Below are 57,671 nucleotides of genomic sequence, written 5' to 3' on the forward strand. Positions count from 1 at the left end.
TCGCTCTGCCCGCTGTAGCGGTGCAGCAGGGTCTGGAACGCCGCCAGCAACAGCATGAACGGCGTGGCCTGCCGAGCCTGGGCGGTCTGGCGCACGGCTTCACTGAGGCTCGCGCTCAGGCGCAGGTCATGGCGTGCGGCGCTGTGGCGGATCTGGGCCGAACGCGGGTGGTCGGTGGCGAGATTCAACACCGGGGCTTGGTCTGCCAGTTGCTGTTTCCAGTAGTCCAGCTGGCGCTGGCCTTCGCCCTGGGCCAGCCACTGGCGCTGCCAGCTGCCGTAGTCGGCGTATTGCAGGGCCAGGGGCGCCAACTCCAGGTGCTGGCCCTGGGCCGCGGCGGCATAGAGCCGCGAGAACTCGTCGATCAGCACATTCAGCGACCAGCCGTCGGCGATGATGTGGTGCAGGGTCAGCAGCAGTTGGTGTTCTTCGTCATCCAGGCGCACCAGGGTCGCCCAGTACAGCGGCCCCTTCTCCAGATCGAACTGGGTCCGGGCCTCGTCTTCGCGGATCTGCCGCGCCCGGGCTTCACGCTCGGCCGGTGGCAGGTCGCTGATATCGATCACCTGCAGGTTGAACTCACCGGTGGCATCCACCTGTTGCAGGGCCTGGCCGTCACGCTCGAAGAAGCGCGTGCGCAGCGCTTCGTGGCGCTGGATCAGTTGCTGGAAGCTGGCGCGCAGGGCCTCTTCGTCCAGCTCGCCGCGCAAGCGCAGGCCGCCGGGAATGTTGTACGCGCTGCTCTGCGGGTCCAGTTGCCAGGTAATCCACAGGCGGTTCTGCGCCAGGGATTGGGGCAACGGCTGCTGGCGCGACAGGGCATTGATACTGCCCTGGGCCACGCCGCCGTCCTGCTGCTGGCGCGCCACGGCAGCACTGAAGGCACCCAGGGTCGGAGCCTCGAACAGCAGGCGCAAGCCCAGTTCCAGCCCCAGCTCTTCACGCAGGCGGGCGATTACCTGGGTAGCGGCAATCGAGTTGCCCCCCTGGAGGAAGAAGTGATCGTCGGCGGCCACCGAAGCGCATTGCAGTTGCTCCTGCCAGATGCGCCCGATCAGGGTTTGCAGCGCGTCACCGGCGCTGTCTGCGGCGTCAGCCGTTGCGCTGCCGGCCTGCGGGAACAGCGCGTAGTAATCCAGGCTGCCATCGGCCAGCCGGGTGCGGCAGGCGGAACGCTGCAACTTGCCGCTGGAGGTTTTCGGCAGGGCCCCGGGGTTGAGCAGCAGCACCACGCTTGGCGCTTCCTGGCAGGCTTCGGCCACCGCCTGGCGGATGGCCTTGATCAGCGCCTCGGGGGGCAGGATCTTCTGCACGCTGCGGCTGATTTCCGCGGCGATGCCGATGCCTTCCTGGCCCTGTTCGGTGACCGCAAACGCCGCCACCCGGCCCTTGCGCACCACTTCCACCTCGCGCTCGATGGTCTTTTCGATGTCCTGGGGGTAGAGGTTGTGCCCACGCACGATCAGCAGGTCCTTCAGGCGCCCGGTGATGAACAGCTCGCCCTCGCGGATAAAGCCCAGGTCACCGGTGCGCAACCAGGTACGACCGGCATGCTGGACGAAGGTCTTGGCGGTGGCTTCAGGATTGCGCCAGTAGCCATGGGCAATGCTCGGCCCGGCGGCCCAGACTTCGCCAATACGGTTGTCAGGCAATTCGCCCAATTGCTGCGGATCCATCACCAGCACGGCGTGTTCCGGCTGGCTGAAGCCGCAGCTCATCATTGCGCTGCCCTGCCCCGGCTCGGCGCGGTTCTGCGCCAGGGCCTGGTCGTCCAGGTGCAGGGCCGGGATGCCCTGGCCGCGCACGCCACCGGCCACGAACAGGGTGGCTTCGGCCAGGCCGTAGGAGGCGAGGAAGTTTTCATGGCCAAAACCGCAGGCGCTGAACTTCTCGGCGAAACGCTCCAGGGTGTCCAGGCGGATCGGCTCGGACCCCGAATAGGCCACGCGCCAGCCGCTGAGGTCGAGGCGCTCCAGGGCCGACTCGCTGACCCGTTCGCTGCACAGGCGGTAGGCGAAATCCGGGCCGCCGCTGATGGTGCCACCGTATTCGCTGATCGCTTCCAGCCAACGCACGGGCCGCGCCAGGAAGTAGGCCGGTGACATCAGCACACAGGGCACACCGCTGAAAATCGGTTGCAGCAGGCCGCCGATCAGGCCCATGTCGTGGTACAGCGGCAGCCAGCTGACGATCACGTCATCCGGGTTGAGGTCGATACCGAAGCCGCGACGGATCAGCAGTTCGTTGGCCACCAGGTTGCCATGGCTGACCTGCACGCCCTTGGGCAGCGCGGTGGAACCCGAGGTGTATTGCAAGAAGGCAATGTCGTCGCCCTGCAGCGCCACGGCCTGCCAGTCTTCGGCCAGCCCGGCTTGCAGGGTGTCCACACACAGCAGTTGCGGCGCGCCCGCGGCCTTGAGTTCGTCCATCTGCAACAGTGAATCCCGCAGCCCGGCGCTGGTCAGCAGCAGCCGTGGCTCGGCGTCGGCCATGATGGAAATCAGGCGCTCCTGGTGATGACGACGGGTGGACTCCGGCGGATAGGCCGGCACCGCGATCACCCCGGCGTACAGGCAACCGAAGAACGCCGCGACGTAGTCCGGGCCGCTGGGAAACAGCAATACCGCGCGATCGCCGAATTCGGCGTTGGCTTGCAGAGCCGCAGCAATGGTGCGCGCACGAAGGTCCAGGTCCCGGTAACTGAGGACAACGCTCTGATCCTGCTCTTCGGCGAGAAAGCGCAACGCCACTTGATCAGGTGCCAGGACTGCCCGGCGTTGAAGGGCTTGGGCCAGGGTGCTGGGGAGTTCGAACGCGTCCGTCATGGGGTTTCCTGCCAGGATTGTGCTTGCAATGGAGAGCGGGCCCTGCTCTCCCATAACTTTAATAACTATCTATAAATCAAATAGTTATATGAAAGTCGTGGGCATCCGGAGGGCGCCGTGGCCGGGTCTGCTACCCGGAATCTTTCTCCAATGAGAACGGATGACGTCTTGAAATAATTAGTCCGCATCCTGCCCTTCAAGGCCTGATCCAGCCCACTGACAAGCAGCCGTTCGCAATCTGCGCTGACGGAGAGCATTAGTTCTTTTTCTCAATTGACAATCATTATCATTCATCCTAATTTGTCGCTCGATGTGTAGGACGGGTCAGATTTTTCTGACGTCCCACTAACTTCTTTGCAACAAGGTGATTTCCATGACGGAACAAGTATCCACAAGCAGGTGCGATTCACCGTTACTCCAGGCTTTTGTCGACAACCGTCTGATCCTGGTGAAGATTGCAGCCCGCATTACCGGCTGCCGATCCCGGGCTGAAGACGTGGTTCAAGATGCGTTTTTCCGCCTGCAGTCGGCGCCGCAGATCACCTCCTCGTTCAAAGCCCAGCTCAGTTACCTGTTCCAGATCGTGCGCAACCTGGCCATCGACCACTACCGCAAGCAGGCGCTGGAGCAGAAGTACTCGGGTACTGAAGAGGAAGGCTTGAATGTGGTTATTCATGGCGCTTCACCTGAAACCTCCCACATGAACTTTTCCACCCTGGAAAACATCGCCGAAGCCCTGACCGAGCTGCCCAGCCGCACGCGCTACGCCTTCGAGATGTACCGCCTGCATGGCGTCCCGCAAAAGGACATCGCCAAGGAGCTGGGGGTATCGCCGACCCTGGTCAACTTCATGATTCGCGATGCCCTGGTGCATTGCCGCAAAGTTTCGGGCAACCGCCCCGATACCTTCGCCCGTCGCTGACTGGCGCCCTGCATGACCCGGCTTGATGGGTGCCTACACCTCAAGCAGGCCACTGCGGCCAAGCACCAGTAACGCTGCACGTTTATGCAACAGATCGAACTCCTGCTGGCAGAACCGACAACGGTCATGCGCAGCACAGGGCGGCGCGTGGGCGCCTGGCGCCGGCCGCTGCGCACCTGGCGGGTCCAGATACAGGGCATGTACCTGGGCCGACAGCCAGAAAGCCAGCCGATCCTGGCGCGCCGCCTCGGCTGCCTGGGCATCCACCGGCACGGGCGCCTGCCCCCGGCCCCGCAGAGACTCGAACAGCCTCTGGCGGGCGATGACCTCATCGATTCCCGTGAGCTGGCCGGTGGGCAGGGCTGCGACATTCAGCGGATCAACAGGGGACATGGCAGCGCTCACCGTCGGTTGGGCATTCAACCAAGTGACGTGGGCCGCCGCCGAAAATTTAGCCCGTCGCGGGCCGGGCTGGTTGCTGCGTGATGTCAGGCGTGGGGCACGCTCATCACCACAATGCGGTAGGGATCGAAGATCTTGTGCATCTGGCCGTTGTCCCGCAGTTTTTGCAGGAGCCCGGAAAAGTCTTCGGCCGTGATCGGCGCCTTGGGCCGGATCAAGGCGTAATGGTGGTAGACCTGATCGATGCGTTCTGACACCAGCAACTGATCGGTGCTTTCGGCATTGCGCGCCAGGAAGTCGCTGAGGTAGGAGCGGGTCACCAGGGCGATGTCCGCCCTGCCCCGCAGGACCATCAGCAAGTTGCTGTCGTGGGAATAGGTCAGGGTGGCGTTGTAGGTGTCGGCCAGGAACTTGGGGTCGGCGTTGAACTGGGCGAAGGCGTAGTGATAACCGCTGAACAGGGCCAGGCGCTTGCCCTTCAGGTTGGCGAAATAGTCCTGCTGGCGCCCTCCCTGACGCTGGGCGACGAAAATTTCCGCGTCTTCCAGGCCCATGTCGACACTGGTGTGGGCAATGTTCTGCCAGCCCCAGGCCGGGTTCTCGAAGATCGCCAGGTCCACCCGGCCCTGCTCGAAATCGCGAAACCGCCGGGGAATCGAGGTGGGCACCAGGACGAACTCATAGTCGCTCTGGGACTGGTTGAGGGCTTCCACCAGTTGCGGCAGCAAACCGGTGTCGGCACCCGTTTCAGGACGGACGGTATAAGGCGGGAAATGCGCCGCCGCGACCCGCACCAGCTGCGCCGAGGAGGCCGGACAGACCCAAAGTGTTGCCAGCGCCAGCAAGAGCATTCGCAAGGCTGACCGCAGCGGCAAGGACATCAAGGCAACACACCTCAAGGAAATGAAAATGAATGAGCTAAAGCTAGGCGTTTTCAGCCACTTCGACAATGTTGCCACGCACAATTAGCCAGCCGCTCAATGATCCTTGAGCACCAGCAGCAGGGCCTCCTGGGCCAGCTGTTCCAGAGTCATGCTGCCCTCGGCACGGAACCAGGTGGTGGTCCAGGACAGGGCGCCGGTGAGAAAGCGCCGGGTAATGAACACATCGCCCTTGATGAACCCCGCCTCCTTGGCCTCCCCCAGCACCTGCAGCCAGATCTGTTCGTAGATGTCGCGCAGCGCCAGGACGGCTGCCTGGCCTTCCGGGGACAGTGAGCGCCACTCGTACACCAGCACCGCCATGGCTTCGCCGCTGCCGCCCATGATCGATTGCAGTTCACAGCGGATCAGCGCCAGCACCCGTTCACGCACGCTGCCGGCCTCGGCCAGTTCGGCGCGCATCAAGGCGGTGTTGTAGTGGATGGTTTCCTGCATCACCGCCCGCAGGATGTCGTCCTTGCTCTTGAAGTGATGAAAGATGCTGCCCGACTGGATGCCCACCGCGCTGGCCAGGTCACGCACGGTGGTGCGCTCGTAACCCTTGTTGCGAAACAGGTGCGCCGCGGTTTGCAGCAGCTTGCCCCGGGCGCTCTCGGGGTCGGTCACCTGGCCACTGGCGATCAGCTCGCGTACTACCTGCAGGGCTTTTTGCTCGTCCACCGGTGTTCTCCTACCTTCACGTCATCAATAGCTCAGCGTAACCCGGCAAATCCGGGCGCGGCGCGCGCAATTTAAGCCTCTGCCGGTTACCAAGCAAGCGCTTGGCCAGAAGAATAGGCCAACGTATTTACAAACCAAGCGCTTGCTTGGTAGCCTCCTCGCAGTTCTTCATTCGAGAGCCCTGTCATGACCAAGACCGTAAGAATCGGCTGCGCCAGTGCCTTCTGGGGCGACACCAGCAGCGCCGCAGCGCAGTTGGTGCAAGGCGGCCGCCTGGACTACCTGGTGTTCGACTATCTGGCAGAGATCACCCTGTCGATCATGGCCGGGGCGCGCATGAAGGACCCGACGGCGGGCTACGCCACGGATTTCGTCGAGGTGCTCAAACCCTTGCTGGGCTCGATCCGCGAACAGGGCATCCGGGTCATCAGCAACGCCGGCGGGGTCAACCCGCAAGCCTGTGCCAGTGCCTTGCAGGCCGCCTGCGAGCAGGCCGGGGTGGCGCTGAAGATCGCCGTGCTGCTGGGGGACGACCTGCAACCGCAGTTCAAGCAGTTGAGCGACGCCGCCATTGTGGAGATGTTCAGCGGCGCGCCCCTGCCGCCAATGTGCGTCTCCACCAATGCCTACCTCGGTGCCCCCGGCATCGTCGAAGCGCTGCGCCTGGGGGCGGATATCGTGATCACCGGCCGCGGCGTCGACAGCGCGGTGGTCAGCGCCGCCCTGGTCCACGAGTTCAACTGGTCCTGGCAGGATTACGACCGCCTGGCCCAGGCCGCCCTGGCCGGGCATATCATCGAATGTGGCGCCCAGTGCACCGGCGGCAACTTCACCGACTGGCGCCAGGTGCCGGACTACGAACATATCGGCTTTCCCATCGTCGAGGTCGGCGCTGACGGCCAGTTTGTGGTCGGCAAGGCGCCCGGTACCGGAGGGCTGGTGAGCCCGCTGACGGTAGGCGAACAACTGCTGTACGAAATTGGCAACCCCAGGGCTTATCTGCTTCCAGATGTGGTGTGCGATTTCTCTCAGGTGGAACTGCGGCAACAGGGCCCGGAAAGGGTTCATGTACAGGGTGCCAGGGGCCTGCCCCCCAGCCACCAGTACAAGGTCAGCGCCACCTACCCGGACGGCTTCCGCTGCACCGCCAGTTGCCTGATGGCCGGGATCGACGCGGTCGCCAAGGCGCAACGGGTCAGCCAGGCGATCATCGACAAGACCAGCGAGATGTTCGCCCAGCGCGGCTGGGGGCCCTACAGCGAAGTCAACATCGAGCTGCTGGGCAGCGAGGCCACCTACGGCCCCCACGGCCAGCGCCAGGACAGCCGCGAGGTGGTGATCAAGCTGGCGGTGCGCCACCCGAACAAGGCGGCGCTGGTGCTGTTCTCCCGGGAAATCGCCCAGGCCGCCACCGGCATGGCCCCGGGGCTCACCGGCATCGTCGGTGGCCGGCCGACGGTGTACCCGGTGATCCGCCTGTTCTCCTTCCTGCTGGACAAGGACGCCTGCCGGCTGGAGATCGACCTTGCCGGCCAGCGTCACCCTTGCGCCCTGCCGCACACCGATCGCCTGGACCCGGCAGCCCTGCCCGCCCCCCATTCCCTGCCCGCCCCCCGCGGCCGCGCCGATGCCAGCGTGGCGCTGGTGAAGCTGGCGGTGGCACGCTCCGGCGACAAGGGCAACCACAGCAATATCGGGGTCATGGCGCGCCACCCCGACTACTTGCCGTGGATTGCCGAAGCCCTGACTCCCGAGGTGCTGGTGGACTGGATGGGCCATGTGCTGGACCCGGTGCATGGCCGGGTCCAGCGCTGGTACCTGCCGGGCACCCATAGCCTCAACTTCCTGCTGGAGAACGCCCTGGGCGGCGGCGGCGTCGCCAGCCTGCGCATCGACCCGCAAGGCAAGGCCTTCGCCCAGCAGTTGCTGGAAATCCAGATCCCGGTGCCGCAGAGCATCGCCGACGCCGTCAATTAAAGGAGCTGCCGTGGTGTACGACTCGATTTTCAAAGCGCAATTGTTCGCCGGCCAGACCATCATCGTCACCGGCGGCGGCAGCGGGATCGGCCGCTGCACTGCCCACGAACTGGCGGCCCTGGGGGCCCAGGTGCTGCTGGTGGGGCGCAAGGCGGAAAAACTGCAGAAGGTCGCCGGCGAAATTGCCGAGGACGGCGGCAAGGCCGACTGGCAGGCCTGCGACATCCGCGACGAGGAAGCGGTCAAGGCCCTGGTGGCCCGGCTGATGGAGCGCTTTGGCCCGATCCATGGCCTGGTGAACAATGCCGGCGGCCAGTACCCGGCGCCCCTGGCCTCGATCAACCAGAAGGGGTTCGAAACCGTGCTGCGCACCAATCTGGTGGGCGGCTTCCTCATGGCCCGGGAAGTGTTCAACCAGTCCATGAGCCGCCACGGCGGCAGCATCGTCAACATGCTCGCCGACATGTGGGGCGGCATGCCCGGCATGGGCCACTCCGGCGCGGCGCGCTCGGGGATGGACAATTTCACCAAGACCGCCGCCTACGAATGGGGGCATGCCGGGGTGCGGGTCAACGCGGTGGCGCCGGGCTGGATCGCCTCCAGCGGCATGGACACTTATGAAGGCGCGTTCAAGGCGGTGATCCCCACCCTGCGCGAGCACGTACCGCTCAAGCGCATAGGCACGGAATCGGAAGTCAGCGCGGCCATTGTCTTTCTGCTCAGCCCCGGCGCGGCCTTTATCAGCGGCAGCACCCTGCGCATTGATGGCGCGGCCAGCCTCGGCAGCCGGGCCTGGCCATTGAGCAAGGCGCGCAACAGCGAGTCCTACAACGGTTTCCATCGCGCCTACCTGCCCGACGTACTCAAGGGCGAGGAATAAGCCATGCCGGTGATCCAGTCCCAACTCGACCCCCATGGCCCGCAGTTCGCGCAAAACCGCGCAGCCATGCTGGCGGGCCTGCAACAGTTGCAGGAACTGCAGCAGAACCTGCTGGCCAAGGCCGCCGAAGCCAAGGCCAAGTTCGACCAGCGCGGCCAACTGCTGCCCCGCGAACGCCTCAACCTGCTGCTGGACCCGGGGGCGCCGTTTCTTGAGCTGGCCAGCCTGGCCGGCTACAAGCTGCACGACGACAAGGACGGTACCCAGGCCGGTGGCGGCCTGATTGCAGGCATCGGCTATGTGTGCGGCGTGCGCATGCTGGTGGTGGCCAACAACTGCGCGATCAAGGGCGGGACCATCTCCCCCAGCGGCCTGAAGAAATCCCTGCGCCTGCAACAGATCGCCATGGAGAACAAACTGCCGGTGGTGACCCTGGCACAAAGCGGTGGCGCCAACCTCAACTACGCCGCGGAAGTCTTCGTCGAAGGTGCACGCAGCTTCGCCAATCAGGCGCGGATGTCGGCCATGGGCCTGCCGCAGATCACCGTGGTCCACGGCTCGGCCACCGCCGGCGGCGCCTACCAGCCCGGGCTCTCGGACTACGTGGTGGTGGTGCGTGGCGAGGCCAAGCTGTTTCTCGCCGGCCCGCCGCTGCTCAAGGCCGCCACCGGTGAAGTGGCCACCGATGAAGAACTGGGGGGCGCCGAGATGCACGCCCAGGTGGCCGGCACCGCCGAATACCTGGCGCAAAACGATGCCGACGGCATCCGCATCGTCCGCGAGATCGTCAGCCTGTTGCCGTGGAACGCCCGACTGCCCGTGCAGCCCGCCAGGACCTGGAACGAGCCGCTGTACCCCATCGACGAGTTGCTCGGGCTGATTCCCGACGACCCCAAAAAGCCCTACGACGCCCGGGAAATCATCGCCCGCCTGGCCGACGGCTCGCAGTTCCTGGAGTTCAAGGGCGAGTTCGACGCCCAGACCCTCTGCGGCCACTTGCAGATCCAGGGCCGGCCCTGCGGCTTTATCGGCAACAACGGCCCGATCACGCCCCAGGGCGCGAGCAAGGCCGCGCAATTCATCCAGCTCTGTGACCAGAGCCAGACCCCGCTGCTGTTCTTCCACAACACCACCGGCTTCATGGTGGGCACCGAATCCGAGCAGCAGGGGGTGATCAAGCACGGGGCGAAGATGATCCAGGCGGTGGCCAATGCCCGAGTGCCGAAGCTGACCATCGTGGTCGGTGGCTCCTACGGCGCCGGCAACTATGCGATGTGCGGCCGCGGCCTGGACCCACGCTTCATCTTCGCCTGGCCCAACAGCCGCACCGCGGTGATGGGCGGCGCCCAGGCCGGCAAGGTGCTGCGCATCGTCACCGAGGCCAAGCATGCGAAGAACGGCCAGGAGGCCGACCCGAAGATGCTCGACATGCTGGAACAGGTCACCGCGCAGAAGCTCGACAGCCAGTCCACGGCGCTCTACGCCAGCGCCAACCTGTGGGACGACGGGCTGATCGACCCGCGCGATACCCGCACTCTGCTGGGCTACCTGCTGGACATCTGCCATGAGGCGCAGGTGCGCGAGCTGGCGCCCAACAGCTTTGGCGTGGCGCGGTTTTGATAGGACATTTCGCGGTCTGACCCCACTTGAGGAGAACAACAATGATCTTCACCCAGGAACACGAAGAACTGCGGCGCACGGTGCGCCAATTTGTAGACCGCGAGATCAACCCCCACGTCGATGAATGGGAAAAGGCCGGGCGCTTTCCCATCCACGAGATTTTCCGCAAGGCCGGTGAACTGGGGCTGCTGGGCATCTCCAAGCCGGAAAAATTCGGCGGCATGGGCCTGGACTACAGCTACTCCATCGTCGCCGCCGAGGAGTTCGGCACCATCCATTGCGGTGGCATTCCCATGTCCATCGGCGTGCAGACCGACATGTGCACCCCGGCCCTGGCGCGCTTCGGCTCCGATGAACTGCGCGACGAGTTTCTGCGGCCGGCCATCACGGGCGAGCAGGTCGGCTGCATCGGCGTCTCCGAAGTCGGCGCCGGTTCCGATGTGGCCGGGCTCAAGACCCACGCCCGCAAGGACGGCGACGACTACGTGATCAACGGCAGCAAGATGTGGATCACCAACTCCCCCAGCGCCGACTTCATCTGCCTGCTGGCCAACACTTCGGACGACAAGCCCCACGTCAACAAGTCGCTGATCATGGTGCCGATGAACACCCCGGGCATCAGCCTCAGCTCGCACCTGGACAAGCTCGGCATGCGCAGCTCGGAAACCGCCCAGGTGTTCTTCGACAATGTACGGGTGCCTCAACGCAACCGCATCGGCCACGAAGGCGCCGGTTTCATGATGCAGATGCTGCAGTTCCAGGAGGAACGGCTGTTCGGCGCGGCGAACATGATCAAGGGCCTGGAATACTGCGTGGACAGCACCATCGAGTACTGCAAGGAGCGCAAGACCTTCGGCAGCCCGCTGATCGACAACCAGGTGATCCATTTCCGCCTGGCCGAGCTGTCCACCGAGATCGAGTGCCTGCGGGCCCTGGTCTACCAGGCCACCGAGCAGTATGTACGCGGCCAGGACGTGACCCGGCTGGCTTCGATGGCCAAGCTCAAGGCCGGGCGCCTGGGCCGCGAGGTCAGCGACAGCTGCCTGCAATACTGGGGCGGCATGGGCTTCATGTGGGACAACCCGGTGGCCCGGGCCTATCGCGATGTGCGCCTGGTGTCCATCGGCGGCGGTGCCGACGAGATCATGCTGGGGATCATCTGCAAGCTCATGGGCATCCTGCCGGGGAAAAAGAAATGAACCCGCTCCCAACCTGCCAGACCCTGTTGCTGGAGCCGCGCAACGGCGTGCTGTTCATCAGCCTCAATCGCCCGCAAAGCCGCAATGCCATGAGCCTGCAGATGGTCGCCGAACTGCGCACGGTGATGGCCGCGGTCCGCGACCGGCGCAGCATCCGTGCCCTGGTGCTGCGCGGCACCGGCGAGCACTTCTGTGCCGGTGGCGATCTCAAGGACATGGCCGGCGCCCGGGCCCACGGCAGCGCCGCCTACCGTGAACTGAACCGGGCCTTCGGCGCCCTGCTGGAAGAAGCGCAGCACCTGCCCCAGGTGCTGGTGTGCGTGCTGCAGGGCGCGGTGCTGGGGGGCGGATTCGGCCTGGCCTGTGTCAGCGACATCGCCATCGCCGAGCACTCGGCCCAGTTCGGCATGCCGGAAACCAGCCTGGGCCTGCTGCCCGCGCAAATTGCCCCGTTCGTGGTGCAGCGCATCGGCCTGGCCCAGGCCCGGCGCCTGGCCCTGACCGCCGGCCGTTTCGATGGCGCCCAAGCCCAGCGCCTGGGCCTGGTGCACTTTGTCGAGAACGATGCCAACGCCCTGCAGGAACGCCTGGAGCAGCAGCTTTCCCTGGTGCTGCGCTGCGCCCCGGGGGCCAACGCGGCGACCAAGGCCTTGCTCCTGGCGAGTGTCGACCAACCGCAGGGGCCATTGCTGGACCAGGCCGCCAACGACTTCGCCAATGCAGTCCTGGGTGAGGAAGGGGTCGAGGGCACCCTGGCCTTCGTGCAGAAACGCAAACCGGCCTGGGCCAACTGAGCCCTTGTAGGAGCCGGCTTGCCGGCGAACGCCCCCCACCGATTCCCGGGAGCCTGTATGCCCAATTTCAACAAGATCCTGATCGCCAACCGTGGCGAAATCGCCTGCCGCATCCAGCGTACCGCCCAGGCCCTGGGCTATCGCACCGTGGCCGTGTTCAGCGATGCCGATGCCGAGGCCCTGCATGTGCAACTGGCTGACGAAGCGGTGCATATCGGCCCGTCCGCGGTGCAGCAGTCCTACCTCGACGGCGCCGCGCTGCTGGAAGCGGCACGGCGCACCGGTGCCGACGCCATTCACCCGGGCTACGGCTTTCTTTCGGAAAATGCCGAGTTCGCCGCCGCCTGTGAAAGCGCCGGCCTGGTGTTCATCGGCCCCAGCGCTGCCGCCATCGAGCTGATGGGCAGCAAGCGTCGCTCGAAGATCGCCATGCTCGAAGCCGGCGTGCCGTGCATCCAGGGCTATCAGGGGGCGGAACAGGACGACGCCACCTTGCAGCGCGAAGCCCAGCGCATCGGCTATCCGCTGATGATCAAGGCCAGCGCCGGCGGTGGCGGGCGTGGCATGCGCCTGGTACACCAGGCCGGGCAGTTGCTGGAGCAGATCCGCACGGCCCGCTCCGAAGCCCTGCACGCCTTCGGCAGCGACGAACTGATCCTGGAGCAGGCGCTGATCGAGCCGCGGCACGTGGAGGTGCAGTTGTTCGGCGACCAGCATGGCCAGTTGATCTACCTGGGTGAGCGCGATTGCTCGATCCAGCGCCGCCATCAGAAGGTCATCGAAGAGGCGCCCTGCCCGGTCATGACCCCAGAGCTGCGCCAGGCCATGGGCGAAGCAGCGATCAAGGCCGGGCGGGCGGTGAACTACGTGGGCGCCGGTACCGTGGAGTTCCTTCTGGATGCGAGCGGGCAGTTCTATTTCCTGGAAATGAATACCCGGCTGCAGGTGGAGCACCCGGTTACCGAACTGGTAACGGGCCTGGACCTGGTAGCGCTGCAACTGCAAGTGGCGGCCGGCGAGCCACTGCCCCTGGGCCAGGAACAGGTGCGCCTCGACGGCCACGCCATTGAAGTGCGGCTGTATGCCGAGGACCCGGCACAGAACTTCCTGCCGCAGACCGGCCAGATCCTGCGCTGGGAGCCGGCGCCGGGGATCCGCACCGACCATGGCTTGCAGGAAGGTCAATGGATCAGCCCCTTCTACGACCCGATGCTGGGCAAGCTGATCGCCCACGGCGCTACCCGCGAAGAGGCGCGGCGCAAGCTGCTGCGCGGCGTCGAGGATTGCGTGCTGCTGGGGCTGGAGAGCAACCGCCGGCTGCTGGCCAACCTGCTGCGCCACCCGGTGTTCGCCAGCGGCCACTTCAGCACCGCCTTCATTGCCGAGCATTTTGCCCAAGACCCGAGCCTGCAACCCCAGGAGCCCACTGCCGAGGAGCTGGCCATCGCCGCTGCGCTGTTCCACCACCACAGCGCCAGCGCCCATGGCCCGGCGCTCAATGCCTGGAGCAACAATGCCGGGGTTCCCCTGGACTACCGGCTCGGGGTGCAGGACCGGCAATGGTCGCTGCACCTGCACGCGCTGCCCTCGGGCGCTGTCCAGGTGCGCCAGGGCGATGGGCTGCTGGAGCTCAAGGTGCGCAGCGCCGATGGCCGGCGGGCCAGCCTGGAGATCAACGGCATCCGCCGCCCGTGCGCCTATCGGCTGGAGGGCGGGGAGCTGTGGCTGAGCAACGCCAAGGGCAGCCTGCACCTGGTGGATCGCACCCATGCCCCGGCCCAGGGCCAGAACACTGCCTCCAGCGGCACGCTCAAGGCGCCCATGGACGGGGCGATCGTCGATGTACTGGTCAGTGAAGGCATGCACGTGAGCAAGGGCCAATTGCTGCTGGTGCTGGAGGCGATGAAGATGGAGCACCCGCTCAAGGCCGGGATCGACGGGGTGATCACCCGGGTCCAGGTCCACCTCGGGGACCAGGTGAAAAACCGCCAGGTACTGGTGGAGGTGGAGTAGCCCGGGCACCTTCCAGCAGATCCAGGCAGACGGGGCATCGGTCGGGACGATGCCCCCTCGATGCGCTCAAGCAGCCCTCCCCCTAGGCGGATGCCTCGGCTTTGGCTACGCTCAAGCCTCTTCAGGATGTTTCAAGGCTGGAATTCGTGATGCCCCACTGGCTGGTAATAGATCTGGAAGCCACGACGGATGAAGGGGGCTGGCCGGTGAGCGAGATGGAAATCATTGAGATCGGCGCCACCCTGGTCAACCGCCAGGGCCGGGAACAGGACCACTTCCAGCGTTTCGTCCGCCCCTTGCGGCGCCCCATGCTGACGCCGTTCTGCCGCGAACTGACCCACATCACCCAGGCCAATATCGACAGCGCCGCGCCCCTGAGCGAGGTCTGGGGCCTGTTCGAGCGCTGGCTCGGCCAGCATCAGCCGCGCCTGGAAGGCTGGGCCAGCTGGGGCGACTACGACCGCAAGCAATTGCAGCTGGAATGGCACAACCAACAGCTGCACAGCCTGCTCAATGAGGTGCCGCACATGAACCTCAAGCAGCGCTTCGCCAAGGCCCGGCGCCTGGAGCGGCCCCTGGGGCTCAATGCAGCCCTGCAACTGGCCGGCATGCAGTTCACCGGCCAGCAGCATCGGGCCCTGGAAGATGCGCGCAATACAGCACGCTTATTACCGCTGATTCTTCCTTGATGGCGGCAGGTGACGGCCCTGAACGCCTTGTGCATACTGGCCGCCCTTTTTGACCCTTTCTTGAGGAATCGCCCATGTTTAAAGTCAACGAGTACTTCGACGGCACCGTCAAGTCGATTGCCTTCGGCACGGCCGAAGGCCCAGCCACCATTGGCGTCATGGCCCCGGGCGAATACGAGTTCGGCACCGCACAACGGGAAATCATGCACGTGGTCTCCGGTGCCCTGACCGTGCGCCTGCCAGACAGCACCGACTGGGAAACCTTCCCGGCCGGTAGCCAGTTCAACGTTCCGGCCAACAGCAAGTTCCAGCTCAAGGTCGCGGTGGACACCGCCTACCTGTGCGAATACCGCGGCTGATCGAGCATCGCGGCTCTATCCCGGAATAAAAAATGCCCGTCTCCCAGGAGACGGGCATTTTTCAAGGTGGCACCGGTTATTCGAGAACCGTCACCGCCATCCCTACCTGCAAGCGACCGTTGCCATCATTGACCAGGTTCTGGCCGAACATCGCCCCCTCGGGCTGGGCCCGGTACTTCTGCAAGGTGGCCAGCGGTTCGCGGTCGGCACTGCGCTCGCCGGTCTGCGGGTCGATGGTGGTGAGAATGCAGCGCGAGCATGGCTTGACCACACGGAACTCGACATCGCCGATACGCACGCGCTTCCAGCCGTCCTCGGCATAGGCCGCACTGCCCTCGACCACCAGGTTCGGTCGGAACCGCAGCATCTCCAGGGGCCGGCCCACGCGAGCGGCCAGGTCATCCAGGGACGCCTGGCCAATCAGCAGCAGGGGAAAACCATCGGCGAAGGCCACCTGATCATCGTCCCTGCCATAACCGGCGGCGGTGTTGCGTGCCCGCTGCGCGGGCACCTGCACCAGGCGGCTGGGCTTGCCGATGAATTCGCTGACCCAGGCCGCGGCTTCGTCCCCCGCATCGGGAACCCGCAAGGTGTCCTGCCAGATGGTCACCCCACGCAACGGCGCATCCGCACCTGGCAGCGCTACGTCAAGGGTGGAGTGGCCTGGGGCGCTCAGGGTCAGGCCGCCCTGGTCATTCCACAAGGCTGACAACTGGCTCATCCGCGCTACGGCGCGCTGGGTCAGGAAACGCCCGCTGGCCTCATCCACCAGCATCCAACGGCGATCCCCTTGCAGCCCGAGCTTGTCCAGGCCGATCTGTTGCAGGGCTTCACCCCTGGCGGATTTCAACGGGTATCGATAAAGCGCGCTAAGACGCATGTCCAGCTCCCTGCAGGGGAAAAACGCTCACCCTATACCAGCATTTAGCCGAAACAAAGGAGCGCCGGCGCAAGGCCCGTGTCAGGCGTCGGCTTCGTCCAGCATCAGCCGCTGACGAACCACGTCCACCAGTTTGTCCGGCTGGAACTTGGAGAGGAAGTTGTCGCAACCGACCTTCTTCACCATCGATTCGTTGAAGCTGCCGGACAAGGACGTGTGCAGCACCACATAGAGCCCGCGCAAACGCGGATCGTTGCGGATCTCGGTAGTCAGGCGGTAACCGTCCATTTCCGGCATTTCCGCATCGGTGAACACCATTAGCAGCTTGTCGGTCATCACCACGTCGGTATCGGCCCAGGCCTTGAGCATGTTCAGGGCCTTGAGGCCATCACTGGCGATATGCATCTTCACCCCCAACTGGCCGAGGGTATCGCGCAATTGCGAGAGGGCCACGTTGGAGTCATCCACCAGCAGCACTTCGCGGCCACGGGCACGCTCCAGTACTGGATCTTCCAGCTTGTCCCGGGAAACCTTGGCGTTGTAGGGCACGATTTCCGCCAGGACCTTTTCCACGTCGATGATTTCCACCAACTGGTCATCGACCTTGCTGATGGCGGTCAGGTAATGCTGGCGCCCGGCGCTGGTGGGCGGCGGCATGATGGCTTCCCAGTTCATGTTGACGATGCGGTCCACGCCACCGACCAGGAACGCCTGCACCGAACGGTTGTATTCGGTAACGATGATGGTGCTGTTGGGGCCAGGAACCAGCGGGCGCATGCCAATGGCTTGGGAAAGATCGATGACCGGCAGGGTCTGCCCGCGCAGATTGACCACCCCACAGACAAAAGGATGGCGCTGAGGCATCAGCGTCAGCTTCGGCAGTTGCAGCACTTCCTGGACCTTGAACACGTTGATCGCGAACAGTTGCCGGCCGGCCAGGCGGAACATGAGGATTTCCAGGCGATTCTCACCCACCAGTTGCGTGCGTTGATCTACCGTGTCGAGAATGCCGGCCATTAATGACTCCTGGGCTTGTTCTGATGAATTCACTAAAGACAGATATCGGCCGAGTCTGCCGTATCTTGACCCGCATGCAAATTGCCACATAAAGCCGTTGATGTCACATTAACATCATGCTTTACTGGCTCGGTCAATTCAGCACCCCCTCGGCGCCGGCCAGACCTCCATTTCGGCGCAAGGTTCCCGTGCCTAGGGGATTCCCCTATCAACAATCAGGACCAGCCTGATATTCGCGATATCCAATAGCCATTAATGTGACGCCATTCTCATTGCATGAACGGAGTCAGGCTTTTGTTTTTGATCGCAGAAAGGTGGCTTGGCCCCCTTTCAAGCCCCACCACCCTCGCTCATCCTGCCCCAGCGCGCTTGCGCCGCCTTGCTGTGGCCGGCATGCGCGCACGGACCGGGTTCGAGGCCACTCGACTCGCTCGGCAGGCTGCGACCGCAGGCAAGCATTCAGCTATAACTTCAATCCAGCTGCACCTATCGCGTCCAACTTGCAAACCGTTCAGCCAACGCCCTATCAAGCCATCGGACACGCAGTCATGGAGATAAGCATGCTAAAGGACGGCCACGAGTGCGCTACACCGCTGCCCGAGTTCCTGCTTGAAGCCCAGGCACTGTTGGCCAGGTCGGAAGACTGCCTGAGCCACCTGCACCTGATCAGAAACGATGAAGAAGCCATCAACTGCCTGCTCGCCAGCCTGCAGAGCCTGGCCCAGGTTGCGACCCGCCACGCCGTCAGCCCGCTGGCCGAGTTCTCCCTGCATATTCATGGCGTGCTCAAGCGCACCCCCCATCCCCTGGACCTCAACGATCCGATCCTCAACGCCTTGAAGAGCTGCCTGACGCTGATGGCCTGGCAACTGGAACTGATCGACCCGCGCAATGGCCAGCTCAATCTGGACGACAGCGAGCAACTCATGCTGATCGACGAACTGACAGAGCAAGTGGGACAGAACTGTAACTGCACATATCCATCTTGCAGCCACTGAAGTTGTATTTATCCGGCAAGGCAGCAGATAAAACTCCCGCCATTCACCGCCCTACTGCGCAACATCGATAAAATATCGGGCCAACTGTCAAGCACCCGGTCGTTAATGATTAATTCATACCCAAGAGCGACATCAATCACTCCATAAAACCAACTAGCAAGGTCACCGGGACTTGCTGTTCAACGCACTGTGCACGCGGGCAAACCCGCTCCCCAGCACACTTTGCGCAGTGTTGGGCCGCGCGTGGCACCATTGGGACTGACGTAACGCGCCCCTCCAATTCCTGACTCTGAAGTCCTATATGGTTGAGCGTATAAACGCGACCGACGGTATCTTCGGTGGTATTATGCGGCGCATAAACGGACACAGTTAATGGCACATTGATTGCTATGGCGGCAGTTACTACTCAGCCTGTACAACACGAACAGACAGCGTTGATTGAAACCGGGTATTCAAATAGCACCGTTTCCCAAACAAGCCTCGTCATCCATACTTGACCGGGCTCTTCGCAGCGAACATCCATTGGCTCCATCCGCTATGTACGCCAGCCTCAAGTCATTCTTCTCTTGGCCCCCTTCCCGTGATCACCTGCGCTGGCTCAGCCTGTTGCTGTGCTCCTGCTCGACCCTGGCCAGTGTGCTGGTCTACTGGTTGGGCCGGCCGCTGCCTCTGGGGTTGCTGGTCATCAACCTGGTGGCGCTGGCCTGCATCTGGATGCAATACGGTTATTCGCGCAAATCCATCCGCTTCCAGCCCCAGGAACTTGCCGAGCGCCTGCTGAAAGTCAAGGAAAACGAACGGCACCGTCTGAGCCGTGAACTGCATGACGACATCGGCCAACTGCTGACCGCGGCCAAGCTGCAGACCGACTGGCTCAAGCGCCGCCTGCCGGACGACCTGCAAGCACATTGCGCGGTGCTGGGCACCACCCTGGAAGAGACCCTGACCAAGGTGCGGGACGTCTCCGCCATCCTCAACCCGCGGCAACTGGCCAGCCTCGGGCTGGAAGCCAGCTTGCGCGCCCACCTGCTCAAGACCCTGGAAAACACCTCGGTGCACTGGAGCCTGGAGTGCCACCAGCGCCTGGCGGGCATACCCGAGGAAATGGCCGTCGCAGCGTTTCGCATCACCCAGGAAGCCGTGACCAACATCCTGCGCCACGCCCAGGCGAAAAACCTGCTGGTACGCCTGCAACGACTGCCCGAGGGCCTGTCGCTGTTCATCAGCGATGATGGCCAGGGTTTCGCCCCGGCCAGCGACCCGGGCGCCCAGGGCCAGCGCGGCATGGCTGGAATGCAGGAACGAATCAGTCAGCTGGGCGGCCTGTTGAAGGTCACCAGCGAGCCCGACCAAGGCACCCAGATCGAAGCACTCTTTCCCTGGGCCCCTCGCACTCTGGAGCGGGCCAGCACGAATAAGGTTTTACATTGACCTGTAATTTACTCTTGGTGGATGACCACTCGCTCATCAGGGCTGGCGTGCGTGCCCTGGTCATGGACATTCCCGGATACGCGGTGATCGGTGAGGCAGATGACGGCTCGTTCCTGCTGGAAATGGTCGAAAGGCTGCATCCGGACATCATCCTGCTGGACCTGTCGATGAAACACACCGGCGGCCTCGACGCCCTGCGCCGGCTCAAGGCGCTCCACCCGCAGAGCAAGGTGCTGATCCTTTCAATGCACACCGACCCGGCCCTGATCATGCAGGCCCTGGAATGCGGCGCCCACGGCTACCTGCTCAAGGACACCACCGCCACAGAACTGGAACACGCCCTCCAGGCCCTGCGCAACAATGAGCGCTACCTGAGCCCGGCCATCGCCCACACGGTAATCAACCAGGCCCTGACCCGGGTTCAGAAGCAACCTGCGCCACCGGCGCAGAACCACAACCTGACGGCCCGCCAGCTGGAAATCCTGCGGCTGATCGTGCGCGGCAAGTCCACCCGGGAGATTGCCCTGGGCCTGGGCCTGAGCATCAAGACCGTGGAAACCCACCGCTCGCAGATCATGAAGCGCCTGCAGATCTTCGACGTCGCCGGGTTGGTGCTGTTCGCCGTGCGCGAACGCATCATCAGCCTCGACGACTGACTCAGCGGGCGCCACCCAGCAGTGGCGAATCCTCGGGCAGATGCACCTGCAACGCGCCAGGGCGGGCGGTGAAGCGCAAGGTATCGCCCTGCAGCGGCTCGCCGTCGAGGTTGATGTCCAGGCCTCGGGACGCCTTGATCTCGACCCAGGGCAGGCGAGCCCGGACAAACAGATTGTCGATCCCCAACCCACCCGCCAGCAGGTTCTTCAACGTGCCCACCAGTTCCTGGGGCGCCGGCAGGATGCTGATATCCAGCAGGCCGTCATCGGCCAGGGCCCCCGGGCACAATTCATGCCCGCCGCCCGCCTGACGGCCGTTGCCGATGCCCAGCGCCAGCAGTTCGCCATGCCAATGGAAATCAGGCCCCTGCAACTCGCCATAGGCCGCGCTCAGCTCGGCAAAACGTGACAGACCGGTGAACAGGTAGGCCGCGCCCCCCAGTACCTTCTTCAAATCCTCCGAGGTGTTGGCGGTGACCTGGCTGCCAAAGCCGCCCGTGGCCATGTTGAGGAACATCTGCCCACCGACCTCCCCCAGGTCGATCGCCCGCGCCGGCACATCCAGCAGGTCCAGGGCCGCCGCCGGGGTCAGCGGCACGCCGGCCGCCCGGGCAAAGTCGTTGGCCGTGCCCAGCGGCAACAGCACCAGGCTGGCCGGGGCGTCGGCATTGGCCAGGGCTTGGGCAATGTCCCGCAGGGTGCCGTCGCCACCGCCGGCAATCAGCCGGGTATGGCCGGCAGCCAGCGCCTCCTGCACCAGGCGCTGGGCGTCCCCCGCCTCCCAGGTCAGGCGCACCTGCAAGTCCCAGCCGGCGGCACGCCGGGCCTCCACGGCCGCGCGCACCTCCTCGTTGAGGGCCTGTTTGCCGTGCAGTATCAACAATGCCTTGCGCTCACTCATCAGCCCTGACTCCGGTTATGGATTCCATGAAGGATGTTGACCCTGCTGCCCGCAGAAAAAGTCTGTCGACGGAATTTATTTTTTACCGGAAGCAGTCGGGCCCTGCCCCTACCGACAATCCGGCAGCTTAGCCGCAAGGAAACAGGGATTCGTCCTGAACGGTCCGGTTTTCAATTAGCGAGTCGTTGTTTCATGAGCTTTACTGACCCCAGTCGTTGAGATGAGGAAGTGCAGGTCATCACCTTGACCGGCGCCGGGGGCCCCACCTGAACACGCAGAGGGCACGGTTTTCCCCACTTGAATGCCGACCACGCCTGGCAATGAAGAGGCGTGGCTTTTTTCGGTGTCGGGACCAGACGATGGGAAGTCGCAAGCATTACGAACTTCCTCGCGATCGCTCCAGTCAACCGGTGTGCCTTGGGTCGAGGGAATTGATCTTATGCGGTTGCAACCTGTAGACAGCCTGTTACTGACTCGCCCCAGCATGGTCGAGTACTTCCTGTTCGGCATCCGCGTGGTTCACGGGCTGACGGCAATCCTTCCGGGGCTGTTGCTGATCCTGCTGTCCAACAACAGCCTGGAGGCCTTGAAAAGCGACCTGACCCTGCTGGTGTTCTTCGCCCTCATCAGCGTGCTGATCTTCCAGGCCCTGGGGGTGTACGCCGAATCCATCTTCAGCAACCAGTTGCGCTTCCAGCTGACCCTCTTCGCCTGGGCCTCGTCCTTTTGCGTGCTGCTGTTCATGCATCACTCGATGCAGATGTTCAACACCATCGGCAACCCCGAGCTGTTCGGCTGGTTTGCTGGCAGCTTCGTGCTGTTCGGCATCGAGCGCCTGGTGCTGCTGACCCTGTTCCAGCAGTTGATGCAGCGCGGCGTGTTCCTGCAGAACGCGGTGATTCTCGGCGCCACGGAAAACGGCCAGCGCCTGGCCGAATACCTGGCCCAGCATCAGGACATTCGCTCCGGGGTGACCGGTTTCATCGACGACCGCATCGGTCGCCTGCCCAAGACCCTGTGCAACCTGCCACTGCTGGGCAACTCCAGCGACCTGGAACGACTGATCCGCGAGGAAAAGGTCACCCAGGTCCTGGTGGCGCTGCCCTGGTCGGCGGAAAACCGCATGGCCTATGTGATCCGCGAGTTGCGAAGGCTGCCGGTGAACGTGCTGCTGGTGCCCGACATGGTGGCCTTCCGGCACGCCCACAACCGCATCACCGAAGTCGCCAACCTGCCGATGTTCAACGCCTCCGAAGTGCCGTTGCGGGGCTGGTCGCCGTTCTTCAAGCGCCTGGAGGACATGGTGCTGTCGAGCATCGCCCTGGTGCTGCTGTCGCCGGTGATGCTGCTGGTGGCGCTGGCGATCAAGCTGGATTCCAGCGGCCCGGTGCTGTTCAAGCAGAAGCGCTACGGCTACAACAACCGGCTGATCGAGGTCTACAAATTCCGCTCGATGCACCAGCACATGGCCGACGCCCATGCCGAAAAGCAGACCACCCGAGGCGACCCGCGCATCACTCGGGTCGGGCGCTTCATCCGCAAGACCAGCCTCGACGAGCTGCCCCAGCTGTTCAATGTGCTGGGCGGCAGCATGTCCATGGTCGGGCCGCGCCCCCATGCCACCGCGACCAAGGCCGCCGGCATTCTCTTCGAAGAGGCGGTCAAGGAGTACACCTCGCGCCACCGGGTCAAGCCGGGAATTACCGGGCTGGCGCAAATCAACGGCTATCGGGGCGAAACCGATACCCTGGAAAAAATCGAGAAACGTGTCGAGTTCGACCTGGAATACATCGAAAACTGGTCGGTCTGGTTCGACCTGTACATCCTCTTCCGCACTGTTCCGTCCGTGATCATGACCCGCGAGGCTTTCTGAATGAGCACACTCATTCCCTGCATCATTGCTGGCGGCGCCGGCACCCGCCTGTGGCCGGTATCCCGCGAGGCGATGCCCAAACCCTTCATGCGCCTGCCAGACGGCGAAAGCCTGCTGCAGAAAACCTTCGTGCGCGCCACCGCGCTCAAGGACGTCGGCCGCCTGTTGACCGTGACCAACCGTGAGGTGTTCTTTCGCACCCTCGACGACTATCGCCTGCTGAACAAGGCCCGGGTCGAACTGGACTTCATCCTTGAGCCATTCGGGCGCAACACTGCACCGGCCATTGCCGCCGCCGCCCTGCACGTGAGCCGCCTGTACGGTGATGATGCACAGCTGCTGGTGCTGCCCGCCGACCACCTGATCAACGATGTGCAGGCTTTCGCCAACGCCGTGGACAGCGCCCGGCAATTGGCCGAGCAAGGCTGGCTGGTGACCTTCGGCCTGGTGCCCACCCACGCCGAGACCGGCTTTGGCTATATCGAGAAAGGCCAGGGCCTGAACAAGGAAAGCTTCCAGGTCAGCCGCTTCGTCGAGAAACCCGATGCCGCCACCGCCCAGCGTTATGTCGACGGCGGCCTGCACCTGTGGAATGGCGGGATGTTCTGCATGCGTGCCGACGTGATCCTGCAGGAACTGCGCGAATTCGTGCCCGAGGTGGTCAGCGCCGTCGAACACTGCCTGGAGCAGAGCCACCGCAAGGAGGGCAAGCACGAACTGCAGGTGGAGCTGGACGGCGACAGCTTCGCCCAGGCCCCGGACATCTCCATCGACTACGCGGTGATGGAGCGCTCGAAGAAAGTCGCCGTGGTGCCCTGCCAGCTGGGCTGGAGCGACATCGGCTCCTGGCAGGCGGTGCGCGAGCTGACCCCGGCGGACGAACATGGCAACCAGTGCAACGGCGAGACCGTGCTGCACGATGTCAGCAACTGCTATATCGACTCGCGCAAGCGCCTGGTGGGCGGGGTCGGGCTGAACAACCTGATCATCATCGACACTCCGGACGCCCTGCTGGTGGCCGACGGCAACCGCAGCCAGGACGTCAAGCTGATCGCCCAGGAACTCAAGCGCCTGGGCCACGACGCCTACAAACTGCACCGCACCGTGACCCGTCCCTGGGGCACCTACACCGTGCTTGAGGAAGGGCCGCGCTTCAAGATCAAACGCATCATGGTCAAGCCCAATGCCTCCCTGTCGCTGCAAATGCACCACCACCGCAGCGAACACTGGATCGTGGTCAGCGGCATGGCCCTGGTCACCAATGGCGAGGACGAATTCCTGCTCAATACCAACGAGTCCACCTTCATCAAGCCCGGCCGCACTCACCGCCTGGTCAATCCCGGGGTAATCGACCTGGTGATGATCGAAGTGCAGAGCGGGGAGTACCTCGGCGAAGACGACATTGTGCGCTTCAACGACATTTACGGACGGGCTCCCGCCGAAGCCGCCAAGAGCTGAACTGACGCTCCAAGCAGCAATCTGGCCCGACAGGGAGTTGTGACTATGCACGCCAGGAAGACCGCTCGATGAAAAGACTCCTGCTGATTTCCAATGTTCTCATGCTCTGCGCCTGCTCCATTCCGGCAAAGGTGGAACTGCCGCCCAGCCAGGACCTGAAGGCCGCCCATCGGGCCGGCGATGCCCTGGCCGGCCAGCCGTTGCCGCCCCAGCGGATCCGCCCGGGGGACACGCTGCGCATCGTCCGCAACACCGGTGAGGCGCCATCGATCTCGGCATTCACCGCCAACTCGATCTACGAACTGACACTGTTCACCGTGCTCAACGATGGCACCTTCGCCTACCCCTATGCCGGGCAGATCAAGGCCGCGGGGCTGACCCCGCAGCAACTGACCCAGGTCCTGGAAAACAAGCTGAAGAACATCTACCAGGACTCGGCACTGACCGTGAACATCAACCAGGCGCCGGGCAACACCGTGTTCGTCGGCGGCTCGGTACGCAACCCGGCGTCCCTGCCGGTGACGGTGACCACCACCCTGGAGCAGGCCATAGTCGGCGCCGGGGGCCTGTTGAGCGTGGGCGACAGCCGCAATATCGCCCTGCTGCGCGAGGGCGAGGACGGCCGCTACAAGACCTACTTCTTCGACTACCGCAAATTCATGATCGCCGGCAACGCCGGCGCCGCCCCGGTGCTGCTGCAACGCGGCGATGTGGTGTTCGTGCCCAAGTCCAGCGTCGGCAACGGCATCGAGTGGGTGGACGTGTACCTCAACCAGTTGATTCCGTTCACCAAGTCGATCGGCATCGGGGCGAGCTACGAAATCAACCGTCAATCCACCAATTGATCGCCAAGGACAGCCCATATGATCAATATCCGTTCCTTTCGCGATTTGCTGCGGTTGTTCTTCATCTTCAAGCGCGAGGTCAAGATCACCGTCCTGGTGACCTTCGTCATCATCCTGCTGGGCGCCTTCCTGCTGCCCAATCGCTTCGAATCCACCGCCCTGCTGCTGGTCAAGCCGGGGCGCGACACCAGCACCTTGCCGATCGAGATCGCCGATCGCCAGGCCGTGGTGATTCCCAGCGCCCAGCGTGATCCGATCATCGATGAGGAGCGCATCCTCAGCGGCGAACCCATTGCCCGCAAGGTGGCGGAAAAGTACCTCGACGACCTGTCCCGCCAGCCCCAGCCAAGTGGTGCCCTGGCCACCCTCAAGAACGCCGTGAAGGGCGCGGTGGAAGGCATCGTCGACCTGCTGCGCGGGGCCCTGCAACTGGTGGGCCTGGTGGAGAAGCAGACCCCGGTGGAACGCCTGACCGAACGCATGTTGAAAAGCTTCAGCGTGACCCACGCCGCCGGCTCCTCGGTAATGGAGGTGAGCTTTACCTGGAACGACCCCAAAGTGGCCCAGACAGTGGTCAAGAGCTGGATCGAGCAGTACCAGCAGGAACGCGCACAAACCCTCGGGCGCAAGAGCTTGTACGCCTTCTATGAAACCGAAAGTGGCGCCACCAACCAGCGCATCCTCGGCTACAAGAAGCAGATCGCCGACTACCTCAACCAACTGGGGGCGGTGAGTATCGAGGAGCGCCTGAACGACATCTCGCGCAACCTCAACAACCTCAAGGGCGAACACCTCAATACCACCCGAGCAGTGGCCTCCACCCGCAGCGGCCTGGAGACCATCCAGAAGCAGCTCAACAGCATGAAGAAAGAAATCAGCATCGGCCGCCAGATGAGCCTCAACCCGGACCGCCAGGACCTGCAGCAGCGGATCAACGCCAAGCAGATCGAGCGTCAGGAAATGCTCCGCACCTTCAAGGAAGGCGCTCCTCCCGTACGTGCCATGGATGCGGCCATCGCCAACCTGCAAGCCTTGCTCAAATCGGAAAGCGGCACTGTGCAACGCAGCGAAAACCTGGCCCCGAACCCGGTCTATACCCGCCTGCAGAACAGCTTCGCCGACCAGCAGGCCAGCCTAAGCCGCCTGCAGACCCAGGCCGCCCAACAGGAAGCACAATTGCTCAAGCTCGAACAGGAGCGGCGCCAGGCGCTGGCCGTGGAACCTGAACTGGCACGCCTGCAACGGGAACTGAGCGCGGCGGAGAAAAGCTTCGCGCTGTACAGCGACAGCACCGAGAAAGCCCGCATCGACCGCGAGCTGGACCAGAGCCAGATCAGCAACATCGCGGTGATCGAAGAAGCCACCTTCAAACCCAGCCGGGTCTTTCCCAAGAGCCTGAGCATGCTGCTCGCCGCCATTCCCCTGAGCCTGGCGGTAGGCCTGCTGGCGCTGTACTTCTTCTATCTGCTGGACCAGCGCATCCATGACGGCGACCAGATCGAGGAGCGCTTCGGGGTCAAGGTCTGGACCAGCCTGCAGGACCTCGACAGCCACCTGCCGCAACGCAACAGCGCCTTCACCGCCAGCCTCTACCGCCTGTACGGCATCCTGCCCCTCAAGCAGGTAGCGCTGCAGGGGCTGGTGATCGGCCTGACCTCGGCACGCCGCGGCGAAGGCGTGAGCTTCGTCACCGCGCACCTGCGCGACCTGCTCCAGGAGCGCGGGCATGTGGTGCGGGTCAATGGCGCCCCCAACGCGGTGCCCGGCGAAATCGTCCTGCTGGAAGCCTCGGGCTTCTTCTCCAACCAGGAAGCCTTCGTCAGCCTGCGCGAGGCCGACCTGATCGCCCTGATCGTCGAAGCCGAAACCACCACGGTGCCGGTGCTGCAAAACGCCCTGTCGATTCTTACCACCGCATTCAAGCGGGTCGACGGCATCATCATCAACCGCCGGCGCTTCGGCATCCCGGAGAACGTGCTGAACTTCCTGGCGCGGATCAGGAGCCCCCACTGATGCACATTGCCCTGCTGGCACCCATGCCTCCCGAGCAGAATGGCATTGCCGACTATGCCGCGCACCTGCGCGCCGCCCTGGAAGGCCTGGGGCTGAAGGTCAGCACGCCCCTGGCCGGGCTGGGCAACGACCCCAAACGCGCCATCGAGCGGGTGGCGCACAGTGACTGGCAGGGGATCGACTTGGTGCACGCCGAGCTGGGCGGCGGCCGGCTGGCGGAGTTTCATGCCCTCAAGGCATTGCGCGAGCGCTTTCCCACCCTGCCGCTGAGCGCCACGGTGCACGACCCCGAACGCCTGGTCTGGCGCCGGGCCAGCCTGCCCTGGCCGCTGTCCCTGGCCACGCGGCTGCCCTCACCGCTGCCACAGATCGCCACGGTGCTGACCGACCCCTTGTGCCTGCACGAAGAAAAGCAACTGGCCCGCAGCCTCACCCGGCTGATCACCCTGACCCACGCCGGCGGTGCCTGCCTACGCCAGCGCATGGGTTTGCGTGCGGAACAAATGGTGGTGATCCCCCACGGCAACCTGGCCATCCCCGCCCGGCCGCTGCCGCCGCTGAACCCGTTGAGGCTGCTGTACTTCGGCTTCATCTACCGCGGCAAGGGCATCGAGGATCTGCTGGATGCACTGGCCATGGCCTTCGCCCAGCAACCGGCAATGCGCGAGCGCATGCGCCTGACCCTGGCCGGGGGCAGTGAACCGGAAATGGCCTTCGGCAGCGCCGGCAGCTACCTCGACCAGTTGCGCCAGCACATCCAGCGCCTGAACCTGCAGGACAGCATCGACTGGCAACTGGACCTGCCGGCCACGGACATTCCCAAGGTGATCCAGGCCCACCACGTGATGGTCCTGCCCTACCGCGAGTCGAGCAAGCTCAAGCTCCTGGGTACCCTGCGGGGGACCAGCGGCGCCCTGTCCTGGGCGGTGGCCTGCGGCCGCGGCGCCATCACCTCCGACGCCCGTTCCTTCGCCGAAGAGGTGGCCCAGGACAACGGCGTGATCTTTCCCCAGGGCAACGTCGCCGCCCTGGCCGCCGAACTCAGCCACTTGTGCGCCAGCCCGGGACGGGTGGAGCGCTGGGCCGAGCACGCCGCGGTGATCGGTTCCCGGCGGGTCTGGAACCACACCGCCGAGCGCTTTGCCCGGGTGTTCAGCGATGCCTGTGGAGGCCCGGCACATGCCTATGCGACGTAGCTCGGCGATTGCCCTGCTGGTGCTCGCCTGCCTGTCCTGTAATGCCCTGGCGGCTACCACCCTGCGCGCGCCGCGCGCAGTGGTGTGGAAGGATTTTCTCGGCGTGAACGCGCAGTTCCAGTACTTCACCCCCGGCATCTACCAGAAGCAGATGGATCGGCTCGATGCCCTGGGCCTGAACTGGGTCCGCCTGGCCATTCACTGGGCCATGATCGAACCCAGCGAGAATGACCTGCAACTGGATACCCTGGACGCCGCGATGAACGCCATGCAGGGCCGCCAGTACCGGGTCCTGGCCTACATGGTGGGTTCGGCGCCCTTCGCCGCCAACGTGCCCAGCGGCTCGCCCCCTTCCGACCAGTACCCGCCCAAGGACTTCAACGTCTTCGCCCAGCGCATGAAAATGCTCGCCCAGCGTTATCCCCAGGTGAACACCTGGCAGGTGTGGAACGAACCCAACATCGTCTGGCTGCCCAAGGAAGACCCCGACGCCTACGACCAGTTGCTCACGACCACCACCAGCGCCATTCGCGCGGCGATTCCCGACAAGCCTGTAGCGACCGCGGGCATGGCCTACTACAGCCAGATGCGCAGCACCCCGGGGCTGATGCTCGAAGACCTGCTGCAACAGGGCCTGGGCACGGAGAACCTGATTGCCGCCTACCACCCCTATTCCGAACTCCCGGAAGGCGACGATGCCGCGGCCCAGGATTTCCTCTCACGTGGCAACTTCCTCAACAACGCGCTGCACAGCCAGGGCGTGCAACAGGTCTGGGCCACCGAATGGGGCTGGTCGAGCTATACCAGCGGAGCCCGGGAAATGCAGGCGATGATCGGCGTCAACGGTCAGGCCGACTACACCCTGCGCCGCCTGGCCCTGATGGCAGCCATGGACTACCAGCGGATCTTCCTGTTCAACCTCAGCGACCTGGACGGCCGTGCCAGCAACCGCGACCAGTCCTACGGGCTGGTGGACCTGGCCGGCGAGCCCAAGCCGGTCTACAACGCCCTCAAATATTTTCTCGACACCACCGGGCCGAGCCTGGCCCCGGCTGATCCCCCCGGCCTGAGCAACGCCCCGGGCGACTTGTACAGCATTGCCTGGACCCGGCCCGACGGCTCCCACGTCTGGATGTTCTGGAGCGCCAGCGGCGCCAGCCTGCAGGTTCCCGGGCTCAACGCGGCCACGCTGCATGATCCGCTGACCGGCACCCGCACCGAGCTGAGCGGGCAAGGGGGCCTGAGCGTGCCGTTGAAAACCAGCCTTCAACTGTTGGTGTGGTGAGCATGAAAATCCTCTGGACCCTGCCCTACCTGCCCTGGCCCGCCACCAGCGGCGGCAAGACCCGGCAATACCACCTGCTGCGGGCCCTGGCCGCCCGCGGGCACCGCATCACCTTGCTGGTGCAATCGAAAACCCCGTTGGACGACGCCACCCGCGCGGCCCTGGAGCCCTGGCTGGAACGCCTGATCGTGCTGCCGCGGCGGCCGTTGCGCAGCCTCAAGACCCTGTTTTCGGTACTGTTCGCGCCCTACCCCATGCTGGCCGACGTCAACGGCCTGGCCGCGCCGCTGCAACAGCGTTTTCGCGAGCTGTTGGAGGAGCCCTGGGACGTGATCCAGATCGAGCACAGCTACAGTTTCCAGCCCTTCGAACAGCCGCTCAGGCAATTGCAGCGCCCGTTCATCCTCACCGAACACAACGTTGAGTCGGCCCTCGGCGCGGCCAGCTACGACCGCCTGCCGGCCTGGTCGAAACCCTTTACCTGTTACGACCAATGGCGCTACCGGCGCTGGGAACGCCGGGTGTTCCAGCAGGCGGCCCGGGTCATCGCAGTGACCGAACAGGACGCCCTGACCCTGGCCCGGCTCAGTGGCAAACCGGCCGCGGTGGTGGTCAACGGCGTGGACTGCGGGCACTACGCCGCGGTGCAACCGGACCTTGGCAGCCAGCGCCTGCTGTTTATCGGCAACTACGAATACAGCCCCAACCTGGATGCGGTGCAATGGGCTCTGGAAGAGATACTGCCGCGCCTGTGGGCCATCAACCCCGAGGTGCGTTTCGCCATCTGCGGCTACGCCCTGCCGGACAGCTTCCGCCAGCGCTGGACCGACCCGCGCATCGAGTGGCAGGGTTTTGTCCCCGACCTGCGGGACCTGCAACGGCGCTCGGCGCTGTTCTTCGCCCCGCTGCGCCAGGGCGGCGGCTCCAAGCTCAAGGTCCTGGAGGCCATGGCCGCCGGCCTGCCGGTAGTCACCACGGCCCAGGGCAGCTCCGGGCTGCAGGTAGAGAACGGCCAGCATTACCTGGGCAGCGAAGACCCCGGGGCCCTGGCGCAGATTCTCGCCCAGGCCCTGGCCGACCCCGAGCGCCTGCAACGCATCGGCGCCGCCGGGCGCGACTACGTGCTGGCCCACCATGACTGGACCGCCGCTGCGGCCCAGCTGGAAGCGGTCTATCACCAACTCCCCTCTGACAAAGAAGAAGTGTCCGTATGCGCATAGGTCTGGATTACCGCCCCGCCGCGGGCTACAGCAACAGTGGTATCGGCCGGCAGAACCTGGCAATCGAAGACGCCTTGCGCGCCAATCCACAGGTCAGCCTGCAATTGTTCGGCGTAGCCCCGGAGGACCATCCGCTGCGCCGCCGGGTGCATTGCCCCAGATGGGGCGCGCCACTGCAGGGGATACATCGCCTGCCGAGCCGGCTGCGCTTCGAGGGTGGCTTTCTGCCCGGGGCCCTGCGTGAGGCCGAGGTGGAGCTGTACATCTGCAACTTCAACATGGGCCTGCCCCTGGGCAGGAAACCTAAGAACCTGCGCTATGTATTGCAACTGCATGACCTGTTCCAACTGACCCTGACCAACAGCCATGGCTCGCGACTCAAGGAGCGGGTCTATGGCCTCACCGACAAGCTCTCCATCGGCTACGCGGTGAAGCAGGCGGACCGCGTCTGGACACCTTCGCAGTACACCGCCGACGAACTGGTGAAGCTCTTTCCCCAGGCCCGGGACAAGGTTCGGGTGCTGCCCAACCTGGTTAGCGGTTTCCAGGGCGAACCCGCCGACGTCCGCGACCTGCAACTGCCCGAGCGCTACTGGCTGGCGGTGGGCACCCGCGAGCCGCGCAAGAACATTCCCTGGTTCGTCGCCGCCTGGCAGGCCGCGCGCCAGCAATCCCCGGACGTACCGGAACTGGTGCTGATCGGCGCACCGGAACACCTGCCCAACGAACTGCGCGCCGCACATGGCCTGCACTTTCTCAGCGACCTCAGCGACAGCCAGTTGCATGGGGTGTATCGCCAGGCCCAACGCCTGTGGCAGCCCTCCTACGCCGAGGGCTTCGGCCTGCCGGTGATCGAGGCCCTGAGTGTCGGCACTCCCGTGGCGGTGGCCAGCGGCTCGGCCCTGGACGAGATCACCCCGCAGGGCAGCCCGCGCTTCTCGCCCACCGACAGCGCCGCCCTGAGCCAGCTGATGGTGCAACTGGCCAGCGCCCCGCCGGAAGACCCCGCCCCCCTCAAGGCCTGGGCGGCCGGCTACGCCGAGAATGCCTATCGCCAGCGCTTCAATGAATTGCTCGAGGAGCTCAAGTAATGCCCATCGCCCTACCGCTGGCGCTGATCCTGAGCCTGGTTTTCGGCGTGCTGATCTGGTTGCTGCCAGCGCTCAAGGTGCTGGTGCTGATGGCCGGCATCGCAGCGGCGGTGACCGTGGTCCGCCAACCCCTGCGCGGGTTGCTGCTGTTCGCGGTACTGGCGACCTTCCTGCCCTATTCGACGGTGCAGATCGGCCTGCGCACCACCGTCTCCGAAGCCTTGCTGCTGCTGGTCTGGGCCAGCATCCTGGCCCAGGGGCTGTTCTCCAATCTGCCCCAGCCGCCCAGGCTGCTGCGTACCGAGAAGCTGCTGCTGGCCCTGATGGCCTTCAGTGCCCTGCCCTTCATCATCGGCCAGGTGACGGTGAACGCCGATGGCAACGGCCCGGTGAACTGGGTCCGCTGGTTGCTCAACCTCTCGGCGCTGTTTCTGGTGCGACGCCTGTTGCAGCAAGCCAAGGCCCGGGAGCAATTGGTCTGCGGCCTGTTGCTGGGGACCCTGCTGCTCCTGCTGCTGTCGATTCCGGTATTTCTGAAGAACGGCAGCGCCACGGCCATGACCCCGATCCTCGAAAAACTCGGCTACGGCGGCATCGCGGTGCTGGGCGACAGCCTCAGCGCCCTGGCCAATCGCATGGGCTCGCCGTGGATGCACCCCAACGTCACCGGTGGCGCCATGGCCCTGCTGCTGCCCCTGGCCTTCTGTTTCGGCCTGACCCGCAGCGGCTGGCAGCGCAAGCTCGGCCTGGCAGTGGCCTTGCTGGGGGCCGCCGGGCTGCTGCTCTCCGGCTCTCGCGGAGCCTTGCTCAGCCTGCTGATCGTGCTGATCTGGATGGCTCGCCAGCGGGTGCCCTACACCGGGCGCATGCTGATGGGCGGCTTCGTTCTCGGGGCCTTGCTGCTGATGTCCTATCCGCCCTTGCAGGACCGCCTGCTGACCCTGTTCACCTCCAGCGATGCCAGTACCAGCGTGCGGGTCGACGAGTACTCGCACTTCCCCGCCGCCATGGCGATGTTCCCCTTCGGCATCGGCTTCAAGGTCGACCCACCCGTGCCCGGCACCGGCCTGTGGGGGATTTCCAACCTGTGGTTGAACTACATCTACAAGATCGGCGTGCCCGGCATGCTGCTGTTCGTCGCGGTGATCTGGAGCTGGTGGCGGGAAACCCGGGTTCCCGGGGTGACCATCCAGTTGAATCGGGACACCGCCCTCTGGCTGGGCAGCGGCGCCGGCCTCAGCGCCGCACTGATCAGCGGCCTGTTCGACCATTACTTCAGCTTCACCCAGGTGCTGATCGCCCTGTTCTGGCTGCTGCTGGGCCTGAACCTGCATGAAGCCAGGCGCCTGCGACTCAAGGCCGGCGCTGCGGCGCCCAGGGTTACTCCAGACTCCCCACCCTCAGGAATCCAGCCATGAAACATCGCCTCTTCCACTCGCAGAACCTGAAACAGGCCTTGCCTGACTATGCGCAGAAAATGGGGGTGAGCCTTGCAGAACTGGAGGCGGCCTATCAGTGGATGCTGGAGAACGATGTCGTGTTCGAGCAACCGCTCAAGGGCAACGTGCTGACCTACATCAGCTACCTGAACATCGAATCGAAGATCGAGCCGCCCCTGCCCCGGCGCTTCTACAAACTGCTGGGCCGCGAACTCAAGGGGGCGCTGATTCCCATGTACGGAATCAACTGGCCGACCCTGCGCGACCGCATGCTGCGGGTCTGGGAGCAAATCTACAACATCCTCATCTGCAAGATCCCCAGCCACACCCTGCGCCTGTTCTGGCTGCGCCTTGGCGGGGCGAAGATCGGCAAGGGCTCCACGGTGTGGCGCAATACCGAGGTGCTGGGTGTCGACAGCCTGCGCATCGGCCAGGACAGTACCGTGGCCTGGCACTGCCAGTTGGACGCCCGGGGCGGGCTGATCATTGGCGACCATGTGACCATCGCCTCCCATGTGCTGATCATCGCCGGTGGCCACGACCTCAAGGAGCCGGAATTCTGGGCGGTAGGCGGGCCGATCTACATCCATGACTACGCCTGGATCGCCAGCCGCGCCCTGCTGTCGTTTGGCGCCGAGATCGGCGAAGGCGCGGTGGTCGGCGGGCAGACCGTGGTGTCCAAGCCGGTACCGCCCTACGCCATCGTCAGCGGACCGGACGCGGCGATCAAGGGCGAGCGCTGCCGCAACCTCAACTACAAAGTGGGCGGCAAAGGCCTGTTCACTTTGTTCCACTAAGCCCGGCCCATGTTCGGCGCGACGCTGTGGTTGACCCTGGCCACCCTGACCGGGCTGGCCGCCGGCTTTGCCCGGGAATGGCTGCTGGTGGCGGCCTGGGGCGCCGGTGGCCAGAGCGACGGTTTCCTGGTGGCGATGTTCCTGCCCGAGGCCCTGCGCATGGCCCTGGCTGCGGGCCTGCTGAGCGCCGCCGCACTGCCGCTGTACCAGCAGCGTTCGCCCGGAGAGCAACAGGCCTGGCTCAGTGCCCTGGCCCCCCGCCTGTTGCTGTGTGGCCTGCTGCTGGCGCTGCTGCTGAGCCTCGGCGCACCGCTATGGGTACGCCTGATCGGCCCCGGCCTGGGCAGCGACGGTTATGCCCTGGCCAGCGGCGGCCTGCACTGGCTGGCCTGGTGCGCGCCGGGGTTCATTCTTCACGGCCTGTTCTGCATACCTCTGCAGGCTCGAGCCCGCTTTGTCCTGGCCGGCCTGGGCTCGCTGCTGTTCAACCTGCCGCCGGTGATCTACCTGGCAAGCCTGCACCATGCCGCCACCCCCACCGGGCTGGCCGCGGCCTGTGTGCTCGGCAGCCTGCTGATGCCAACGGTGCTGTTGCCGAGCCTGCTGCGCGATGGCTGGCGGCCCTGGCGCATGCAGGCCGCGCCCGGGGCCGGGCGCGAGTTGTTGCAACGCATCGGCCCTCTGCTGAGCAGCAACCTCGCCAGCCAGGGCCTGGCCCTGCTGGAGCGCATGGCGGCCTCGTTGCTGGGTGAAGGGGCGGTTACCTGGATCAACCTGGCGCGCAAGCTGATCAACCTGCCGCTGATCGCCCTGATGAGCCTCAACCAGGTGCTGCTCGGGCTGATGAGCGGCAGCAGCGGCGAACAGCGCCTGGACCTGCTGCGCAAAGGCCTGAGCAGCGCCACCCTGCTGACCATTCCTGCGGTGGTCGGGCTGATTGGCGCCGCCGCCGCGCTGGTGCACCTGCTGCTGCCCAATCAAGCGGTGGACAGCCCCTTGCCGGAGCTCTTGGCCTGGTTCTCGGTACCGCTGATGTTCGGCGCCTGGAACGCCCTGCTGGCGCGCTACGCCTATGCCGCCGGCGACACCCGCATGCCGCTCAATTGCGAACTGGCCGGCAGCCTGCTCAATGCCCTGCTACTGGCGGCACTGCCGTATTTCCTCGGTTTGATCGGCATCGCCCTGGCGGCGATCTGCGGGGTGATCCTCACCGGCCTGCTGCTGATGCGCCGCCAGCAGTTGCTGGGGCTGGTGCCCTGGCGCAGCCATTGGCTGATCGGCCTGGGTGGCATGGCCCTGGCGGCGCTGTTCCTGCATCCGCTGACCTCGATCTGGTGGCAACTGGGCCTGAGCAGCGCCTGCGGCCTGCTGCTGTTGCTGATCCTCGCGGCCTGGCTGCGGCCCTGGCGCCAGAACCTGACCTGAACCGGAGGCTTGGACAATGTCGACACTGCGCGTGGCCTGTGTGATTCCCACCTACAACGGCTGCCAGGACCTGGCGCGACTGCTGGATTCCCTGGAAATCCAGAGCGCGCCCTTCGATACCCTGATCGTCGACTCCAGCTCCAGCGACGGCACCTACGAGCTGGCGTTGGCACGCTGCGCCAATGTGCTGCGCATCGACAGCCGCGACTTCAACCACGGCGGCACCCGGCAACTGATGGTGGAGCGCAACGCCGACTACGACCTCTATGTGTTCATGACCCAGGATGCCTACCTGGAGGATGCCGAAGGTCTCGCCCGCATCGTCGCCCCCTTCGCCGACCCGCAAGTGGGAGCCGTGTGCGGTCGCCAGTTGCCGCACCTCGATGCCAGCCCCCTGGCCAGCCATGCGCGGTTGTTCAACTACCCGCCGACTTCCCAGGTGAAAAGCCTGGCCGATGTGCCGGCACTGGGGATCAAGACCGCCTTCATGTCCAATTCGTTTTCCGCCTACCGGCGCGAGGCGCTGATGCAGGTCGGCGGCTTTCCCAACCATGTGATCCTGTCCGAAGACATGTATGTGGGCGCGAAGATGCTTCTGGCCGGCTGGAAGGTCGCCTATGAAGGCAGCGCCTGCTGCCGCCACTCCCACAACTACAGCCTCAAGGAAGAGTTTCGCCGCTATTTCGACATTGGCGTGTTCCATGCCCGGGAACCCTGGATCCGCCAGGCCTTCGGTGGCGCCGGTGGCGAAGGCCTGCGCTACGTCCAGTCCGAACTGCGCTTCCTCGGCCCCGGGCGCCTGGGGCAGTGGCCCGGGTCGCTGCTGCGCAACGCGGTGAAGCTCTTCGCCTACAAACTCAGCCAGCAGGAACGCTACCTGCCCCTGGGCCTGAAAAGAAAGCTCGGCATGTACAAGCGCTATTGGGACAGCCCCTATGCCTGAACCGAGCCCCCAAGCCTAAAGTGAATTTTCTGACCGAAGAAAGAGAATCACCTGAATTGACCCTGCGGGGCCAATCAGTGACTGTGCATGTCAGGCACTGACGCCTCATACAAGGAAGTGCACCGTCATGAAAGACAAGGAGTTTTATCCGCAAGCGCGATCACCGCTCAAGCATCTGCAGGGCCAGCCCTGGGGGGCCACCCGCTCCCCCCGGGAGCTCGACCTGCCTCTTTCCTCGCAGCCGCTGCCGCGTCATTGTCGGCACCTGTCGTGGCTCAAGCGCCTGGCCAGGGCGGTACTGGCCGCTGCACTGCTGGCGGGCCTGGTGACCTGGGGTTTGCACAGCCGCTTCGGCCTGTTGCTGCTGTTGCTGCTGCGTTAAACCGCTCGGCGCGGGCCGGTGGCAGCCGGGCCCGCGCTGCCGGGGTCAATCCAGCACTTCACTCAGGGGAATGAAGTTGACCCGATCGCCCTGCACCAGGGTCCGCCCTTCAAGCACCTCCACCAGCCCTTCGGCCCAGGCCGCACTGCGCAACACGCCCGAACTCTGGTTGCGGTAGATAATCGCCTGCCCGTTCTCCAGGCGCCCCCGCAGGTATTCGCGGCGATTGCCGGGCTGGGGCCAGGCAAAACCCGCCGGCACCTGGAAGCTCAGGGGCTGTACCTGCTGCACGCCCTGGCGACGCAACAGGTAGGGGCGCGCCAGCAGGGCGAAGGTCACCAGGGTCGATGCCGGATTGCCCGGCAGGCCGATCACCGGCACACCGCGAAAATGGCCGAAGGTCAACGGCTTGCCGGGCTTGATCGCCAGTTTCCACAGGGCCAGCTCGCCCTCTTCGCGCAGGGCGATGCCCAGGAAGTCCGCCTCTCCCACCGAGACACCACCGGTGGACAGGATCAGGTCGACCTCCCTCAGTTCCGCCAGGCGCTGGCGGGTCGCGGCCAGATCGTCAGGGAGGATTCCCGCATCCAGCACCTCACAGCCCAGGCGCTGCAACCAACTGCACAGCACCACCCGGTTACTGTTGTAGATCTGGCCCGGCCCCAGGGGTTGGCCAGGTTCCACCAGTTCGTCGCCGGTGGACAGCACCGCCACCCGGACCCGGCGCACCACTTCAAGCTCGGCGCACCCCAGGGAAGCAGCCAGGCCTTGCTCGATCGGCCCCAGGCGAGTGCCTGCCGCGAGCACCTGCTCGCCCACCGTGGTTTCCTGACCCTTGGGGCGAATGTTCTGACCCAGTCGCAGAGGCTCGCTAAACAGCACGCGCTGATCGTCCTGGACCTGGGCGTTTTCCTGCATCTCGACGCAGTCCGCCCCAGCCGGCACCGGCGCACCGGTGAAAATCCGCGCGCAGGTCCCGGGCTGCAGTGGCTCAGGCGACTGACCGGCAAAGATCCGCTGACTGACCGGCAGGGGTTCACCCCGCCAGTCCTCCAGGCGCAGGGCGTAACCGTCCATGGCGCTGTTGGGCCAGGGCGGCAGGTCCAGGCTGGAGATCAGCGCCTCGGCCAGCACCCGGCCCTGAGTCGCCGCCAACGGCAAGCGCTCACGCTCGAGGATGGGGGCCGAACCGGCCATCGCCAGCAGGCGCTCCAATGCCTCTTCCACCGGCATCAGGGCCCCCTGCTTGCCCGGCTTACCCACGGGATTCACAGGGTGCCGCCTGTTTCAGGTGAGGAACGAAATTGCACGGCCGGTGCCGCGAATCCAGCTGTTCGGCGAGGATCCCGTCCCAGCCGGTGCGTACCGCATTGGTGGAACCGGGCAGGCAGCACACCAGGGTGCCATTGGCCAGCCCCGCCAGTGCCCGGGATTGCACAGTGGAGGTGCCGATATCGGCGACCGATATCTGCCGGAACAGTTCGCCAAAGCCGTCGACCTGCTTGTCCAGCAGGCAGGCCACGGCTTCCGGGGTGCTGTCACGGCCAGTGAAACCGGTCCCGCCGGTGATCAGCACCACCTGCACCACGTCGTCGGCAATCCAGGTCGCGACCTGGGCGCGGATCTTGTACAGATCGTCCTTGAGCAGCACCCGTGCCGCCAGACGATGGCCAGCAGCGCCCAGGCGCTCGACAAAGACCTGCCCGGAGGTGTCGGTTTCCAGGGTGCGGGTGTCACTGACAGTCAGTACCGCAATATTCAGCGGCGCAAAAGGTACATCAGCCTTGGCTTTCATAGGCTCGATCCAAAGGTAGGAGAAACAGCCCGTTGTTATATCACAGCGCTCCGGCCTGCCGCCGCTGTGGCCTCGGCAATAGACGCCGATGGGTGGACGCTGCTGCGAACTCGGCTAATCTGCCGCGGCGAACGCCTGCGATCTGCCCGGCAACGTGGCAGAATGTCCCTGGCCAAGGAACTTGCAGACGTTGTATACGTCTGAAGACCAGCACTCAAAAGTACTCATTTCGGAGACACACAATGACTCAACGGACCCTCGCCACTCTCATGCTCGCACTGGGCCTGGCCACTCTCGCCGGTTGCGCCTCGCCGACAGTGATCACCTTGAATGACGGTCGCGAAATCCAGGCCGTCGATACCCCTAAATTCGACAAGGATTCCGGTTTCTACGAGTTTGAACAGCTGGACGGCAAGCAGACTCGCATCAACAAGGATCAGGTCCGTACCGTCAAAGAGCTGTAAGCCTGACGCTAGTCGACCTGAATACAATAAAACCCGCCTGGTGCGGGTTTTATTGTTTCTGCGCCTGGGGTATTCACCACTGCAGGCTGATGCGGCTCTCGAACTCGCGTTCCTGCCCGGTCAGCGGGTCGATGAAACGCAACCCCTGGGCCAGCAGCTTCAGCGGCCGGGCATAGTCGTCCTCGATGTCCTTGAGCACCTCGGGATAAAAGGGATCGTTGCAGATCGCCGCTCCGAGGGCATTCATATGCACCCGCAGTTGGTGCTTCTTGCCCGTTACCGGGTACAGGGCGTAACGCCACAGCTCGCCGTGTTTCTCCCTGACCTCGATGGCTGTTTCGGTATTGCTTGGCCCCGGTGCTTCCTGCATGCGGAAGAAGGGCTCACCGTCCACCAGCCGGCTCTTGTGCAGCAGCGGAAAGTTCAACTGCGGCAAGGCAGCGGCAATCGCCTCGTAGCGTTTTTCTATCTTGCGGGTGGGAAACAGCGCCTGATAGGCCGAGCGACTGTCTGGGTTCGCGGAGAACAGCACCAGCCCAGCCGTATGCCGATCGATACGATGCAGGGGCACGAGGTGCGGGTTGCCCAGGCGCCGGATCAAGCGCCGCAGCAACGTCTGCTCGACGTACTCTCCTGCCGGGGTCACCGGCAGAAAGTGCGGCTTGTCCGCCACCACCAGATGCTCATCGGCGTAGAGGATGGTTTCCTCGACCGGAATCACCTTTTCATCCGGCACTTCGCGAAAGTAGTGAATCCTCAAGCCTTCGCGATAGGCCAGCTCCAGACTGATGGGCTGGCCCTGCCCGTCCAGCACCCGGCCACGGGCGATACGGTCCAGCCATTGTTCGCGGCTGATGGCCTTGAAGTGATCACACAGGCAATCCAGCACCGTCGCCCAGGAGCCCGGGGGCAGGTACAGGGTACTGGCCTGATGCTGTGCAGCGGAAAAAGGTGCGGATGACATACAAAAAGCTCGAAGGATCAATGCAGGGCGGCATTATCCAACAGCCGCCACAAGGAACCTAGGAACAGTTTCCGAGGTTTCAGGCGCAGGACTGCTTGGCCTGGGCCGCGGCCTCGGTGAACTCCTTGAGCCAGCGCAGGACATCCACCGCCTCCCAGCGACCCGGATCGTAGAGGGCGTACAACAGCCCCTGGTAGCCCACCACGTCCAGTTGCCGGTGGTAGCCCGCACGCTGGAACAAGGCTTCGATCTCGGCAAAGCAGGTATTGAAGTGCAGCTTGTTGAAGGGCGTCTTGCCTTCGGTGACCAGCCCGTCCAAGCGCAGCTCAAGCACTGCTTCACGCACCACATCGGTGGGCATGCTGTTCACGCTGTTTTTCAGTTGTTCGACATTGACCATCATTTATTCCTTTAACGGTTTGAAGCGTCCACCACACTCATCAGGGCTGCTTGCGCCCCACATAACTGACCACCCACAACACCACGCCCCAGATCTCGATCGAGCCCAGGTCATCCAGAACGATGGAGGGGATTGAAGGGCGCGCCGCCTTGAGCAGCAAGCCGCCACGAGGATCGGGCGCCAGCAGGCGCAGCGAGTATTCACTGGCGCCCTGGGCCCGAACCACCAGGTACTGGTCGACCGCCGGAGTGGCCGAGCGGTCGACGATCAACCGGTCACCAGGGTAGATGCCGAACCCCAGCAGGTTGTCATCGTCCACCAGCAGGCCATGGATCTGCGGCGCGCCCAGGCCCAGGGTCCGGTCGAGGGAAAAACCGCTGCCGCTGGGACCATCGGCCAACGCGGCAGGCTCGCTGTCACCCAGCGGCGCAAAGCGGGCTGGCAACGGTTGCGAGCGTTCGGTACCGGTCAGGAAAGTGAGAGACATGGCGAGGCTCCTCGATAGCTGTATATGCATACAGTAAACCAATCGAAGGCTCTCGCCAATGAATTCGCGCGATGAGCGACGGGCGGAAACCCTGCCCGCCCCCCTGGTGCATCAGCGCAGGAAGGCCACCACTTGCTCGGCGTCGAAGGGCCAGCCCAGCTCGGCGCCCGTATCCACCCGGCGCAGTACCGGGATGCGCAGGCCGTAGCTGTCGAACAGTTGCTGGCTGTCGGCGATATCCACCAGTTCGACCATCAGGCCGTGTTCCACCAGGGGCATCAGCTCGGCCTCGGCCAGTTCGCACAGGTGGCATCCAAGGGTGCCGAACAATTGGCATTCAGGGGGCATGACGGGCAACCAAAAAAGAACAGGTGCCTATTCTAGGCCCGAGAGAAAAAGCCGTCGACCAAGCGCCCTCAGAGAATGAAACGGACCCGGCGACTGGCCATGATCAACAGCGGCGCAACACCAAAGGCCAGCAGCAGGACCAGCCCGGCCATGGCGTTGCCATAGGCCATGCCCAGGGACAAGGCGCCGAAGATGAACCAGGGATGCACGTAATACACCGCCGAGGACAGCTTGGCCGCGAAGTTGCTGTGGGAGGCCCGGAAGTACACCTGGGGCAACAGGAACAGGGCCGGGGCAATAACCAGCAACGAGGCGAGGAAGTCGAAGTTCTGCTCTACATCGGCGCGCAGGGCGAAGTTCAGCGCCGCCTCGGCCAGGATCAGCCCCAACCCCAGCACTAGCCAGCAGCACACCCCGCGCCGGCTGAGCCGCTCTGCCAAGCGATGCCGGGCACAAAGAAAGCCGATGGCCATGAACGGGAAGCCCATGAACAGGAAATTGCGCGCGGTGTAGTCGTTCTGATTGAAGTGCTGGAGAAAGCCGTTGGGCAGTTCGTAGTAGACCCGCGCGTACTGCAGGCCCAGACCGATGAGGAACGCCGTCAGGGCCAGGCCGATCAGCGCGCTTGAACGCCAGCGACGCAGCACCAGCAGCATCGCTGCGCCGCCGAGCATGCCCACTAGGTACCAGAGGTGGAAATAGCCGATCAGCAGCTTCTTCACGACCCCCAGCACCCCGCCCAGGCTGGCGATCGTGATCGGGTCGATGTACTGCGGGCTGTAGACCAGCATCCAGAACAGGTAGAGCAGAAGGCCGCGCTTGAACCACTGGGCGAAGGAGTGGCCGCTCTCCAGGGTCTGAAAGAGGTAGTAGCCGTTGATGATGAAGAACGTCGGCACCGCCACCCGGAACAGGCCGTTGCACAGCAGGTAGCCGACCCAGGTGTAATTGCCCCCCAGCAGCTTGCAGTGCAGCGCCACCACCATCACCGCCAGCAGGACTTTCAGCGCGTCGAGGTTTGCGTTGAGCACTTTCGGCATCGATGGCTACCCGAGTAAGCAGGAAGGACCGGACGACTACACCGGATCGTAGTGTTTGCCACTGGGGGCGGTACTGAACCGGCGCTTGCAGTAGGCCGTGGCGCGATCGAGGATCGGCTTTTCATAAAAGTGATAGCCCACCCAGCCATAGCAGACCACCGCCGTCATCATCAGCACGATGAAGGCCAGGTTATCCACATAGCTCTCGGGCCAGGCGCCGATCACCTGCCAGGCCCGGCCGACAACCCCCAGCACCAGCAAGTGGGACAGATAGATGGTGTAGGACATATCACCGGTGGCTGTAAGAAACCCTGGCATACGGATCAGTTGCCGTCGTTCCAGCAAGGCCAGGGACAGGGTCAGGGTACCGAAGGTCAGGCCCACCGCGAGCATCCTCGGCAGGCCCTCGGTGAAGAACAGCTGGTAGGCATAGATCAGCGGAAACCCCACCAGCAGAGCCGCCGCCAACGCGGCCCAGACCAGCGCTGTCGGCACCCTGGCGCTATGGGGTCCGTAGAAGAACAGCGCCAGGGCACTGCCGGCAATGAACTCCAGGGCGTAGGGGTGGAGGATGATCTTCAGCGCCGGGGAATAGTCCTGCCAGTTCTGCAGCAGGTTGAACACCACCAGCGCCACCGCCCACAGCAGCAGGATCAGCGGCAGGCGCTTTTCCTTGAAGAACAGGAACAGGGTGAACATCAGGTAGAACCACAGCTCGAACAGCAGCGACCAGGCCACCATCACCAGCAGCACCCGGTCGTTGGGCAGCAGCAGGAAGGACATCCACAGGTTGGAGCCGCCGTGGGAGCTGTTCACCAGCGTCGGCTGCCACAGATACACCCCCAGGGTGATGAAGAAATACAGCCAGTAGGTGGGGTAAATGCGGGACAGGCGGTTGAACAGGAAGCGCTGAGTCTCGACGGTTTTCTGAAAGCGCCCACGGCTGACGATGACCATCACGAAACCGCTGATGACAAAGAACAGGTCGACCCCGAGCTGGAAGAAGTTCAGCATGACCGGCAGCAGGATGTCACCGCCCGAATACTTGATTTCCACCGACATCATGTGGAACAGGACCACGCCCAACACCGCGGCGCCCCGCAACCCTTGCAGTGAATACAGACGCTCCATACACCTCTCCGACACCTCACTGGCAGGGTCCTGTGGATAACCCCATCACCCGGGCACCGCCTTTATCGACAGTTTCTGAGCATAGCGAAGGCTCATGAATATGAGACATTCTCGACAAACAATGACCTGAATCAGCGTCACTCTCTGCGGCCCGGGTAATCCTCGCGCCTTTTTTGCCTCTAGGCTTGCCTTGCCCGCCCCCTGTCCGGAGATGCCCGTTGTTTGCCAATCTGCTGATCATTCTTGCCTCCTCGCTGGTGGTGATTGCACTGTTCCGGCGCCTGAGCCTGCCCCCGGTGCTGGGCTACCTGTCGGTGGGCCTGATGGTCGGCCCCACTGCGCTGGACTGGGTCAACGACAGTGAGGACCTGCCCGACCTGGCGGAACTGGGGGTGGTATTCCTGCTGTTCTCCCTGGGCCTGGAGTTCTCCCTGTCGAAAATGCTTGCCCTGCGCCACGTGGTGTTTGGCCTGGGCAGCCTGCAAGTGCTGTGCACCGGGTTGATCCTCGGGGTACTCCTGGCGCTGTTCGGCATGCCCCTGACCGCAGCGCTGATGCTCGGCGCCGGGCTGGCCCTGTCCTCTACCGCCATCGTCAGCAAGGAACTGACCAGCCTGGGCGAGATCTTCAGCAGCCACGGGCAGAACGCCATTGGCGTGCTGCTGTTCCAGGACGTGGTGGCGGTGCTGTTGCTGACCCTGGTGCCGGTCTTCGCCGGCAGTAGCGAGCACGCCTGGTACTGGGCCCTGCCGGCGACCCTGGGCAAGACCGTGGTGCTGTTCGTCGGCCTGCTGCTGGCCAGTCGCTGGCTGCTGCCGCGGCTGTTCCATGAAGTGGCCGCCTCGCACTCCGCCGAACTCTTTGTGCTACTGGCCCTGGTGATCGTCCTGCTCACCGCCTGGCTCACCCACCTGCTGGGCCTGTCACCGGCCCTGGGGGCCTTCCTCGCCGGCATGTTGCTGGGGGAAAGCCATTACCGGCATCAGATCGAGGCCGACATCCGCCCGTTCCGCGACATTCTCCTAGGGCTGTTCTTCGTCAGCATCGGCATGCTCATCGACCTGCAACTGTTCATCGACCATGCCCTGCTGATCACCGGCCTGACCCTGGCCCTGCTGCTGATCAAGGGTTCGGTGGTGGCAACCCTGCTCAAGCTGCGCGGCAGCGATGGCGAAACCGCCTGGCGCAGCGGCCTGGCCCTGGCCCAGGGCGGTGAATTCTGTTTTGCCCTGATGGCGCAGATGCAACTGAGCCAGATGATCCCGCCCCACATCAGCAGCCTGCTGCTGGCCGCGACCTTCTGCTCGATGCTGGTGACCCCGCTGTTGCTGCGAGCGGCGCCGGCCATCACCGCCCGCCTGCACCGCAAGCCCAACCAGGCCGCGCAACTGGAGGAAATCAGCGCGCAGAACGCCGAACTGCAAGGCCATGTACTGATTTGCGGGTATGGTCGGGTCGGCCAGTCCATCGGCCGCTTCCTGCGCCACGAGCAACTGCGCTACATCGCCCTGGACGATGATCCGGTGCGGGTCCAGGAAGCGTCTGCGGGAGAAAGCTGCGTGCACTACGGTGACTGCCGGCGCGGCGATCTCCTGGCCGCAGTCGGCCTGGAACGGGCGCGGCTGCTGGTGATCGCAGTGGACAAGAGCGACATCGCGCTGACGGTGCTCAAGACGGCGCGCCGCCTGGACCGCACAGTGCCGATCCTGGTGCGCACCCGCGATGACAGCCAGTTGGCGGAACTCAAGGCCGCCGGCGCCAACGAAGTGGTGCCCGAACTGCTGGAGTCGAGCCTGATGCTCGCCTCCCATGCCCTGATCATGCTCGGCCTGCCGGAACAGCGGGTGCAGCGCACCGTGGATGAAGTGCGCCACAGCCGCTACCAACTGTTGCACGGCTTCTATCACGGCACCCAGAACAGCGCCCAGGACAACCGCGAACCGCCGGCGGTACAGATGCACGCGATCAACCTCGACGCCGATGCCCACGCCTGCAACCGGCCACTGCAGGAGTTGGGCCTGGAGGCACTGGGCGTGGATGTACGCGGGGTGCAACGCGATGGCAACGACCTGCCGCTGAACCCCAGCCCGCGCCTGCAAGCCGGCGACCGGGTGCTGGTGTCCGGCCCGCAGGCGGCCATCGAGGCTTGCGAAGCACGCCTGCAAGCCGGTTGAAGCCACCCAGCCCAACTCCCGGGCGGCGGGCGCCCAGGGTCATCAATACCAGGGGCGTCGTCTCAGTCCTGGCTCACCGCGCCGATCTTGTGCAGCGACAGGTCGGCGCCGTAGTACTCCTGCTCCTGGGTCAGGCGCAGACCGCAGACCGCCTTGATCACCCCATATACGGCCAGGCCGCCCAGCAGCGCCACCGCCACCCCGAGGCCGGTGCCGATCAACTGGCTGATCAGGCTGACCCCACCCAGGCCGCCCAGGGCGCTCTGGCCAAAGATCCCGCAGGCAATGCCGCCCCATACACCGCACAGGCCATGCAACGGCCAGACCCCGAGCACGTCGTCGATCTTCCATTGGCTCTGCGCGGCGATGAAGCACCACACGAACAGCGCTCCGGCAATGGCGCCGGTGATCAAGGCGCCCACCGGATGCATCAGGTCCGAGCCGGCGCAGATCGCCACCAGCCCGGCCAGCGGACCGTTATGCAGGAAGCCCGGGTCGTTGCGGCCAACGATCAGCGCCGCCACCGTGCCGCCCACCATGGCCATCAGCGAGTTCACCGCCACCAGCCCGCTGACGCCCTGCAAGGTCTGGGCGCTCATGACGTTGAAGCCGAACCAGCCGACAATCAGGATCCACGAGCCCAGGGCCAGGAACGGAATGCTCGACGGCGCGAACGCCACCAGCTTGCCGTCGCGGTAGCGGCCATTGCGCGGCCCCAGCAACAGCACCGCGGCCAGGGCCAGCCAGCCGCCCATGGCGTGCACCACCACCGAGCCGGCAAAGTCATGGAATCCGGCACCAAAGCGCTGCTGCAACCAGGCCTGCACCCCGAAGTTGCCGTTCCACACCAGCCCTTCGAAAAACGGGTAGACAAAGGCCACGATCAGCACCGTGGCGCACAATTGCGGCACAAAACGCGCGCGCTCGGCGATGCCACCGGAGATAATCGCCGGGATCGCCGCGGCGAAGGTCAGCAGGAAGAAGAACTTCACCAGGCCGTAGCCGTGATCGGCACTAATTACCGCTGCCGGTTGCAGGAAGCTCACGCCGTAGGAGATCCAATAGCCTATAAAGAAATAGGCCAGGGTCGAGACGGCGAAGTCGCTGAGGATCTTCGACAGCGCATTGACCTGGTTCTTCTGCCGGACGGTACCGACTTCGAGGAAGGCAAAACCGGCGTGCATGGCCAGGACCATGACCGCCCCGATCAGGATGAACAGGGTGTTGGAACCGTGGACCAGGGTGTCCACAGCGCTTTGCAGATTTTCCATGGAGTAGGCAGATCCGAAATCGGCCAGCCGTTCCCTGGCAGGGCGCCCCGTTCCTTGCACCAAGTTGGCTCCCGAGCGCGCCATTGCACGCATTCGGTGAACCGTTTTGGCGCGCCGGCGGCGGCACGACAAACCACGGGATGGGAACTGACCTGAGGTTATGGTTTTCTTGGCCAGGGTTGACGCGGGCTACAGCGCGACCCTCGCTCGTTTTCGGCGCAGGCCCGGGGCCTGGCGCACCAGGACAAAGCAAAAGCTGTACCAGACAATTGCAGTGAACCTTCGCCCAGGGCTCACACTCATAGCTCACACAAGCCACTAACGGAGATGGAACCATGGCCAGCAAAACGGCAAAGACGGCTCAAGAAGTACTGATGGCGGATTTTCAGGCACTGGTCAGTGACACGGAGCGTCTGCTGGAACACACCGCAACCCTGGCCGGCGACCAGGCCGACGAGTTGCGCGAGCAGATCCACGACAGCCTGCTCAAGGCCCGGGAGACCCTGCAACTGACCGAAGACTCCCTGCGCCAGCGCGGCCAGGCAGCGGTCACCGCCGCCGAGGACTATGTGCAGAGCAACCCTTGGCAATCGGTGGGCATCGCCGCCGGCGTGGGCTTCCTGATCGGCCTCCTGGCGACGCGGCGCTGATATGGCTATCGGCGAATCCACTTCGTCCGGCAGCGGCCCGAGCGCATCTTCACGGCGCCTGGGGGCGGCAGTCCTGGGGCTGCTGCACAGCCATGTCGAGCTGTTCGGCATCGAGTTGCAGGAGCAGAAAGCACGCACCGTAAGCCTGCTGCTGTTCGCCGGGCTGGCCCTGGTGTTCGCCCTGCTGTTGCTGGTGGGGCTGTCGGCGCTGGTGCTGATCCTGTTGTGGGACAGCTATCGCCTGGCTGGAATCATCGGCCTGTGCGTGTTCTACACCCTGGCGGCGATCTTCTGCGGATTGCGCCTCAAGGCAGCGATCTTCGATGAATCCTCACCTTTCCACGCCACCCTCGAAGAGCTGGCCAATGATCGGGAGCGCCTGCTGCCATGAAACTGCCTGAAGTCCCGCAAAACACTTCACGCCGGGAAATGCGCAAGGTACTGATCCGCCTGCGCATGGAAATGCACCGCCAGGAAATCCGCCACGAGTCCCAGCAACTGCTGCAACCCCTGCGACGGGTTCGCGGCCTGGGGCAGAGCTGGCAGGAAGGCTTGGGCATCAAGCACGCCCCGCTCTGGGGCATGGCGGTGGTGACGCTCCTGGGCTTCATCACCGGCAAGGGCGCCAAGAGCGGTGGCGCCAGCGGCCTCACGCGCCTGGTTCGCCTGGGCACCACGCTGGTGCCGCTGATCAAGCTGGTGATGCAAGGCTCCTCGCGCAAATCCTGAGCGGCCCTATCTGGCTGCATTCTTGCTAAGCAACCCGGATCGGCCCCTTTACCCAGGGGCCGGTTCGTGGCCGCCTACCCGCCAGCCACGGCCCTACTCCACCCAGACTCTTTTAAGGAGGCCCTGTGATCGACGGGCAACCGCTCGCCTGCTTCCAGCCCTTCATCGACACCGCCACCGGGCGCATCGCCGGGGTCGAAGCCCTGGGCCGCCTGCGCCAGGACAATGGCCAACTGGCGTCCGTGGGGCCGCTGTTCGCCGATCCTCGAACCCCCTCCAGCGCCCTGCGCCGCCTTGACCGGCTGATCCGCGACGACGCCCTGCAGCGCCTGCACGAGGCACCCGCGGACTGGTTCCTGAGCCTGAACATTTCCCCGCGCTGGATCAGCCGCCTGCGCCCCGGGCAGCCCTTGCCCAGCCTCAAGCAATTGCAGCAGAACCGCGTAGACCCGCGGCGCATCGTGTTCGAGATCACTGAACTGGGGGGCAACAGCCAACGCCTCAGCGAAGTGGTGGCCCGCTATCGCCAGGCCGGGGCACGGATCGCCATCGACGACTTCGGCGCCGGCTACTCGCAACTGGACCGGGTACTGGCCCTGCAACCGGACATCCTCAAGCTCGACATGCGCCTGTTCCAGGCCGCGGCCCGGGGCGGCCCCAGCAGCGACGTGGTCAAGGCCCTGGCGCAGATGGCGGAGAAGACCGGCTGCTGGATCATCGCCGAAGGTGTTGAAACCGAAGCCGAACTGGATTTCGCCCTGGAGTGCGGCTCGCGCTATGTACAGGGCTTCCTGTTTGCCCAGGCCGAGCAACAGTTTTACCCCAGCGATGCCTTCGTCCAGCCCTTCGCCCGCCTGCGCGAGCGCTACGTGCGGCACAAGCTGGCCGAACGCAACCGGCTGATGCGCATGCGCCTGCAACTGGCCGAACTGATGAACCTGCTGCAGGCCTGGGCCCAGGCCCAGGCGCCCATCAGCCAACTGCCCCGGGTCGAGGCCTTTCCCTGGCTGCTGCGTTTCTATCAGTGCGACCGCCACGGCACCCAACTGACCCCGAACCTGGAATGGCGCCACAACAGTTGGCAGGCCGACAGCAGCTACGTCGGCCACAACTGGTCCTGGCGCCCGTACTTCTATCACCTGCTGGCCGAAGGCTGGGAGGAGCGGCGCCTGACCCTGTCCAACACCTACCGCGACGCCACCAGCAACCAGTATTGCCTGACCGCCGGGCAGTTTTTCGACAACGGCCAGCGCCTGCTGCTGATCGACATCGACGCGGCCGGCCTGTAACCCCGCCCCGCTTGCCGGCGAACCCAGCGACACGATGGATGCACGAATTGCGGGCCCTTTCGCCGGCAAGCCGGCTCCTACAGGTGGGGCGCAGGCCACGCCATTTCCGCCTAGGCGCTGGCTTGCCAGCGAAGGCGTCGACACAAGCGCAGGCCATGCGCCTCTTGCGGCCACGCTCTAGAAACCGGAAGCTCTGCCCTTCAGTTTTTTTCGGAGAGACCCGCCTTGGATTGGCAGACCCTGCTCAACCGCGAACGCCTCGGAAAGCCAGTGCACAGCCCGGAAGAACTTGGCCGTAGCCCTTTCCACAAAGACCACGACCGCATCATCTTCTCCGGCGCCTTCCGCCGCCTGGGGCGCAAGACCCAGGTGCACCCGGTGTCCAGCAACGACCATATCCACACCCGCCTGACCCACTCCCTGGAAGTCAGCTGCGTGGGTCGCTCCCTGGGCATGCGCGTCGGCGAGACCCTGCGCAGCGCCCTGCCCGACTGGTGTGAGCCCAGCGACCTGGGAATGGTGGTGCAATCGGCCTGCCTGGCCCACGACATCGGCAACCCGCCCTTCGGCCACTCCGGGGAAGACGCCATCCGCCACTGGTTCCAGCAAGCCGCCGGGCGGGGGTGGCTGGATGCGATGAGCGAGGCCGAACGCCAGGACTTCCTCAACTTCGAAGGCAACGCCCAGGGCTTCCGGGTGCTCACCCAGCTCGAATACCACCAGTTCGATGGCGGCACCCGGCTCACCTACGCCACCCTCGGCACCTACCTCAAGTACCCCTGGACCGCGCGCCATGCCGACTCCCTGGGCTACAAGAAGCACAAGTTCGGCTGCTACCAGAGCGAGCTGGCGCTGTTGGAACAGATCGCCCACAAGCTGGGCCTGCCCCAGCTGGAAGACCAGCGCTGGGCCCGGCACCCGCTGGTGTACCTGATGGAAGCGGCGGACGACATCTGCTACGCCCTGATCGACCTTGAGGACGGCCTGGAGATGGACCTGCTGGAGTACGCCGAAGTCGAGGCGCTGCTACTCGGCCTGGTGGGCGACGACCTGCCGGAAACCTATCGCCAGCTGGGCCCCAGCGATTCGCGCCGGCGACGCCTGGCGATCCTGCGAGGCAAGGCCATCGAGCACCTGACCAACGCCGCCGCCCGGGCCTTTGTCGAACAGCAGGACGCCCTGCTGGCCGGCACCCTGCACGGCGACCTGGTGGAGCACATGCATGGTCCGGCCAAGCGTTGCGTACTCAATGCCAAGGATGTGGCGCGGCGCAAGATCTTCCAGGACAAGCGCAAGACCCTGCACGAGATCGGCGCCTACACCACCCTGGAGATCCTGCTGAACTCCTTCTGCGGCGCGGCGCTGGAACAGCACGGCGGCAAGACCCCGTCGTTCAAGAACCGGCGGATCCTCGATCTGCTGGGCAATAACGCACCGGACCCGAACTGGCCGTTGCATACCTCGTTCCTGCGCATGATCGACTTCATCGCCGGCATGACCGACAGCTATGCCAGTGAAATGGCCCGGGAAATGACCGGGCGCTCCAGCCCGCAATAACCGTCATTCATCAAGTGCCCGGCCACTGTGCCAGGCACTTGATATGACCTGCGACATCCAATCTTTAACCAAGGGTATCCCCTACCCTGAATACCGCCGTATAGCTTTCTATACATTGGCAATTTCACCGGCGATACCACCAGAAACCGTGGGCGCGGCGCAGAATTTTCACCGCCAAGGTATCTAAGGATATCCCCTAGCAACAACATCACGATCAAAAAAGAACAACAATAGAGCAACTACTCAAACACAAAGAGCATGTAGCCGAAAACACTTGGCGCTCGCAAGTTGATATACGCACTGACGATTACAGAATTAAACATTCGGTTAGCCACTCAACCAAACATCCTACCTTTGAATAACTCACCCGGACGCCACACCCCTTGCCAATCAAGGCCGGCAAGGAAAATCCGTTAGCCTTCTATGCATTTACAATTTACGTACAAATAGCCTTTTGGGTTTCGGATAGTCTCGATTTCACAGGCTATTCCCACCGCTGACCGCCCCCGGAAAATTTAATTTTGCGCTGCGCTGTAACGTTTCCACTGCAACTCACTCAACCCTTTTGTCATACCTGAAATTGCACTAACCCATCCGGCACTTACTCAGGAACTGTCACTTCCGAGCACTTGAGCACTGATACCTCCGATATAACTATCGAAGGTATTTAGCGCTCACAGGGCAGAACTAAAAGCGACGCCACTAGTTGAGCCTCATACCCGGCTTCCCGAGTGTCTGTCACTTCGTCTTATTACAGTAAGGATGCCAAGTGCCCTATTCATTACGCACTGACCGCTCCCTTTTCCCCCACACCAGCACTTGGTGCCTGGGACTGCTGCTGGGCCTGACGTACCTGACGCCGGCCCTGGCCGATAACCTGCAACCGGGCCAGGAAGCCCTGCGCCTGCAGCAACAACAGCAACGGGACCTGCAACAACTGCAACTGGAACAGCGCCAGCGGCAGATGCAGCGCGGCAGTTTCAGCAGCACCCCGGCGGCCCCCAGCCAACCCGCGCAGGCTGCCAGCGACGAGCGCTGCTGGCCCCTGAGCGGCACCCGCATCGGCGGCGTCAGCCTGTTCGACAAGGCCCGGCTCAATGACTACATCAAACCGTATGTCGCGCCGTGCATGGGGGCCAACCAGATCAACCAGCTGCTGGCGGCCATCACGCGCCTCTATGTAGAGGCCGGCTACATCGCCAGCCGCCCTTACCTGGCCAGCACTCCGGCGGCCGGGCACAGCCTGGATATCCTGGTGGAGGAAGGCTACGTCGAAGCCATCGAACTGGCCGACCAGAGCCTGCCGGTGTCCCTGCGCGGCGCTTTCCCGGGCATGCTCGGCAAGCCCCTGTACCTGCGGGACCTGGAGCAGGGCCTGGATCAACTGAACCGCCTGCGCTCCCTGGACCTGACTGCCGACATCGCCCCCGGCAGCCAGCCTGGCGCCTCGCGGATCATCCTGCGTTCGCGCAGCAGCGCCGCGCGCTGGGGCCTGGGCCTGGGGGTGGATAACCTGGGCAGCGCCGGCACCGGGCGTGACCGGCAGTCGATCAACCTCAACCTCGACAGCCCGTTGCAGATCAACGACGCGCTGAACCTGAACTACAGCGACACCCTCAACCACGGCCCGCGCTACAGCCGCAGCAGCAGCCTGTTCTACTCGGTGCCCTACGGCTACTGGACCTACAGCCTGTTCGCCAGCCATGCCGAATACCGCGCGCCGCTCAAGCTGCCCCGCACCACCTTGTACAACAGCGGGCGCACCGACATGGTCAGCGGCCGCGCCGACCGGGTGCTGTGGCGCGACCAGAGCCACCAGCTCAGCGCCAACCTGCAACTGGCCTACAAGGACGTGGACAGCTACCTGCAGAAGGCCCACCTGCAGATCCAGAGCCCGACCCTGACCGTGGCCGAAGCCGGGCTCAACCTGTTCTGGCTCGACAGCGCAGTGTGGAACCTGGACGTCAATTACGCCCAGGGCCTGACCTGGTTCGGCGCCGACCGCGACTCGCAGCAGGTACAGCGCAACCTGCCCCAGGCGCAGTTCCGCAAGTACCGCGCCGGCCTCAGCCAGTGGCGCAACGGCCAACTGGGCACCCAGCGCTGGCAGTGGCAGAGCCAACTCTCGGCGCAGTACAGCCCGGACCCGCTGCCAGCCATCGAACAGCTGCTGGGCACCGACGATTCGGCAGTGCGCGGCTATCGCATCAACAGTGCTTCCGGCGCCATTGGCGCGGTATGGCGCAACACCCTGCGCCTGCCGCTCGACAACGACCTGCCGCTCAAGATCACCCCGCGCCTGGGCCTGGACAACGGCTGGATCAAGGCCGAGCAAGGGGCCCAGAGCAAGCACCTGAGTGGCGCCAGCCTGGGCCTCAACCTGGCCTGGAAAAACGTCCAGGTCGACCTGGACTACCAACGCAACCTCAACACCCCGGAAGGTTTCCGAACGGAGCCGGAAGTCTGGCTGGCCAGGTTCAGCCTGCAGATTTGACCCGACCGCCGATTAGCCTGAATCAACCGACGAACCTGAGCATCACGCGCCGTTGCCCCCTTAGAAAGCAACGCCCGGCTCACCCCACTCAGAACGAGGTTCTCATGCCTGACAACACTCACAGGTTCCACCTTTCGCCCCAGGGCACATTGCGCTGGACCATTGCCGGCCTGCTGCTGGTCTCCCATCTGCCCCTGGCCCTGGCCGGCGGGATCACCGTGGCCGAGGGGCCCGGCGGCATCCCCCAGCTGCAAAACCAGGGAGGCGTACCCATCGTCAACATCGTCGCGCCCAATGCCGGCGGCCTCTCCCACAACCAGTTCCTGGACTACAACGTCGGGCAACAGGGCGTGGTACTGAACAACGCCTTGCAGGCCGGGCAGTCGCAACTGGCCGGGCAACTGGCGGCCAACGCACAACTGCACGGCCAGGCGGCCAGCGTGATCCTCAACGAGGTGATCAGCCGCAACGCCTCGCAACTCAATGGCGCCCAGGAAATCTTCGGCCGCGCCGCCGACTTCGTGCTGGCCAACCCCAACGGCATCTCGGTCAATGGCGGCAGCTTCATCAACACCCCCAATGCCAGCCTGGTGGTGGGCCGCCCGGAACTCCAGGACGGCAAACTGCAAGGGCTCAACACCCAGGATGCCCGCGGCCAGTTGGCTATCCAGGGCGGTGGCCTGCGCAACGCCGAGGGTTCGATCAACCTGATCGCCCCGCGCATCGACAGCCAGGGCGCCCTCAAGGCCCGGGACCAACTGAATGTCACCGTCGGCCGCAACCAGCTGGACTACCCCAGCGGCCAGGTGCGTAACGTCGACCCGGCAAGCCGCACCCAGGAGCAGCGCATCGACGCCAGCCTGTTCGGTGCCATGCAGGCCGGGCGGATCAATATCGTCAGCACCGCCGAAGGTGCCGGGGTGCGCGTTGGCGCCGTCCAGATGGATGGCCGCGACGGGGTCAAGCTGAGTTCCGCCGGTGACCTGGACATCCGTGGCCAGGCCGTGGACAACAGCCTCGACGCGATCCGCGCCGGGGTCAGCAGCCAGGGCGACATCGAGCTGCACGGGGCCAAGGACCTGACCCTGGCCGCCACCGATGTCAGTGGCCGCAACGTCAAGCTCGACGCCGGGCGCAACCTGACCCTGAGCAGCATCGAAAGCCGCAAGCTCCAGGAAAAACGCCAGCAATGGGAAAACAGCACCATCGGCATCACCTGGGAAACCTACGACAGTACCCACACCGACAGCGACAGCCGCCAGCACGGTAACAAGGTCGTCGCCCGGCAGGATGCCGAGCTGAATTCCGGCGCCAGCACCCAGATCCAGGGCAGCAGCGTCGAGGCCGGCAATCGCCTGAGCGCCCAAAGCGGCGGCGACCTGCGCCTGACCGCCGCCACCGAGACCCAAACCCAGCGTGACCAGGGCCAGCATCGCAAGCACCTGTGGAAGGAAAACTGGGACAACGCCAGCAGCGAGCAGCGCACCGTCACCAGCCAGCTCAAGAGCGGCAAGCAGCTGGCACTGACCAGCCAGCAAAAACTGCAACTGCAGGGCGCCGAGCTACACAGCCAGAGCGACATCCTGCTGAGCGCCAAGGACGTCGACATCACCAGCGCCAGCCGCCAGCAGAACCAGAGCAACCAGCGCTACTCCGGCGACCTGGTGGGCGGTGGCTTCTTCGGCAAGAACGCCGACGGCGGCCAGGGCAAGACCCAGAACCAGGGCAGCAAGGTCAATGCCGACGGCAAGCTGATCGTGCGCGCCGACAGCGTACGCATCAGCGGCAGCCAGGCCCGGGGCGGCACCGAGGCCAGCGTCATCAGTGACAAGGGCGCGCTGACCATCGACGGCGTACAGGACACGTCCCACAGCAACAACCACAGCAAGGACAGCAAGTTCTTCGGCATTGCCAAGGACGAGAGCCGCCAGCAGAACAAGGGCAGCACCACGGTCGGCAGCCAGGTGCGCTCGGACAGCAACCTCAAGTTGCAAAGCGCCGAGGACCTGACCGTCAGCGGCTCCCAGGTCGCCGCAGCAGGAGCACTGGACGCCAGCGCCAAGGGCACGATCAAGGTCGCGGCCGCCGAAGACACCCGGCACGACAGCAGCAGCACCCAGAAGCGTGGCTTCGACGCCTACGCCAAGGAAAACGCACCCGGCACCGGCCAGTACCGGGCTGGCGTGCGCTACCAGGATCAGCAGCGCAACGACAGCAGCGACAGCACCCGGCAACAGGGCTCCAGCCTCACCGGCGGCACCCTGGCGGTCACTGCCGGCGAAGATCTCAAGGTGCAAGGCAGCGACCTTGCGGCCACGGCCGGCGACGCCAGCCTGAGCGGCAAGCATGTGCAGTTGTTGGCCGCGGACAACACAACCCAGAAGCACAGCGACAGCACCACCACCGGCGGCGGCTTCTATTACACCGGCGGCCTGGACCGGGCCGGCAACGGCGTGGAAGTGGCGCACAACAGCACCCAGGACAGCAGCAGCAAGAGCACCGCACAAACCAGCAACATCGGCGCCAGCGGCAACCTGACCCTCAACGCCGGCAACCGCCTGACCACCGAAGGGGCCCAGGTCAAGGCTGGCGGTACCTTGCAGGTCAACGCCGGCGAGGTGGTGAACAAGGCCGCCCGCAACAGCGAAACCAGCCACCACCAGGACAACAACTGGGCAGTGGATGTCGGCGCCAACGTTGAATACAAGGGCGTCACCCGGCCGATCGAGAAGGCCATCCAGGGCGTGGCCCAGCGCAAGTTCCATCAACCGGGAGTGCTCGATGCCCTGGAACAGCCCAACGTCGGGCTGGACGTGGACGTCAGCCACCAGAACCGCCAGCTGGACAGCAGCAGCGGCACCGCGGTGGTCAGCCAGTTGAGCGGTGGCCAGGTCGAGGTCAAGGTCAAAGGCCAACTGCAGGACCAGGGCACCCAGTACCGTGCCACTGATGGCGCGGTGAAAATCAGCGCCGACAGCCTGCTGGCCAGCGCCGCCAGCAACAGCACCAGCAGCAGCGAACAGGCCCTGGATGCCAAGGCCGGCGTGCGGGTCTACACCAATACCGGCGAGGACCTGAACATCCGCGGCAGCGGTGCCGGCGGCAGCAGCACCGTCACCAGCAGCAAGGACCAGGCCCAGGTCGGCAGCTACAACGCCAGCCAGGGCGTGGACATCCAGCTGGCCGGCGACGGGCGCTTCGAAGGCAGCCAGTTCAATGGCGGCCAGGGTGGCGTGACGCTCAAGAGCGGCGGTGAACTGGCGCTGAACCAGGCCAATGACCGCCAGAGCAGCAGCCACTCCAGCCTGCGTGGCGACGCCTCGCTGACCCTGGGCACCACCCCGGGTAGCAACGGCAGCAACCTCAACCTGGGTGCCGGCGTCCAGTTGGACCACAAGAGCCTGGAGCAGCAGGACAACCAGGCGCGGGTCGCCAGCATCCAGGGCCAGGGCCCGGTGCAGCTCGACAGCGGCGCCAACCTGACGCTGCAAGGCACGCAGATCGGCAACGCGGCACGGCCTACCGGCGATATCCGCCTGGACGCTGGCGGCAAGCTGGACCTGCAAGCCGCCGTGGACACCCACGCCAGCCAGGGCAGCAACCTGGGTGGCGGGCTCACCGCCGGTGCCAGTAAAACCAGCAGCGAGCAAAGCAGCGGCAAGAGCGCCAACCTCAGCGCCAACTTCAACATTGGCCGGGTTTCTGAAAACGACCAGAGCCAGCGCGGCGCGCAACTCTACAGCCAGG

At 64.5% G+C, this 57,671-nt stretch carries 50 protein-coding genes (2 of these 50 cut by a window edge); 34 read left to right on the top strand and 16 right to left on the bottom strand.

The features are described from left to right. On the bottom strand, positions 1-2,825 hold the 5' end (the start) of the coding sequence (locus tag KCG88_RS07400; protein WP_210712165.1) for a non-ribosomal peptide synthetase. It extends 10,192 nt beyond the left edge of the window; the window shows 2,825 of its 13,017 coding nt (coding positions 1-2,825); the start codon lies at positions 2,823-2,825; the stop codon falls past the left edge of the window. Between the two features lie 373 nt (positions 2,826-3,198). Here KCG88_RS07400 and KCG88_RS07405 point away from each other — a divergent pair, with 373 nt between their 5' ends. Continuing rightward, positions 3,199-3,747, top strand: a complete 549-nt coding sequence (locus KCG88_RS07405; RefSeq protein ID WP_011062465.1) for an RNA polymerase factor sigma-70 — start codon at positions 3,199-3,201, stop codon at positions 3,745-3,747. A gap of 33 nt (positions 3,748-3,780) precedes the next feature. Here KCG88_RS07405 and KCG88_RS07410 read toward each other — a convergent pair whose 3' ends face one another. The 3 genes from KCG88_RS07410 to KCG88_RS07420 form a co-directional block, all read right to left on the bottom strand. Further along, positions 3,781-4,140, bottom strand: coding sequence for a hypothetical protein (locus KCG88_RS07410; RefSeq protein WP_047288129.1), 360 nt, complete (start codon positions 4,138-4,140; stop codon positions 3,781-3,783). 95 nt (positions 4,141-4,235) lie between these two features. Beyond that, complete coding sequence (locus tag KCG88_RS07415; protein ID WP_047288130.1) at positions 4,236-5,030, bottom strand: transporter substrate-binding domain-containing protein; 795 nt, start codon at positions 5,028-5,030, stop codon at positions 4,236-4,238. Between the two features lie 96 nt (positions 5,031-5,126). Next, on the bottom strand, positions 5,127-5,750 hold the full coding sequence (locus tag KCG88_RS07420; RefSeq protein ID WP_015636493.1) for a TetR/AcrR family transcriptional regulator: 624 nt from the start codon (positions 5,748-5,750) through the stop codon (positions 5,127-5,129). A 186-nt stretch (positions 5,751-5,936) separates the two neighbouring features. Between KCG88_RS07420 and KCG88_RS07425 the strand changes: the two genes are divergently transcribed. The 8 genes from KCG88_RS07425 (at position 5,937) to KCG88_RS07460 (ending at position 15,281) form a co-directional block, all read left to right on the top strand. Then, a complete protein-coding gene (locus tag KCG88_RS07425; protein ID WP_210712166.1) occupies positions 5,937-7,727 on the top strand; it encodes an acyclic terpene utilization AtuA family protein in 1,791 nt (596 codons plus the stop codon). 10 nt (positions 7,728-7,737) lie between these two features. After that, the gene (locus KCG88_RS07430) at positions 7,738-8,607 is read left to right on the top strand and encodes an SDR family oxidoreductase (protein WP_047288131.1); all 870 of its coding nucleotides are present in this window, start codon (positions 7,738-7,740) and stop codon (positions 8,605-8,607) included. Between the two features lie 3 nt (positions 8,608-8,610). Then, positions 8,611-10,227, top strand: a complete 1,617-nt coding sequence (gene atuC / locus KCG88_RS07435; RefSeq protein WP_047337447.1) for a geranyl-CoA carboxylase subunit beta — start codon at positions 8,611-8,613, stop codon at positions 10,225-10,227. Positions 10,228-10,268: 41 nt separating this feature from the next. Continuing rightward, on the top strand, positions 10,269-11,426 hold the full coding sequence (gene atuD / locus KCG88_RS07440) for a citronellyl-CoA dehydrogenase (protein ID WP_047337448.1): 1,158 nt from the start codon (positions 10,269-10,271) through the stop codon (positions 11,424-11,426). Then, entirely contained in the window at positions 11,423-12,220 is a 798-nt protein-coding gene (locus tag KCG88_RS07445) for an enoyl-CoA hydratase-related protein (protein WP_210712167.1), read from the top strand. Before atuD ends, KCG88_RS07445 begins: the two co-directional genes overlap by 4 nt. A 57-nt stretch (positions 12,221-12,277) precedes the next feature. Continuing rightward, complete coding sequence (locus KCG88_RS07450; RefSeq protein WP_210712168.1) at positions 12,278-14,233, top strand: acetyl/propionyl/methylcrotonyl-CoA carboxylase subunit alpha; 1,956 nt, start codon at positions 12,278-12,280, stop codon at positions 14,231-14,233. A gap of 149 nt (positions 14,234-14,382) precedes the next feature. After that, complete coding sequence (locus KCG88_RS07455; RefSeq protein ID WP_011062475.1) at positions 14,383-14,922, top strand: exonuclease domain-containing protein; 540 nt, start codon at positions 14,383-14,385, stop codon at positions 14,920-14,922. A 74-nt stretch (positions 14,923-14,996) separates the two neighbouring features. Then, positions 14,997-15,281 carry a pyrimidine/purine nucleoside phosphorylase gene (locus KCG88_RS07460; RefSeq protein ID WP_047288138.1) on the top strand — a complete coding sequence of 95 codons (285 nt, stop codon included), beginning with the start codon at positions 14,997-14,999 and terminating at the stop codon, positions 15,279-15,281. 76 nt (positions 15,282-15,357) lie between these two features. Here the strand turns inward: KCG88_RS07460 and KCG88_RS07465 are convergent, their stop codons facing one another. After that, a complete protein-coding gene (locus KCG88_RS07465; protein ID WP_047337450.1) occupies positions 15,358-16,161 on the bottom strand; it encodes an MOSC domain-containing protein in 804 nt (267 codons plus the stop codon). Between the two features lie 81 nt (positions 16,162-16,242). Next, on the bottom strand, positions 16,243-17,178 hold the full coding sequence (locus tag KCG88_RS07470) for a chemotaxis protein CheV (protein ID WP_011062478.1): 936 nt from the start codon (positions 17,176-17,178) through the stop codon (positions 16,243-16,245). Positions 17,179-17,738: 560 nt separating this feature from the next. Between KCG88_RS07470 and KCG88_RS07475 the strand changes: the two genes are divergently transcribed. From KCG88_RS07475 to KCG88_RS07485, 3 genes are all read left to right on the top strand, one after another. Beyond that, a complete protein-coding gene (locus KCG88_RS07475; protein ID WP_047288142.1) occupies positions 17,739-18,176 on the top strand; it encodes a hypothetical protein in 438 nt (145 codons plus the stop codon). 537 nt (positions 18,177-18,713) lie between these two features. Further along, positions 18,714-19,607 (top strand): sensor histidine kinase, encoded by an 894-nt coding sequence (locus KCG88_RS07480; RefSeq protein WP_047288144.1) that lies wholly within the window; start codon positions 18,714-18,716, stop codon positions 19,605-19,607. Further along, positions 19,604-20,263 (top strand): response regulator transcription factor, encoded by a 660-nt coding sequence (locus KCG88_RS07485; protein WP_047288146.1) that lies wholly within the window; start codon positions 19,604-19,606, stop codon positions 20,261-20,263. The genes KCG88_RS07480 and KCG88_RS07485 overlap by 4 nt, the downstream gene beginning before the upstream one ends. 1 nt (position 20,264) lies before the next feature. Here the strand turns inward: KCG88_RS07485 and yegS are convergent, their stop codons facing one another. Beyond that, positions 20,265-21,164 carry a lipid kinase YegS gene (yegS, locus tag KCG88_RS07490; protein WP_047288148.1) on the bottom strand — a complete coding sequence of 300 codons (900 nt, stop codon included), beginning with the start codon at positions 21,162-21,164 and terminating at the stop codon, positions 20,265-20,267. 439 nt (positions 21,165-21,603) lie between these two features. Here yegS and KCG88_RS07495 point away from each other — a divergent pair, with 439 nt between their 5' ends. From KCG88_RS07495 to KCG88_RS07555, 13 genes are all read left to right on the top strand, one after another. Next, positions 21,604-23,037, top strand: coding sequence for an undecaprenyl-phosphate glucose phosphotransferase (locus KCG88_RS07495; protein ID WP_047288150.1), 1,434 nt, complete (start codon positions 21,604-21,606; stop codon positions 23,035-23,037). After that, the gene (locus KCG88_RS07500) at positions 23,038-24,495 is read left to right on the top strand and encodes a mannose-1-phosphate guanylyltransferase/mannose-6-phosphate isomerase (protein WP_210712169.1); all 1,458 of its coding nucleotides are present in this window, start codon (positions 23,038-23,040) and stop codon (positions 24,493-24,495) included. Positions 24,496-24,563: 68 nt separating this feature from the next. After that, positions 24,564-25,340: a polysaccharide biosynthesis/export family protein gene (locus KCG88_RS07505; protein WP_047288154.1), complete on the top strand. Its 777-nt coding sequence runs from the start codon at positions 24,564-24,566 to the stop codon at positions 25,338-25,340. A gap of 18 nt (positions 25,341-25,358) precedes the next feature. Then, complete coding sequence (locus tag KCG88_RS07510; RefSeq protein WP_047337452.1) at positions 25,359-27,353, top strand: LPS biosynthesis protein; 1,995 nt, start codon at positions 25,359-25,361, stop codon at positions 27,351-27,353. Continuing rightward, entirely contained in the window at positions 27,353-28,549 is a 1,197-nt protein-coding gene (locus tag KCG88_RS07515; RefSeq protein ID WP_047288158.1) for a glycosyltransferase, read from the top strand. The genes KCG88_RS07510 and KCG88_RS07515 overlap by 1 nt, the downstream gene beginning before the upstream one ends. Next, complete coding sequence (locus KCG88_RS07520; RefSeq protein ID WP_047288159.1) at positions 28,539-29,834, top strand: cellulase family glycosylhydrolase; 1,296 nt, start codon at positions 28,539-28,541, stop codon at positions 29,832-29,834. Before KCG88_RS07515 ends, KCG88_RS07520 begins: the two co-directional genes overlap by 11 nt. Before the next feature lie 2 nt (positions 29,835-29,836). Then, positions 29,837-31,054 (top strand): glycosyltransferase family 4 protein, encoded by a 1,218-nt coding sequence (locus tag KCG88_RS07525; RefSeq protein WP_047288161.1) that lies wholly within the window; start codon positions 29,837-29,839, stop codon positions 31,052-31,054. Further along, positions 31,045-32,145, top strand: a complete 1,101-nt coding sequence (locus KCG88_RS07530) for a glycosyltransferase family 1 protein (RefSeq protein WP_210712170.1) — start codon at positions 31,045-31,047, stop codon at positions 32,143-32,145. Before KCG88_RS07525 ends, KCG88_RS07530 begins: the two co-directional genes overlap by 10 nt. Beyond that, on the top strand, positions 32,145-33,563 hold the full coding sequence (locus KCG88_RS07535) for an O-antigen ligase family protein (protein WP_210712171.1): 1,419 nt from the start codon (positions 32,145-32,147) through the stop codon (positions 33,561-33,563). Before KCG88_RS07530 ends, KCG88_RS07535 begins: the two co-directional genes overlap by 1 nt. Next, positions 33,560-34,381 carry an acyltransferase gene (locus tag KCG88_RS07540; RefSeq protein WP_015636510.1) on the top strand — a complete coding sequence of 274 codons (822 nt, stop codon included), beginning with the start codon at positions 33,560-33,562 and terminating at the stop codon, positions 34,379-34,381. Before KCG88_RS07535 ends, KCG88_RS07540 begins: the two co-directional genes overlap by 4 nt. Positions 34,382-34,390: 9 nt before the next feature. Further along, positions 34,391-35,806, top strand: a complete 1,416-nt coding sequence (locus KCG88_RS07545) for a lipid II flippase MurJ (protein WP_047337457.1) — start codon at positions 34,391-34,393, stop codon at positions 35,804-35,806. A 16-nt stretch (positions 35,807-35,822) separates the two neighbouring features. Beyond that, a complete protein-coding gene (locus KCG88_RS07550) occupies positions 35,823-36,749 on the top strand; it encodes a glycosyltransferase family 2 protein (protein WP_011062494.1) in 927 nt (308 codons plus the stop codon). A gap of 127 nt (positions 36,750-36,876) precedes the next feature. Beyond that, entirely contained in the window at positions 36,877-37,131 is a 255-nt protein-coding gene (locus KCG88_RS07555) for a hypothetical protein (RefSeq protein WP_011062495.1), read from the top strand. A 45-nt stretch (positions 37,132-37,176) separates the two neighbouring features. Here the strand turns inward: KCG88_RS07555 and glp are convergent, their stop codons facing one another. Together glp and moaB are read right to left on the bottom strand one after the other, a co-directional pair. Next, complete coding sequence (gene glp / locus KCG88_RS07560; protein ID WP_210712429.1) at positions 37,177-38,364, bottom strand: gephyrin-like molybdotransferase Glp; 1,188 nt, start codon at positions 38,362-38,364, stop codon at positions 37,177-37,179. A 22-nt stretch (positions 38,365-38,386) separates the two neighbouring features. Further along, positions 38,387-38,926 carry a molybdenum cofactor biosynthesis protein B gene (moaB, locus tag KCG88_RS07565; RefSeq protein WP_015636514.1) on the bottom strand — a complete coding sequence of 180 codons (540 nt, stop codon included), beginning with the start codon at positions 38,924-38,926 and terminating at the stop codon, positions 38,387-38,389. 242 nt (positions 38,927-39,168) lie between these two features. On the opposite strand from moaB, the gene KCG88_RS07570 reads away from it, so the two are divergent. Further along, the gene (locus KCG88_RS07570) at positions 39,169-39,390 is read left to right on the top strand and encodes a YgdI/YgdR family lipoprotein (protein WP_047288174.1); all 222 of its coding nucleotides are present in this window, start codon (positions 39,169-39,171) and stop codon (positions 39,388-39,390) included. Positions 39,391-39,463: 73 nt separating this feature from the next. Here KCG88_RS07570 and KCG88_RS07575 read toward each other — a convergent pair whose 3' ends face one another. From KCG88_RS07575 to KCG88_RS07600, 6 genes are all read right to left on the bottom strand, one after another. Next, positions 39,464-40,354 carry a pseudouridine synthase gene (locus KCG88_RS07575; RefSeq protein ID WP_047288176.1) on the bottom strand — a complete coding sequence of 297 codons (891 nt, stop codon included), beginning with the start codon at positions 40,352-40,354 and terminating at the stop codon, positions 39,464-39,466. Positions 40,355-40,433: 79 nt separating this feature from the next. Next, positions 40,434-40,754, bottom strand: a complete 321-nt coding sequence (locus KCG88_RS07580; RefSeq protein ID WP_011062499.1) for a hypothetical protein — start codon at positions 40,752-40,754, stop codon at positions 40,434-40,436. 40 nt (positions 40,755-40,794) lie between these two features. Further along, complete coding sequence (locus KCG88_RS07585) at positions 40,795-41,241, bottom strand: S24 family peptidase (RefSeq protein ID WP_047288178.1); 447 nt, start codon at positions 41,239-41,241, stop codon at positions 40,795-40,797. 111 nt (positions 41,242-41,352) lie between these two features. Further along, a complete protein-coding gene (locus KCG88_RS07590; protein ID WP_011062501.1) occupies positions 41,353-41,589 on the bottom strand; it encodes a glutaredoxin family protein in 237 nt (78 codons plus the stop codon). Between the two features lie 68 nt (positions 41,590-41,657). Next, positions 41,658-42,629 (bottom strand): acyltransferase, encoded by a 972-nt coding sequence (locus tag KCG88_RS07595; protein ID WP_047337460.1) that lies wholly within the window; start codon positions 42,627-42,629, stop codon positions 41,658-41,660. 36 nt (positions 42,630-42,665) lie between these two features. After that, on the bottom strand, positions 42,666-43,760 hold the full coding sequence (locus KCG88_RS07600; RefSeq protein WP_047288183.1) for an acyltransferase: 1,095 nt from the start codon (positions 43,758-43,760) through the stop codon (positions 42,666-42,668). A 218-nt stretch (positions 43,761-43,978) separates the two neighbouring features. Between KCG88_RS07600 and KCG88_RS07605 the strand changes: the two genes are divergently transcribed. Further along, on the top strand, positions 43,979-45,934 hold the full coding sequence (locus tag KCG88_RS07605; protein ID WP_210712172.1) for a monovalent cation:proton antiporter family protein: 1,956 nt from the start codon (positions 43,979-43,981) through the stop codon (positions 45,932-45,934). Between the two features lie 62 nt (positions 45,935-45,996). Here the strand turns inward: KCG88_RS07605 and KCG88_RS07610 are convergent, their stop codons facing one another. Beyond that, entirely contained in the window at positions 45,997-47,205 is a 1,209-nt protein-coding gene (locus tag KCG88_RS07610) for an ammonium transporter (protein WP_210712173.1), read from the bottom strand. Between the two features lie 335 nt (positions 47,206-47,540). On the opposite strand from KCG88_RS07610, the gene KCG88_RS07615 reads away from it, so the two are divergent. The 7 genes from KCG88_RS07615 to KCG88_RS07645 all read left to right on the top strand — a co-directional run. Further along, the gene (locus tag KCG88_RS07615) at positions 47,541-47,855 is read left to right on the top strand and encodes a YqjD family protein (RefSeq protein ID WP_011062506.1); all 315 of its coding nucleotides are present in this window, start codon (positions 47,541-47,543) and stop codon (positions 47,853-47,855) included. A 1-nt stretch (position 47,856) separates the two neighbouring features. Next, entirely contained in the window at positions 47,857-48,246 is a 390-nt protein-coding gene (locus KCG88_RS07620; RefSeq protein WP_011062507.1) for a phage holin family protein, read from the top strand. Next, entirely contained in the window at positions 48,243-48,584 is a 342-nt protein-coding gene (locus tag KCG88_RS07625; RefSeq protein WP_047288190.1) for a hypothetical protein, read from the top strand. Before KCG88_RS07620 ends, KCG88_RS07625 begins: the two co-directional genes overlap by 4 nt. 125 nt (positions 48,585-48,709) lie before the next feature. After that, on the top strand, positions 48,710-49,873 hold the full coding sequence (locus tag KCG88_RS07630) for an EAL domain-containing protein (protein WP_047288193.1): 1,164 nt from the start codon (positions 48,710-48,712) through the stop codon (positions 49,871-49,873). Between the two features lie 225 nt (positions 49,874-50,098). Then, complete coding sequence (locus KCG88_RS07635) at positions 50,099-51,430, top strand: deoxyguanosinetriphosphate triphosphohydrolase (protein ID WP_047288195.1); 1,332 nt, start codon at positions 50,099-50,101, stop codon at positions 51,428-51,430. An 826-nt stretch (positions 51,431-52,256) separates the two neighbouring features. Next, positions 52,257-53,924, top strand: coding sequence for a ShlB/FhaC/HecB family hemolysin secretion/activation protein (locus tag KCG88_RS07640; RefSeq protein ID WP_246882646.1), 1,668 nt, complete (start codon positions 52,257-52,259; stop codon positions 53,922-53,924). A gap of 104 nt (positions 53,925-54,028) precedes the next feature. Then, a protein-coding gene (locus KCG88_RS07645) for a hemagglutinin repeat-containing protein (RefSeq protein ID WP_210712175.1) crosses the window boundary here: on the top strand, positions 54,029-57,671 show its 5' portion. Its footprint extends 1,316 nt past the window's final position; only the first 3,643 of its 4,959 coding nucleotides appear in the window; the start codon lies at positions 54,029-54,031; its stop codon lies beyond the right edge, outside the window.

Origin of the sequence: Pseudomonas sp. MWU349 (genome assembly GCF_017947325.1) — a bacterium.
GTDB classification, from domain to species: domain Bacteria; phylum Pseudomonadota; class Gammaproteobacteria; order Pseudomonadales; family Pseudomonadaceae; genus Aquipseudomonas; species Aquipseudomonas protegens.

What these genes read in the sequence shown, in the direction of transcription:
- KCG88_RS07405 (WP_011062465.1), top strand. Translation starts at nt 3,199, where the DNA reads ATGACGGAACAAGTATCCACAAGCAGGTGCGATTCACCGTTACTCCAG.
- KCG88_RS07410 (WP_047288129.1), bottom strand. Translation starts at nt 4,140, where the DNA reads ATGTCCCCTGTTGATCCGCTGAATGTCGCAGCCCTGCCCACCGGCCAG.
- KCG88_RS07415 (WP_047288130.1), bottom strand. Translation starts at nt 5,030, where the DNA reads ATGTCCTTGCCGCTGCGGTCAGCCTTGCGAATGCTCTTGCTGGCGCTG.
- KCG88_RS07425 (WP_210712166.1), top strand. Translation starts at nt 5,937, where the DNA reads ATGACCAAGACCGTAAGAATCGGCTGCGCCAGTGCCTTCTGGGGCGAC.
- atuC (WP_047337447.1), top strand. Translation starts at nt 8,611, where the DNA reads ATGCCGGTGATCCAGTCCCAACTCGACCCCCATGGCCCGCAGTTCGCG.
- atuD (WP_047337448.1), top strand. Translation starts at nt 10,269, where the DNA reads ATGATCTTCACCCAGGAACACGAAGAACTGCGGCGCACGGTGCGCCAA.
- KCG88_RS07445 (WP_210712167.1), top strand. Translation starts at nt 11,423, where the DNA reads ATGAACCCGCTCCCAACCTGCCAGACCCTGTTGCTGGAGCCGCGCAAC.
- KCG88_RS07450 (WP_210712168.1), top strand. Translation starts at nt 12,278, where the DNA reads ATGCCCAATTTCAACAAGATCCTGATCGCCAACCGTGGCGAAATCGCC.
- KCG88_RS07455 (WP_011062475.1), top strand. Translation starts at nt 14,383, where the DNA reads ATGCCCCACTGGCTGGTAATAGATCTGGAAGCCACGACGGATGAAGGG.
- KCG88_RS07460 (WP_047288138.1), top strand. Translation starts at nt 14,997, where the DNA reads ATGTTTAAAGTCAACGAGTACTTCGACGGCACCGTCAAGTCGATTGCC.
- KCG88_RS07465 (WP_047337450.1), bottom strand. Translation starts at nt 16,161, where the DNA reads ATGCGTCTTAGCGCGCTTTATCGATACCCGTTGAAATCCGCCAGGGGT.
- KCG88_RS07470 (WP_011062478.1), bottom strand. Translation starts at nt 17,178, where the DNA reads ATGGCCGGCATTCTCGACACGGTAGATCAACGCACGCAACTGGTGGGT.
- KCG88_RS07475 (WP_047288142.1), top strand. Translation starts at nt 17,739, where the DNA reads ATGCTAAAGGACGGCCACGAGTGCGCTACACCGCTGCCCGAGTTCCTG.
- KCG88_RS07480 (WP_047288144.1), top strand. Translation starts at nt 18,714, where the DNA reads ATGTACGCCAGCCTCAAGTCATTCTTCTCTTGGCCCCCTTCCCGTGAT.
- yegS (WP_047288148.1), bottom strand. Translation starts at nt 21,164, where the DNA reads ATGAGTGAGCGCAAGGCATTGTTGATACTGCACGGCAAACAGGCCCTC.
- KCG88_RS07495 (WP_047288150.1), top strand. Translation starts at nt 21,604, where the DNA reads ATGCGGTTGCAACCTGTAGACAGCCTGTTACTGACTCGCCCCAGCATG.
- KCG88_RS07500 (WP_210712169.1), top strand. Translation starts at nt 23,038, where the DNA reads ATGAGCACACTCATTCCCTGCATCATTGCTGGCGGCGCCGGCACCCGC.
- KCG88_RS07505 (WP_047288154.1), top strand. Translation starts at nt 24,564, where the DNA reads ATGAAAAGACTCCTGCTGATTTCCAATGTTCTCATGCTCTGCGCCTGC.
- KCG88_RS07510 (WP_047337452.1), top strand. Translation starts at nt 25,359, where the DNA reads ATGATCAATATCCGTTCCTTTCGCGATTTGCTGCGGTTGTTCTTCATC.
- KCG88_RS07515 (WP_047288158.1), top strand. Translation starts at nt 27,353, where the DNA reads ATGCACATTGCCCTGCTGGCACCCATGCCTCCCGAGCAGAATGGCATT.
- KCG88_RS07520 (WP_047288159.1), top strand. Translation starts at nt 28,539, where the DNA reads ATGCGACGTAGCTCGGCGATTGCCCTGCTGGTGCTCGCCTGCCTGTCC.
- KCG88_RS07525 (WP_047288161.1), top strand. Translation starts at nt 29,837, where the DNA reads ATGAAAATCCTCTGGACCCTGCCCTACCTGCCCTGGCCCGCCACCAGC.
- KCG88_RS07530 (WP_210712170.1), top strand. Translation starts at nt 31,045, where the DNA reads ATGCGCATAGGTCTGGATTACCGCCCCGCCGCGGGCTACAGCAACAGT.
- KCG88_RS07535 (WP_210712171.1), top strand. Translation starts at nt 32,145, where the DNA reads ATGCCCATCGCCCTACCGCTGGCGCTGATCCTGAGCCTGGTTTTCGGC.
- KCG88_RS07540 (WP_015636510.1), top strand. Translation starts at nt 33,560, where the DNA reads ATGAAACATCGCCTCTTCCACTCGCAGAACCTGAAACAGGCCTTGCCT.
- KCG88_RS07545 (WP_047337457.1), top strand. Translation starts at nt 34,391, where the DNA reads ATGTTCGGCGCGACGCTGTGGTTGACCCTGGCCACCCTGACCGGGCTG.
- KCG88_RS07550 (WP_011062494.1), top strand. Translation starts at nt 35,823, where the DNA reads ATGTCGACACTGCGCGTGGCCTGTGTGATTCCCACCTACAACGGCTGC.
- KCG88_RS07555 (WP_011062495.1), top strand. Translation starts at nt 36,877, where the DNA reads ATGAAAGACAAGGAGTTTTATCCGCAAGCGCGATCACCGCTCAAGCAT.
- glp (WP_210712429.1), bottom strand. Translation starts at nt 38,364, where the DNA reads ATGCCGGTGGAAGAGGCATTGGAGCGCCTGCTGGCGATGGCCGGTTCG.
- moaB (WP_015636514.1), bottom strand. Translation starts at nt 38,926, where the DNA reads ATGAAAGCCAAGGCTGATGTACCTTTTGCGCCGCTGAATATTGCGGTA.
- KCG88_RS07570 (WP_047288174.1), top strand. Translation starts at nt 39,169, where the DNA reads ATGACTCAACGGACCCTCGCCACTCTCATGCTCGCACTGGGCCTGGCC.
- KCG88_RS07575 (WP_047288176.1), bottom strand. Translation starts at nt 40,354, where the DNA reads ATGTCATCCGCACCTTTTTCCGCTGCACAGCATCAGGCCAGTACCCTG.
- KCG88_RS07580 (WP_011062499.1), bottom strand. Translation starts at nt 40,754, where the DNA reads ATGGTCAATGTCGAACAACTGAAAAACAGCGTGAACAGCATGCCCACC.
- KCG88_RS07585 (WP_047288178.1), bottom strand. Translation starts at nt 41,241, where the DNA reads ATGTCTCTCACTTTCCTGACCGGTACCGAACGCTCGCAACCGTTGCCA.
- KCG88_RS07590 (WP_011062501.1), bottom strand. Translation starts at nt 41,589, where the DNA reads ATGCCCCCTGAATGCCAATTGTTCGGCACCCTTGGATGCCACCTGTGC.
- KCG88_RS07595 (WP_047337460.1), bottom strand. Translation starts at nt 42,629, where the DNA reads ATGCCGAAAGTGCTCAACGCAAACCTCGACGCGCTGAAAGTCCTGCTG.
- KCG88_RS07600 (WP_047288183.1), bottom strand. Translation starts at nt 43,760, where the DNA reads ATGGAGCGTCTGTATTCACTGCAAGGGTTGCGGGGCGCCGCGGTGTTG.
- KCG88_RS07610 (WP_210712173.1), bottom strand. Translation starts at nt 47,205, where the DNA reads ATGGAAAATCTGCAAAGCGCTGTGGACACCCTGGTCCACGGTTCCAAC.
- KCG88_RS07615 (WP_011062506.1), top strand. Translation starts at nt 47,541, where the DNA reads ATGGCCAGCAAAACGGCAAAGACGGCTCAAGAAGTACTGATGGCGGAT.
- KCG88_RS07620 (WP_011062507.1), top strand. Translation starts at nt 47,857, where the DNA reads ATGGCTATCGGCGAATCCACTTCGTCCGGCAGCGGCCCGAGCGCATCT.
- KCG88_RS07625 (WP_047288190.1), top strand. Translation starts at nt 48,243, where the DNA reads ATGAAACTGCCTGAAGTCCCGCAAAACACTTCACGCCGGGAAATGCGC.